Annotated in this window: 48 protein-coding genes and 4 tRNA genes (1 of these 52 running past the window's edge); 11 read left to right on the plus strand and 41 right to left on the minus strand. The window is 33.2% G+C overall.

The annotated features are described in order from the left end of the window. Window positions 1-126: 126 nt before the first annotated feature. Genes B0A75_RS08340 through B0A75_RS08345 form a run of 3 tightly spaced genes read left to right on the plus strand, consistent with a single transcriptional unit; the run spans window position 127 to window position 1936 of the window. Window positions 127-1335, plus strand: a complete 1209-nt coding sequence (locus B0A75_RS08340) for a sensor histidine kinase (RefSeq protein ID WP_244284365.1) — start codon at window positions 127-129, stop codon at window positions 1333-1335. Between the two features lie 6 nt (window positions 1336-1341). Further along, window positions 1342-1551, plus strand: a complete 210-nt coding sequence (locus B0A75_RS20685; protein ID WP_262490101.1) for a sensor histidine kinase — start codon at window positions 1342-1344, stop codon at window positions 1549-1551. Beyond that, window positions 1541-1936 (plus strand): response regulator, encoded by a 396-nt coding sequence (locus B0A75_RS08345; protein WP_089053839.1) that lies wholly within the window; start codon window positions 1541-1543, stop codon window positions 1934-1936. The genes B0A75_RS20685 and B0A75_RS08345 overlap by 11 nt, the downstream gene beginning before the upstream one ends. 6 nt (window positions 1937-1942) lie before the next feature. Here the strand turns inward: B0A75_RS08345 and B0A75_RS08350 are convergent, their stop codons facing one another. Continuing rightward, the gene (locus tag B0A75_RS08350) at window positions 1943-3382 is read right to left on the minus strand and encodes a LysM peptidoglycan-binding domain-containing protein (protein WP_089053840.1); all 1440 of its coding nucleotides are present in this window, start codon (window positions 3380-3382) and stop codon (window positions 1943-1945) included. 247 nt (window positions 3383-3629) lie between these two features. Between B0A75_RS08350 and B0A75_RS08355 the strand changes: the two genes are divergently transcribed. Beyond that, window positions 3630-5021 carry a Kelch repeat-containing protein gene (locus B0A75_RS08355; RefSeq protein ID WP_089053841.1) on the plus strand — a complete coding sequence of 464 codons (1392 nt, stop codon included), beginning with the start codon at window positions 3630-3632 and terminating at the stop codon, window positions 5019-5021. A 97-nt stretch (window positions 5022-5118) separates the two neighbouring features. Here the strand turns inward: B0A75_RS08355 and B0A75_RS08360 are convergent, their stop codons facing one another. Then, complete coding sequence (locus tag B0A75_RS08360) at window positions 5119-5721, minus strand: nitroreductase family protein (protein ID WP_089053842.1); 603 nt, start codon at window positions 5719-5721, stop codon at window positions 5119-5121. Window positions 5722-5816: 95 nt separating this feature from the next. On the opposite strand from B0A75_RS08360, the gene B0A75_RS08365 reads away from it, so the two are divergent. Next, window positions 5817-6149: a winged helix-turn-helix transcriptional regulator gene (locus B0A75_RS08365; RefSeq protein WP_089053843.1), complete on the plus strand. Its 333-nt coding sequence runs from the start codon at window positions 5817-5819 to the stop codon at window positions 6147-6149. An 82-nt stretch (window positions 6150-6231) separates the two neighbouring features. On the opposite strand, the gene B0A75_RS08370 is transcribed toward B0A75_RS08365, so the two are convergent. The 4 genes from B0A75_RS08370 to B0A75_RS08385 form a co-directional block, all read right to left on the minus strand. Next, entirely contained in the window at window positions 6232-8496 is a 2265-nt protein-coding gene (locus tag B0A75_RS08370; RefSeq protein WP_089053844.1) for an aconitate hydratase, read from the minus strand. Between the two features lie 117 nt (window positions 8497-8613). Beyond that, window positions 8614-11385 (minus strand): bifunctional aconitate hydratase 2/2-methylisocitrate dehydratase, encoded by a 2772-nt coding sequence (locus B0A75_RS08375; RefSeq protein ID WP_089053845.1) that lies wholly within the window; start codon window positions 11383-11385, stop codon window positions 8614-8616. 406 nt (window positions 11386-11791) lie between these two features. Then, window positions 11792-12745, minus strand: coding sequence for an AAA family ATPase (locus B0A75_RS08380; protein WP_089053846.1), 954 nt, complete (start codon window positions 12743-12745; stop codon window positions 11792-11794). A 78-nt stretch (window positions 12746-12823) separates the two neighbouring features. Then, entirely contained in the window at window positions 12824-14254 is a 1431-nt protein-coding gene (locus B0A75_RS08385) for a peptidylprolyl isomerase (protein WP_089053847.1), read from the minus strand. 344 nt (window positions 14255-14598) lie between these two features. Here B0A75_RS08385 and B0A75_RS08390 point away from each other — a divergent pair, with 344 nt between their 5' ends. Next, window positions 14599-16191 (plus strand): peptide chain release factor 3, encoded by a 1593-nt coding sequence (locus tag B0A75_RS08390; protein ID WP_071636614.1) that lies wholly within the window; start codon window positions 14599-14601, stop codon window positions 16189-16191. A 78-nt stretch (window positions 16192-16269) separates the two neighbouring features. Here B0A75_RS08390 and B0A75_RS08395 read toward each other — a convergent pair whose 3' ends face one another. The 20 genes from B0A75_RS08395 to B0A75_RS08490 form a co-directional block, all read right to left on the minus strand. Further along, the gene (locus B0A75_RS08395; RefSeq protein WP_089053848.1) at window positions 16270-17004 is read right to left on the minus strand and encodes a hypothetical protein; all 735 of its coding nucleotides are present in this window, start codon (window positions 17002-17004) and stop codon (window positions 16270-16272) included. 346 nt (window positions 17005-17350) lie between these two features. Further along, on the minus strand, window positions 17351-17662 hold the full coding sequence (locus B0A75_RS08400) for a DUF3467 domain-containing protein (RefSeq protein WP_012024017.1): 312 nt from the start codon (window positions 17660-17662) through the stop codon (window positions 17351-17353). Between the two features lie 10 nt (window positions 17663-17672). Beyond that, window positions 17673-21983 (minus strand): DNA-directed RNA polymerase subunit beta', encoded by a 4311-nt coding sequence (rpoC, locus tag B0A75_RS08405; protein ID WP_089053849.1) that lies wholly within the window; start codon window positions 21981-21983, stop codon window positions 17673-17675. A 257-nt stretch (window positions 21984-22240) separates the two neighbouring features. Beyond that, the gene (rpoB, locus tag B0A75_RS08410) at window positions 22241-26053 is read right to left on the minus strand and encodes a DNA-directed RNA polymerase subunit beta (RefSeq protein WP_089053850.1); all 3813 of its coding nucleotides are present in this window, start codon (window positions 26051-26053) and stop codon (window positions 22241-22243) included. A gap of 266 nt (window positions 26054-26319) precedes the next feature. Beyond that, window positions 26320-26691: a 50S ribosomal protein L7/L12 gene (gene rplL, locus B0A75_RS08415; RefSeq protein ID WP_025572412.1), complete on the minus strand. Its 372-nt coding sequence runs from the start codon at window positions 26689-26691 to the stop codon at window positions 26320-26322. 91 nt (window positions 26692-26782) lie between these two features. Further along, window positions 26783-27286 carry a 50S ribosomal protein L10 gene (gene rplJ, locus B0A75_RS08420; RefSeq protein WP_041517376.1) on the minus strand — a complete coding sequence of 168 codons (504 nt, stop codon included), beginning with the start codon at window positions 27284-27286 and terminating at the stop codon, window positions 26783-26785. Window positions 27287-27308: 22 nt separating this feature from the next. After that, window positions 27309-27998: a 50S ribosomal protein L1 gene (gene rplA, locus B0A75_RS08425; RefSeq protein WP_089053851.1), complete on the minus strand. Its 690-nt coding sequence runs from the start codon at window positions 27996-27998 to the stop codon at window positions 27309-27311. A gap of 13 nt (window positions 27999-28011) precedes the next feature. Continuing rightward, window positions 28012-28449, minus strand: coding sequence for a 50S ribosomal protein L11 (rplK, locus tag B0A75_RS08430; protein WP_007807442.1), 438 nt, complete (start codon window positions 28447-28449; stop codon window positions 28012-28014). Between the two features lie 67 nt (window positions 28450-28516). After that, window positions 28517-29068: a transcription termination/antitermination protein NusG gene (nusG, locus tag B0A75_RS08435; RefSeq protein ID WP_089053852.1), complete on the minus strand. Its 552-nt coding sequence runs from the start codon at window positions 29066-29068 to the stop codon at window positions 28517-28519. Between the two features lie 10 nt (window positions 29069-29078). Beyond that, entirely contained in the window at window positions 29079-29276 is a 198-nt protein-coding gene (gene secE / locus B0A75_RS08440) for a preprotein translocase subunit SecE (RefSeq protein WP_008466927.1), read from the minus strand. Window positions 29277-29296: 20 nt separating this feature from the next. Continuing rightward, window positions 29297-29367: transfer RNA gene (locus B0A75_RS08445), tRNA-Trp, on the minus strand. Window positions 29368-29428: 61 nt separating this feature from the next. Further along, on the minus strand, window positions 29429-30616 hold the full coding sequence (tuf, locus tag B0A75_RS08450) for an elongation factor Tu (protein WP_089053853.1): 1188 nt from the start codon (window positions 30614-30616) through the stop codon (window positions 29429-29431). 55 nt (window positions 30617-30671) lie between these two features. Beyond that, a tRNA-Thr gene (locus B0A75_RS08455) sits at window positions 30672-30743 on the minus strand. A gap of 83 nt (window positions 30744-30826) precedes the next feature. Beyond that, window positions 30827-30907 (minus strand) — tRNA-Tyr (locus B0A75_RS08460). 62 nt (window positions 30908-30969) lie between these two features. Continuing rightward, window positions 30970-31043: transfer RNA gene (locus B0A75_RS08465), tRNA-Thr, on the minus strand. Window positions 31044-31134: 91 nt separating this feature from the next. Beyond that, window positions 31135-31437: a ribosome hibernation-promoting factor, HPF/YfiA family gene (gene hpf / locus B0A75_RS08470; RefSeq protein WP_089054001.1), complete on the minus strand. Its 303-nt coding sequence runs from the start codon at window positions 31435-31437 to the stop codon at window positions 31135-31137. Window positions 31438-31471: 34 nt separating this feature from the next. Beyond that, window positions 31472-32365, minus strand: coding sequence for a tyrosine-type recombinase/integrase (locus B0A75_RS08475; RefSeq protein WP_089053854.1), 894 nt, complete (start codon window positions 32363-32365; stop codon window positions 31472-31474). A gap of 130 nt (window positions 32366-32495) precedes the next feature. After that, the gene (gene rpsU / locus B0A75_RS08480) at window positions 32496-32690 is read right to left on the minus strand and encodes a 30S ribosomal protein S21 (RefSeq protein WP_089053855.1); all 195 of its coding nucleotides are present in this window, start codon (window positions 32688-32690) and stop codon (window positions 32496-32498) included. Between the two features lie 148 nt (window positions 32691-32838). Beyond that, on the minus strand, window positions 32839-33981 hold the full coding sequence (locus B0A75_RS08485) for an acyl-CoA dehydrogenase family protein (RefSeq protein ID WP_089053856.1): 1143 nt from the start codon (window positions 33979-33981) through the stop codon (window positions 32839-32841). 14 nt (window positions 33982-33995) lie between these two features. Next, window positions 33996-34883, minus strand: a complete 888-nt coding sequence (locus B0A75_RS08490; protein ID WP_089053857.1) for a ComEA family DNA-binding protein — start codon at window positions 34881-34883, stop codon at window positions 33996-33998. 274 nt (window positions 34884-35157) lie between these two features. Between B0A75_RS08490 and B0A75_RS08495 the strand changes: the two genes are divergently transcribed. Then, window positions 35158-36609: an amino acid permease gene (locus B0A75_RS08495; protein ID WP_089053858.1), complete on the plus strand. Its 1452-nt coding sequence runs from the start codon at window positions 35158-35160 to the stop codon at window positions 36607-36609. Window positions 36610-36684: 75 nt separating this feature from the next. Here the strand turns inward: B0A75_RS08495 and B0A75_RS08500 are convergent, their stop codons facing one another. From B0A75_RS08500 to B0A75_RS08530, 7 genes are all read right to left on the minus strand, one after another. After that, the gene (locus tag B0A75_RS08500) at window positions 36685-36912 is read right to left on the minus strand and encodes a PspC family transcriptional regulator (protein WP_007810860.1); all 228 of its coding nucleotides are present in this window, start codon (window positions 36910-36912) and stop codon (window positions 36685-36687) included. 91 nt (window positions 36913-37003) lie between these two features. After that, window positions 37004-38272, minus strand: coding sequence for a DUF2851 family protein (locus B0A75_RS08505; protein WP_089053859.1), 1269 nt, complete (start codon window positions 38270-38272; stop codon window positions 37004-37006). Window positions 38273-38346: 74 nt separating this feature from the next. Further along, entirely contained in the window at window positions 38347-38829 is a 483-nt protein-coding gene (locus B0A75_RS08510) for a 3'-5' exonuclease (protein ID WP_089054002.1), read from the minus strand. An 82-nt stretch (window positions 38830-38911) separates the two neighbouring features. Beyond that, window positions 38912-40273 (minus strand): pyridoxal-phosphate dependent enzyme, encoded by a 1362-nt coding sequence (locus B0A75_RS08515; RefSeq protein WP_089053860.1) that lies wholly within the window; start codon window positions 40271-40273, stop codon window positions 38912-38914. Window positions 40274-40320: 47 nt separating this feature from the next. Further along, window positions 40321-42288 (minus strand): putative porin, encoded by a 1968-nt coding sequence (locus B0A75_RS08520; protein ID WP_089053861.1) that lies wholly within the window; start codon window positions 42286-42288, stop codon window positions 40321-40323. A gap of 280 nt (window positions 42289-42568) precedes the next feature. Beyond that, window positions 42569-44044, minus strand: a complete 1476-nt coding sequence (locus tag B0A75_RS08525; RefSeq protein ID WP_089053862.1) for a RagB/SusD family nutrient uptake outer membrane protein — start codon at window positions 44042-44044, stop codon at window positions 42569-42571. A gap of 11 nt (window positions 44045-44055) precedes the next feature. Beyond that, window positions 44056-47199 (minus strand): SusC/RagA family TonB-linked outer membrane protein, encoded by a 3144-nt coding sequence (locus tag B0A75_RS08530; RefSeq protein WP_089053863.1) that lies wholly within the window; start codon window positions 47197-47199, stop codon window positions 44056-44058. Between the two features lie 702 nt (window positions 47200-47901). On the opposite strand from B0A75_RS08530, the gene B0A75_RS08535 reads away from it, so the two are divergent. Next, window positions 47902-48561 carry a ribonuclease HII gene (locus tag B0A75_RS08535; RefSeq protein ID WP_089053864.1) on the plus strand — a complete coding sequence of 220 codons (660 nt, stop codon included), beginning with the start codon at window positions 47902-47904 and terminating at the stop codon, window positions 48559-48561. A 46-nt stretch (window positions 48562-48607) separates the two neighbouring features. Here B0A75_RS08535 and B0A75_RS08540 read toward each other — a convergent pair whose 3' ends face one another. The 6 genes from B0A75_RS08540 to B0A75_RS08565 form a co-directional block, all read right to left on the minus strand. Continuing rightward, on the minus strand, window positions 48608-49348 hold the full coding sequence (locus B0A75_RS08540) for an SDR family oxidoreductase (RefSeq protein WP_089053865.1): 741 nt from the start codon (window positions 49346-49348) through the stop codon (window positions 48608-48610). 63 nt (window positions 49349-49411) lie between these two features. After that, a complete protein-coding gene (locus B0A75_RS08545; protein ID WP_244284367.1) occupies window positions 49412-49981 on the minus strand; it encodes a Crp/Fnr family transcriptional regulator in 570 nt (189 codons plus the stop codon). 98 nt (window positions 49982-50079) lie between these two features. Beyond that, complete coding sequence (gene lipB / locus B0A75_RS08550; protein WP_089053866.1) at window positions 50080-50793, minus strand: lipoyl(octanoyl) transferase LipB; 714 nt, start codon at window positions 50791-50793, stop codon at window positions 50080-50082. Between the two features lie 5 nt (window positions 50794-50798). Then, complete coding sequence (locus B0A75_RS08555; RefSeq protein ID WP_089053867.1) at window positions 50799-51548, minus strand: hypothetical protein; 750 nt, start codon at window positions 51546-51548, stop codon at window positions 50799-50801. A gap of 68 nt (window positions 51549-51616) precedes the next feature. After that, window positions 51617-52396: a hypothetical protein gene (locus B0A75_RS08560; protein ID WP_089053868.1), complete on the minus strand. Its 780-nt coding sequence runs from the start codon at window positions 52394-52396 to the stop codon at window positions 51617-51619. A 60-nt stretch (window positions 52397-52456) separates the two neighbouring features. Continuing rightward, window positions 52457-53173, minus strand: coding sequence for a hypothetical protein (locus tag B0A75_RS08565; RefSeq protein WP_089053869.1), 717 nt, complete (start codon window positions 53171-53173; stop codon window positions 52457-52459). 225 nt (window positions 53174-53398) lie between these two features. On the opposite strand from B0A75_RS08565, the gene lysS reads away from it, so the two are divergent. After that, entirely contained in the window at window positions 53399-55099 is a 1701-nt protein-coding gene (lysS, locus tag B0A75_RS08570) for a lysine--tRNA ligase (protein ID WP_089053870.1), read from the plus strand. A gap of 213 nt (window positions 55100-55312) precedes the next feature. Next, window positions 55313-55687, plus strand: a complete 375-nt coding sequence (locus B0A75_RS08575; protein WP_123872344.1) for a hypothetical protein — start codon at window positions 55313-55315, stop codon at window positions 55685-55687. Here the strand turns inward: B0A75_RS08575 and B0A75_RS08580 are convergent. Beyond that, a complete protein-coding gene (locus B0A75_RS08580; protein WP_089053872.1) occupies window positions 55684-56280 on the minus strand; it encodes a hypothetical protein in 597 nt (198 codons plus the stop codon). The genes B0A75_RS08575 and B0A75_RS08580 overlap by 4 nt on opposite strands. 43 nt (window positions 56281-56323) lie before the next feature. Then, window positions 56324-57349 (minus strand): 2-hydroxyacid dehydrogenase, encoded by a 1026-nt coding sequence (locus tag B0A75_RS08585; protein WP_089053873.1) that lies wholly within the window; start codon window positions 57347-57349, stop codon window positions 56324-56326. Window positions 57350-57541: 192 nt separating this feature from the next. Between B0A75_RS08585 and B0A75_RS08590 the strand changes: the two genes are divergently transcribed. After that, window positions 57542-57671, plus strand: the beginning of a protein-coding gene (locus B0A75_RS08590) for a hypothetical protein (protein ID WP_089053874.1). The gene runs 308 nt beyond the window's last position; only the first 130 of its 438 coding nucleotides appear in the window; the start codon lies at window positions 57542-57544; its stop codon lies off the right edge, out of view.

Here is a 57671-nt window from a genome sequence, read left to right on the forward strand (position 1 = left end):
CAATTGTTTATCGTTTTAACCAACTAACAAAAAATCATCTTAAACATATAATTAAGACAAAAAAAACAGCTCAAAAAATACTTTAAAGGCAGAAATTAAAACTATTAACCTACTAATCCAAAAGCTATGTCTAAAGGTCATTTTTTTAAAAAACTCCGTTATCCAAATGTTTTTGTTCTTTTATTAATTGTATTTCTTTCTTGCGCTTTACTAATATTTATTAATTTTTTTACTATCAAAATATTATCTGCAAATAGAGCTTATGTAAATGGCGAATCTCATTATTCAAAAGGCCAAAAAGATGCTTCCAGACATCTTTTAACCTATCTCTACACAAAAGATAAAAACCAATGGAATTTATACTTAGAGGAATTAAAAGTTCCGCAAGGCGATGGGATTGCCAGGGTAACACTTTTAAAAGTTGGCGACAATGAGACAGCTCGAAAAGGTCTTCTTACGGGCCGAAATAACGAAGCTGACCTAGATGATCTTGTTTGGCTGTTTGTTCATTTTAAAGAGATTCCATTTTTGGCAAAAGCAATTCACGAATGGGAACAAGGTGACAAATTAATCTATCAATTATTCATTATTGGACAACAAATAGATTCAAAAATAAAATGCGACCAACTAACTGATGCCGATCAACAAAAATTTCTTCAACAAATCAGCAGCATCAGCGACAAACTAACTATCAATGAACGGAACTTCTCTAACACACTAGGAGAAGGAACTCGTACAATAAAAGACCTTCTTATCATTATCAATATTGTTTTCATATTAATAATTATTTGCAGTGTTTCTCTTTATTATTCTATCATGGTTAAACGATTAATTGTTTCCAAAAAGGAAATTGAAGTCAAAAATGAAAATCTAATATTAGTCAACCATGAACTCGATCGCTTTGTTTACAGCGCATCACATGACTTAAGATCCCCAATAACCTCTCTAAAAGGGCTTATCCAAATTACACAGCTTGAAGATGATATAGACCAAATCAAAGATTATTTAAATTTAATGCATCAGAGTCTTTGCAAACAAGATCAATTTATCAGTGATATTATAGATTATTCCAAAAACAAAAGGATACAAACAATCATAGAACCCGTTAATCTAAAAGAATTATTTGACGAAGCAATTGCGCAATTAATGCATATCGAAAATGCTAACAAGATAACTTTTACCAAAGAATTATTACTTGATCAAATTCAAAGTGATCGTTTACGCTTAAGAATTATCATAAGTAATTTACTCTCAAATGCAATAAAATATGCTGACAACAGCAAACAAGAAATGCTTATTTCTATAAAAACTTATTTTGACGGCTGTTTTCATTAAATAGAAATATCGGATAATGGAATTGGCATTAAAGAGGAATTCAGGGATCATATTTTTGAAATGTACTTTGGGACTAACAAAAATAAAGGATCAGGACTAGGGCTATATATAGTAAAAGAGGCCGTCGAAAATATTAAAGGAAACATATCTGTATCCTCAAAAACTAATATAGGAAGCAAATTTATTGTAACAATTCCAAATACATATGATGCCTAAACCAGAATTCTTATTAATTGAAGACAATTTGATAGACCAGCTTGTTATTAAACAACTATTAAAAAAAGTGTTTAATATAACCGAGCTAAGTATCACTAATGATGGTAATGAGGGAATTTTATGGCTTAACAATAACAAAAAAAAGAATCAATCCTTAGTCATCTTATTAGACATTCAAATGCCTATAATGAATGGTTTTGATTTTTTAAATGAGTTTCACAAGCTAAGCGAAGATTTTAAAAGAGGAATTCAAATTTATGTACTTTCATCAACATTAGACACTAATGAAATTCAAGAAATCAAGAATAGTAAATATATAACTGATTTTTTAAGCAAACCTCTTTCAATTGAAGAATTTAAAACAAAAATTTACTTAACTATTTAAATAATTTTATTCTAAAACACGATTTACCTGCGAAAATGCTCTTGTATAATAAGCTTCTTTTGTCGAAGAAATCATAACACCGCCGTGAGTAGAAGAGTGTACGAATTTAATCTCGCCATCGACATTTTCAACGACCATACCAACATGATTTATATGACGCCTCCCATTGGTTTTAAAGAAAATTAAATCTCCTTTTTGAGCTTCTTCTGAAGCTACTTTTGTTCCTATTCGAGATTGTTCTATTGAACTTCTTGGCAGTTTGATATCGAAGTTCCCAAAAGTACAAAACATTAATCCTGAACAATCAAAACCTGCTTTTGTAGTTCCACCAGAACGGTAACGTGTTCCAATATTTTCAGTCGCATTACTAATCAGCTGATTAATTAAATCGGAATGATTACTTATTCTAACAACTCCCGAATCTTTGACTGCATTTGAGTTATCTGCGACTACTATTGAAGGCTGTGCACTATCGATTACTTGAGATGAATTTACATTTAAAACATCTGCCTTTTCTTTAGTGGTTTTAATCTTTAAAACAGATCCTACCGGAAGTTTCCCTTTTATAAATGGATTTTGTCGTTCTAGCTCAGCTACTGTAATTCCGTATCTTTTTGCAATAGCATACTTTGTTTCTTTTGGCTGCACCTCAACGACAACTTCTGCATTTTCTGAAGTAATAATTTCAGGTTTTGTTATATCAGTATTAATTCCAGTTGCGGCAGTTGCGATCGCATTTGAAGAAGTATTACCTTCCTTCTCAGCATTTAAATCGGTTGTTTCTAATAACTGATTGGCTTTTTCTGCTGTGGTACTAATCTTTAAAGATTGCCCTACCCGGAGTTTCTTTTTGATTGAAGGATTCTGACGTTCTAATTCTGCTACTGTTATTCCGTACTTCTTAGCAATTGAGTATTTTGTCTCTTTAACTTGTACTTTAACGTTAAGCTCTGTATTTGCAATAGGAACAATTTCTGGTTTTGCTCCATTTGTATTAACTGCATTTTCTGAACTTACTACAGCATTAGAAGGAATATTTAGATGCTGTCCTATTTTTAAACCGTCTGTTTCTAATGTTGGATTTGCTTTTTTCAATTCATCAACAGAAACATTGTATTTTTTAGCGATTCCCCAAAGTGTTTCTTTTTGCGAAACTTCATGTGAACCTGGAGTATCATAAGCTATATTTTTCGTTTTACTTGCTTCAGTTTGAGAAGATTTTTGCGCAGTACGAACATTTTTATTAGGGATTAGCAAAACCGAATTTAGTTTTAAAACTTTAGGTGCATTAGGATTTGCATCTTGGATATCCTTTACTTTTACACCATATTTTTTAGCAATTACAGTAATGTTTTCTCCTTTTGAGATTTTATGTTTGGTAAATTTTTCTTGAGAAAAAGCACCAACACTAAAAAAAAACAATACTATAATTAATCTAAAAACCATACTCACCTATTAAAGTTTATCTATCTTTTTTAAGTTTAGATAATAATTTAAACTCAAAAAGAGTAACTATATTACCTAAAAAGCGAATTTAACTTTTTAAAGTAAAAAACACACTATTTTTAACAACTAATTCACTTCATTTTAACAAGTACGGCATCAAAATTGTGTCAACTTTTTGAATTGCAGTTTTTTAAACAAAAATAATGTTCCAAAAGAGATTTATCCTTAACTTAACTAATAAAAACTTGTGAAAAAATTACTCTTCATCTTTCTTTTATCTTCGTTTTTATCAAATGCACAAAATACTGAAGGAACTGTAGTTTCTACAAGCAATCAACCTATTTCAGATGTAAATATCGTTTGTTCTTCAAAAAACTTTAAAACATTGAGTGATAGAAAAGGGAAGTTTATAATCCGAAAAGAATCAAGCTTTAATGAAACTGACACTTTGCAATTCTCTCATATTGGATACCAAATTTCTAGAATTTCCTTTAAAGAGCTTAGAAAGCTTAATTTTAAAATTTATCTGAAAGAGGAAACAGAAAATTTATCTGAAATAGCTGTTTCTGCCAATGGCAAATTAAAACTAAAATCGAAAATTGCTTTTACGAAATTGGCTCCTTTAAAAAATGCTATTTATTCTTTTGGGTCTCTGGTAAAAGATGGTAAAATTTATATTGTTGGAGGCGACGCTTCTTATGAATCTGATGCTTTTCAAAAGGCAAAGGATAAAACAGTAAATACAGATACTGAAATTTTCATGAAAACTTTTTATGATGAACTTCGTCGTCAAGAAGGCTCTCATTCGTATAGAGGTGATTTTTTAATTTATGACATCAATGCTGACAACTGGCAGACTTCTGAAATAAAATTTAAAAAAAGAGCTTATAATAAACTCCATTATTACGATAACAAGATTTATGTTTTGGGAGGAAAGCGAATATCTGGAAATGCTAAATTTGAATATTTAGAAAATGAAATTGAAGTTTTTGATTTAAGCAAAAATACAATTACAATTGATAAAACTAATCCGCATCAGGCGGTCAATTTTTCGTCGTTTACTTACAAAGACAATATTATTGTTATGGGTGGCTCAATAAAAACGACTCTGAAAGGCAAAAAAACTTTCACTAACAAAGTTCGTTTTTACAATATTCCTTCTGGTTTGTGGTATGAACTTTCGGATATGCTGACTGCTAAAGAAGCAAATGGTGTTTTAATAGGTGATAAAATTTATTTAATTGGCGGAAATAATGGACAACCTTTATCTGAAATAGTAAGTTTAAATTTGCTTGATGAAAAATGGCAAACTGAGGGAGATCTTTTTTCTCCTTTAGAAAATCCTGCAGTTACTTCTCAAAATAACACAATTTACTTTTTTAATGATCGAAGATTGTATGTGTACGACATAAAATCAAATCAGCTAAAAGAGTACTTAATTGATCTTGAATTAAAATCTTCAACAATGCATTTTTATGGAGACAAATTATACATAATTGGCGGTTACACTTACAATGAATACAGCACGAATCCTTCTGCTGCCACTTATAGTATTTCTGTTGATGAATTCGAAAACACGAAGCCAATCCGTATTAAAACGTTAAACTCAAAAACTCCTTTAGTTAAAGAAAATCAATAGTTTTTTAATAGTCTTTTTTAAAAACTACAGCCCTAACCTAGATGGAAACGGCCTAAAAATAAAAACAGGCACCATAAAAATGATACCTGTTTTTACTTTAAATAGAATGTACAACCTCTTCTAGTTCAAAACGAGATTTTGGCAAAACTGTCGGATGTGCCCAATCACTTAAATCAGCATATCCAACTGTAACAGAAAATAGCGGTGCATATCCGTCTTGCGGCAATATTTGCTTATAGCCTTCAATGTTTATACCTTCCATTGGCGTAGCATCAAGTCCCATACTTATACAAGCACTTAAAAAATAACCTAACGAAAGATATACTTGATGTTCCATCCAAGATTTCGTTGCGACATCTCCATTCGATTTTATCATTGGTTCGTAAAAAAGAGTTCTCCACGCTTCTGGCAGAATAGAGATATTTCGTTTTTCAAAATGTTCAATATCTTCCATTACACTAAACACCACTAAAAGACCTACATCGTTGATAGATTGTTCGTTCATATAAGATTGAGCTGCTAGTTCTCTTTTTACTGTTTCATTGGTAACAAAAGTAAACTTCCAAGGCTGACTGTTTATAGAAGAAGGACTTAATCGAATAATCTGTTTCAATTCTTCAATTTGTTCTGCTGTAATCTTTTTGGCCGCATCATACTTTTTTGTTGCGTACCTACTCTTTGCAAGGTCTAAAAAATTCATATTTTTAATTTTTTATTTATACTATACTTTTTATTGTTACAAAACTAAGTATAGTAAACTATCTTTGCAATAACGGATAAAATTGATAGTAACAGATGTATAGTATAGACAACAAACAATATCCTTGCAGCACAAGCCTAACAATGAAATATATAGGCGGCAAGTGGAAAGCAGTAATTCTTATTCATTTAATCGAAAAAAAGCGATATAGCGAATTAAGAAAAGAATGTAAAGTTATCACTGAACGAACATTAAGCCTTCAACTGAAAGAACTTGAAGAAGATGGACTTATTACACGAACTGTACACACAAATAAACCTCCTTTGAGAGTAGATTACGAATTAACTTCTTTTGGCAGAACACTTATTCCGTTGCTTCAAGCCATTGCTCAATGGGGAAGTGAAACTGCTACAACCTTAAAGCTATAATAAATTAATTTCTAATTATAAAAAATAAAAAAAACGTTCTGCTTTCACAGAACGTTTCTAGTATAATTGAATACAAAAAATATTAAGCTTTTCCGGCCGCAATTAAGTTTAATGCAGAACCTGCAACGAACCAGCCAATTTGACCTGCATTGTAGGTATGATTTGCTAAGATAATATCTTTAGAACCGTTTGCGTGAACAAATTCTAATGTCAATGGTTTTCCTGGCGCAAATTCAGTTAAGTCTAAGAAGTTAATTGTATCATCTTCTTGAATCTTATCATAATCCGCTTCGTTTGCAAATGTCAATCCTAAAAGACCTTGTTTTTTAAGGTTTGTTTCATGGATACGCGCGAAAGATTTTACTAATACTGCTTTTACACCTAAGAAACGAGGCTCCATAGCTGCATGCTCACGAGAAGAACCTTCGCCATAATTATGATCTCCCACAACGATAGACGGAACTCCAGCTGCTTTGTATGCGCGAGCAACAGCAGGAACAGCATCATATTGCCCAGTTAATTGGTTTTTAACTGAGTTTGTTTTTTGGTTGTAAGCATTTACAGCTCCAATCAACATATTATTTGAAATATTATCTAAATGCCCGCGGAAACGCAACCATGGACCAGCCATAGAGATATGGTCTGTTGTACATTTTCCGAATGCTTTGATTAATAATTTAGCACCTGTAATGTTTTTACCATCCCAAGCATCGAACGGAGCCAATAATTGTAATCGTTCTGATGCAGGATTTACTACAACCTGAACTCCTGAGCCATCAGCTGCTGGAGCTTGAAATCCCGGATCCTCAGCATAGAAACCTTTAGCAGGAAGTTCATCTCCTGTTGGAGCATCCAGCATTACTTCTTCTCCATCTTCATTGATTAGTTTATCTGTTAATGGATTAAAGCTTAAATCACCAGCGATTGCCATTGCAGTTACTAGTTCTGGAGAACCAACAAAAGCTAATGTATTAGGATTACCATCAGCACGTTTTGAAAAGTTACGATTGAAAGAGTGAACAATTGTATTTCTTTCTTCTTTTTCCGCTCCTTCTCTATCCCACATTCCAATACATGGTCCGCAGGCATTAGCAAAAACAGTTGCTCCAATTTTGTGGAATGTATCAATAAATCCGTCTCTTTCGATCGTTGAACGAACTACTTCAGAACCCGGAGTAATGGTAAACTCTGCTTTTGTTTTTAAATTTTTATCTGCTACTTGTCTTGCTAAAGAAGCTGCACGAGAAATATCTTCATATGACGAGTTGGTACATGATCCTATTAAACCAACCTGAATTTGTAATGGCCAATTATTTTTGATTGCTTCTTCTTTCATTTTAGAAATTGGAGTAGCTAAATCTGGCGTAAAAGGACCATTTAAGTGCGGTTCTAATTCAGATAAATTGATTTCGATAACTTGATCAAAATATTGCTCTGGATTTGCATAAACTTCCGGATCTCCTGTTAAATAAGAAGCAATTTTATCGGCAGCATCAGCAACATCAGCTCTGTTTGTAGAACGTAAATAACGCCCCATTGAAGCATCATAACCAAAAGTTGAAGTTGTTGCACCAATTTCAGCCCCCATATTACAAATGGTTCCTTTACCAGTACACGACATAGATGTCGCTCCTTCTCCAAAATATTCAACGATAGCGCCTGTACCACCTTTTACAGTCAGGATACCAGCAACTTTAAGAATAACATCTTTTGGAGCTGTCCATCCTGATAATTTACCAGTTAGTTTTACTCCGATTAATTTAGGAAATTTAAGTTCCCATGCCATTCCGGACATTACATCTACGGCATCGGCTCCACCAACACCAATGGCAACCATTCCTAATCCTCCAGCATTTACAGTATGAGAATCGGTACCAATCATCATTCCACCAGGGAAAGCGTAGTTCTCAAGTACTACTTGATGAATAATTCCTGCTCCTGGTTTCCAAAAACCAATTCCGTACTTATTTGAAACTGATGATAGGAAGTCAAAAACTTCATTACTTTGTGTTTTTGCTCTAGCCAAATCAGTCGCAGCATCAACTTTTGCCTGAATCAAGTGATCGCAGTGTACTGTTGTAGGAACTGCTACTTTAGATTTACCCGCATGCATAAACTGCAACAATGCCATTTGTGCTGTCGCATCTTGACACGCTACACGGTCTGGTGCAAAATCAACATAATCAATACCTCTTCCAAACGCCTGAGTTGGATTTCCATCCCAAAGGTGATTGTATAAAATTTTCTCTGTTAATGTAAGTGGACGACCAACAATTTCGCGTGCTTTATCAACACGACCCGGCATGTTCTCATACACTTTTTTAATCATTTCAATATCAAAAGCCATAAGTAATTGTTTTTTGTTTTATTTTTTGAACATGACAAGTTACAAAAAATAGAAGAGCAATAAAAGAAAAAGCCCGAGTTTATCACTCGGGCTTTTTATATATTAATAATCGTAAGATTACATTACTAACGATTTGTTAGAAGGCGCAAACTTAGTCAAGTTGATACCTTCAACCGCAGTTGTATATTCATTTAATGTTGGAGTTCTACCTAAAATTGTAGATAAAACTACAACTGGTGTAGAAGAAAGTAATGATTCTCCTTTTTTACCTTCAGTATCTTCTACAACTCTTCCTTGGAAAAGACGTGTTGAAGTTGCCATAACAGTATCTCCTTTTGCCGCTTTTTCCTGGTTACCCATACAAAGGTTACATCCTGGGCGCTCTAAGTATAACATATTTTCGTATTCTGTACGTGCAGCACCTTTTGGAGCATTATCATCGAATTCGAAACCAGAGTATTTCTGTAAAACTTCCCAGTCACCTTCAGCTTTCAACTCATCAACAATATTATAAGTTGGAGGAGCAACAACAAGAGGAGCATTAAACTCAACTTTTCCTGTTTGCGCTTCTACGTTTTTCAACATTTGAGCAAGGATTTTCATATCGCCTTTATGAACCATACAAGATCCAATAAATCCAAGATCTACTTTTTTCACTCCGCCATAGAAAGACAAAGGTCTAATGGTATCGTGAGTATATCTTTTTGAAACATCAGCATTATTTACGTCTGGATCAGCAATCATAGGCTCAGAAATCAGATCAAGATCTACTACAACTTCAGCATAATATTTAGCATTAGCATCTGGAGTTAAAGCTGGTTTCTCTGCCGATTTAATTTCTGCAATTCTCTTATCCGCTTTATTGATCAATCCTTGAAGAACGCGTTTTTCGTTATCCATGCCTTTATCGATCATGATTTGGATTCTACCTTTTGCAATTTCCAATGATTCGATTAAAGTATCATCTTCTGAAATACAGATAGATGCTTTTGCTTTCATTTCTGCAGTCCAGTCTGTAAATGTAAATGCTTGGTCAGCAGTAAGTGTTCCAATATGAACCTCAATGATTCTTCCTTGGAATACATTTTCTCCTCCAAATTGGTGAAGCATCTGAGCTTGAGTAGCATGAACCACATCACGGAAATCCATGTATCCTTTCATATCTCCTTTGAAAGTTACTTTTACAGATTCTGGAATTGGCATTGAAGCTTCTCCAGTAGCAAGTGCAAGAGCAACAGTTCCTGAGTCAGCACCAAAAGCAACACCTTTTGACATTCTTGTATGAGAGTCACCACCAATAATGATAGCCCACTCATCGATAGTAATATCGTTAAGAACTTTATGAATAACGTCGGTCATTGCATGATAAACACCTTTCGGGTCACGAGCTGTGATTAATCCGAAATCGTTCATAAATTTCATCAATTTTGGAATGTTTGCCTGTGCTTTTTTATCCCAAACTGAAGCAGTGTGACAACCTGATTGGTATGCACCATCAACGATTGGCGAAATCACTGTTGCAGCCATAGACTCTAATTCTTGAGCAGTCATTAAACCTGTAGTATCTTGTGAACCTACTATATTAACTTCTACACGAACATCAGAACCAGCGTGTAATACTTTACCTGGCGCAATACCAACAGCATTTTTGTTGAAGATTTTTTCTACCGCTGTAAGACCTTGACCTTCAATAGAAATTTCTTTTGATGGAGCAAATACAAGAGGCGCTTCAACATCTAAAACTTTTGCTGCTAATGTTTGTAGTTTTTTACCAAATACAATAGCGTATGAACCACCTGCTTTAATGAATTCCATTTTCTGAGGAGTAAAAGCCTTAGAAATATCGATTAATTCTTGATCGCCGTTATATAATTTTTTCTCTTTAATATTGATCGTAAGCACTGTTCCTGTAGCAACAGAATATGTTTGCTCTAAAACTGGCTCGTCATTTTCATTACGAACAACATTACCTTCTGCATCAACCTTTTTCACCCAGTTTTTAAGATCTAAACCTATTCCACCTGTAACATCGACAGTTGTTAAGAAAATTGGAGAGATTCCGTTTGTTCCACCAACAATTGGAGCGATATTTACGAATGGAATATATGGGCTTGCTTGTTTCCCTGTCCAAAGAGCCACGTTATTTACACCTGACATTCTTGAAGAACCAACTCCCATTGTTCCTTTCTCTGCAATTAACATTACGCTTTTATCAGGATGTTGTGCTTGCAGCTCTCTAATTTCTTTCTGTGCTTGCGGAGTAATCATACATTGCCCATGAAGTTCACGATCTGAACGTGAGTGAGCTTGATTACCCGGAGAAAGTAAATCTGTTGAGATATCCCCTTCACCAGCAATAAAAGTTACAACTTTAACTTCATCTGCCACTTCTGGCAGTTTTGTAAAGAATTCTGCTTTTGCATAGCTTTCAAGGATTTCTTTTGCTATTGCATTATTATTTTTGAATGCTTCTATTAAACGATCCGTATCTGCTTCATAAAGGAAAACTTGCGTTTTCAGCACTTTTGCTGCCGCTTCTGCAATTGCAGCATCATTACCTAAAGCTAGATCTAACAACACCTCAATAGAAGGCCCGCCTTTCATGTGTGATAATAATTCAAAAGCAAAAGTTGGAGTGATTTCTTTTACTACTGACTCTCCTAATATAATTTCTTTTAAAAACTTAGCTTTTTCACCAGCAGCACTTGTAGTACCCGGCAAAGTATTATAGATAAAAAACTTAAGAGAATCTTCTCTGTATTCGTTATCTAAATCTTTAATCTGCGAAATAATTTCGCTTACTAATTCTGCACCATCAATTGGCTTTGGATGAAGTCCTTGGCTTTTTCTTTCTTCGATTTCTTTAATGTAATCTTTGTAAGTATTCATAATATGTTAGAAGTATTTTTGTTTTTTTGTACGCAAATTTAAATATTAAAGCCGAGAATTAAAAATAATATAACAGAAGTCGCGTTTTCAAAAATTATTATTATTAAAAAACGATTTTCGCTACTTGTTTTTGCTAAAATATCAGTTTTACATTAAAAAAATGAATTATTGATATTTTAAAAACCTTTCTTTAGCAAAGTCGAAATTAGACGTAATAAAGTAAGTGAGATTTTACTTCTATTTTAGAAAAGAACAGTTCTAAATAAGCAATTATAACGTTATAGTTATCCCTTTTAGAGTCAATTTTGTCTTTCATTCGCAATCAAAAATTCAATACTTTTTCCAAATTAAAACAAAAAAGCCTGATAGTATTTATCAGGCTTTTTTACAATCTAAATCGTATAATTTACATCAGCTTTTTAATAATAACTTCTTCAGTTATCCCTTCAGCATCGGCTTTATAATTTTTAATAATTCTATGTCTCAAAATTCCAGTTGCTACCGCTTTTACATCTTCAATATCCGGCGAAAATTTACCATTGAAAGCTGCGTGAGCTTTTGCCGCTAAAATCAAATTCTGAGATGCTCTTGGTCCTGCTCCCCAATCTAAATAATTCTTTACAAAATCATTAGACAATGAATTATCAGGACGTGTTTTACTAACCAAAGTAACTGCATATTCAACAACATTATCTGCAACAGGAATTCTACGAATCAAATGCTGGAAATCGATAATTTCCTCTGCCGTAAACAAAGGCTTAACTTCAACTTTATTATCAGATGTTGTTTGCTTTACCACCTTTACTTCTTCTTCAAAAGTTGGATACTCTAATTTAATAGCAAACATAAAACGGTCTAACTGCGCTTCAGGTAACGGATAAGTTCCCTCCTGCTCGATTGGATTTTGCGTTGCTAGCACAAAATAAGGCAAATCTAATTTATAATTATGTCCCGCAATTGTAACTGAACGTTCCTGCATTGCTTCAAGCAATGCAGCTTGTGTTTTTGGAGGCGTTCTATTAATCTCATCTGCCAAAATAATATTAGAAAATATTGGCCCTTTAATAAATTTAAAATGCCTGTTTTCATCTAAAATTTCACTTCCTAAAATATCTGAAGGCATTAGATCTGGTGTAAACTGAATTCTTTTAAAATCTAAACCTAAAGCTTGCGCCAAAGTATTTATCATTAATGTTTTTGCCAGTCCTGGAACACCAATTAAAAGTGCATGTCCGCCAGAAAATATACAAAGTAAAATTTCGTCAATTACGGCATCCTGCCCTACAATTACCTTTGCTATTTCGCTTTTTAGCTCATTGCGTTTCTGAACTAAATTATGAATTGCTGTTACATCAGACATTTATAAGTGTATTTAAAATTAAAAAGAGTCAGCTTTATGAATTCATAAAACTAACTCTTTTTCTTTATTTAATAAAAATTATTTTTTCAACCAATTGTTAGCAAAAGTACAATCTCTGTATTCTCCAATAATTTTGATATAAGTATCTTTAATTTTAGCATCAAACCATTTTGCGATTGCATTGATTTGTTTTTCTTTTAATGCTAATTCTTTAATTTTAGTATAATCTTTACCATAATCTGCTGTATGCTCATCAATTCTATTAGTAACCGTAATTAATTTATACGTTTTTTTTCCTTTATCATCCGTATTTAAAATTGGCTGAGAAACTTCATCATCTTTTAAGTTTGAAACCTGACTGTATAAAGTTGGATCCATTTTAGTTAATTCAAAACGAGTGTCCTGCGTATTCGGATTTACCAAAGTTCCTCCATTTGCTTTTGTTTCTTTTTCATCAGATTCAGTTCTTGCTGCATCTGCAAAAGTGATTGTTTTACTTACAATTTTAGCCCTAATGTTTGCCGCTCTTTCTTTTGCTTCTTTTAAAGCATTTTCAGAAACTGTAGGAGCAATTAATATGTGACGCAATTCAACTTCTTGTCCTTTAATTTTATCAACCATAATGATATGGAATCCAAAAGTGGTTTCGAATGGAGCTGAAATTTCACCTTCTTGTAAACTAAATGCAACGTCTTTAAATTCTTTTACAAAAGGTGTTTTACGTGTCATTTTGTAATAACCACCATTAGGTGAAGATCCTGGATCCTGCGAGTACAAAACAGCCTTTGTTGCAAAACTAGATCCTTCTAAAACGTCTTTTCGAATATCGTTTAATCGATCTATTACTTTTTGTTTATCTTCTTTTGAAACTGCTGGATCAACAACAATCTGTGCTACTTCCATCTCTGCTCCAAAAGTCGGCAATTCATCTTTTGGTATTTTTTTAAAGAAATTACGAACTTCTTCAGGTGTTATTTGAACATCTTTAACAATTTTATCTCTCATTTCTGAGGCTAGTTTTTGTTCTTTTAAGATGTCGGCAAAATACGTTTTAAACTCTTCAACTGAACTCTTTTTATAGTATTCTACAACTTTATTGATATCTCCAACTTGTTGTACCATATAATTCAATCGCTCATCCATCATTCCTCTAACCTCTGCGTCGCTTACAACGATACTATCCTGAATTGCTTGATGTGCATATAATTTGTCTTCTAATAATTTTCCAAGCATTTGGCATCTTGTAATATCTTTTACATTACCTCCTTGACTTGCAATTTCTAAGTAGCCTTTATCAATATCAGAATCTAAAACAATATAATCTCCAACAGTTGCAATAATACCATCAATTTTTTGTTTTTGCCCCGTATGAAGTTCTGCAGGTTTCTCGGCTACAGGATCCTTAATAATTTCCTGAGCTGAAATCACGGAGTTGAAAAAAAGTAAAAAACACATTGTTAAGACTAGTCTATAACCAATTGTTTTTAGCTGTAATTTTTTTAATAACATTATTTTAAATTTAATTTGAATGTAAAGATCTGTATTGTCTGTAATCTAGCCAACTATTCTAGTTTCTGCAAAAAGCAGTTTCTAAAAATCCAAAATAGTTAATTTCTATTTCTTTTACTTAAAACGAACAAAAATAACAATTCAATTACATAATACAACTATCAGCCATACTATTAACAAAAAATTATATGCATTATAGAAACTAATATACTAAAAAGAATTAGTTGAAGGATTTTTGATGCGATATCTGCCTAAAATCCAAAACATCAACTCCAAAAACAGAGTCTTATTTATTTTTAAATCGGCGTAATTAATAGTACTTTTGCAACCTATTTATATAAAATATGAGTTTTTTAAAAGAAATACAACGCAGAAGAACATTTGGAATTATCTCGCATCCCGATGCTGGTAAAACAACTTTAACAGAAAAATTATTGTTGTTTGGAGGCGCTATTCAGGAAGCTGGAGCCGTAAAAAACAATAAAATAAAAAAAGGAGCAACTAGTGATTTCATGGAAATCGAACGCCAAAGAGGTATTTCGGTTTCGACTTCTGTACTTGCTTTTAATTATAAAGACAAAAAAATCAATATTCTTGATACTCCGGGACACAAGGATTTTGCTGAAGACACTTTTAGAACTTTAACCGCAGTTGACAGTGTAATTGTTGTAATTGACGTTGCAAAAGGGGTTGAGGAACAAACTGAAAAATTAGTTTCGGTTTGTAGAATGCGTAACATTCCTATGATTGTTTTCATCAACAAATTAGATCGTGAAGGTAAAGACGCTTTTGATTTGATGGATGAAGTAGAGCAAAAATTAGGATTAAAAGTTACTCCTTTAAGCTTCCCAATCGGAATGGGTTACGATTTCCAAGGAATTTATAATTTATGGGAAGAAAACATCAATCTTTTTAGCGGAGACAGTCGTAAAAATATCGAAGAAACTATCGCTTTCTCTGACGTTCAAAACAATCCAGAGTTAGATAAAATCGTTGGTCAGAAGGCTGCTGAAAAGCTTCGTGAAGAATTAGAATTAATTGATGAAGTTTATCCAAAATTTGAGCGTCAGGATTATTTAGATGGAAAAATCCAGCCGGTATTCTTTGGTTCTGCTTTAAATAATTTTGGTGTTCGCGAATTGTTAGATTGTTTCGTTACAATTGCTCCATCTCCTAGACCAAAAGATTCTGAAACTCGTTTGGTTGATCCTGCAGAAGAAAAAATGACTGGTTTTGTTTTTAAAATCCATGCTAATATGGACCCAAAACATCGTGACCGTTTAGCGTTTATTAAAATTGTTTCGGGAACTTTTGAAAGAAATAAGCCTTATTACCACGTTCGTCAGAAGAAAAATTTAAAATTCTCAAGTCCAAATGCCTTTTTCGCTGAGAAAAAAGAAATCGTTGATATTTCTTATCCAGGAGATATTGTTGGTTTGCACGATACAGGAAACTTTAAAATTGGAGATACTTTAACCGAAGGTGAAGTAATGAGCTTTAAAGGCATCCCTAGTTTCTCTCCGGAGCACTTTAGATACATTAATAATGCTGATCCTATGAAAGCTAAGCAATTAGAAAAAGGGGTTGATCAATTAATGGATGAAGGTGTGGCGCAGTTATTTACTTTGGAGATGAACAATCGTAAAGTTATCGGAACGGTTGGAGCACTTCAATATGAGGTTATTCAATACCGTTTAGAGCATGAATATGGCGCAAAATGTACTTACGAAAACTTCCCTGTGCATAAAGCATGTTGGGTAAAACCTGATGATGCGAAGAACGAAGAATTTAAAGAGTTTAAACGTATCAAGCAAAAATTCCTAGCTCACGATAAATATGGTCAATTGGTATTCTTAGCTGATTCTGATTTTACAATTCAAATGACACAAAGTAAATATCCAAGTGTAAAACTATATTTTACATCTGAATTTGATTAATTTTTTTTAAAATAAAATATAAAAACGGGCTGCCTAACTAATACTAGACAGCCCGTTTTTTTATTTATAAATAGATCATTATCTAGTATAATTAATTCCCAATCCACCAGCAATATAAATTTTCGTAAGCTCTTCCGAATTGATACTGATATTTTGTATCAATACATTATTCTTAACTGATTTTATAGAAAATGATATTTCTTTTGAAAAATAATAATCATTACTCGTAATCGTAACCATCAAGCTTTTACTGCTTTTCAAAACCTTTGCAGCTACAGAAAACTCACCTGTTCTCGCATTTATTTTCACAGCATTTTCTGAACCATTAACAGAAAGCATCAAATTTGGATATACTTCTCTATCAAAAGGTCTATCTGTTTTACTTTCTAACAATTTACCTTTTATTAAAAACGAAATTTCGTCGCTTTTAACATGATTATAAGCAATTTTACCCAACTTATAAACACTTGGCTCTGGACAATTTACTTCAGTTTTAACCGGCTCCTTTTCTTGTGCAGTTAAATTTGAAGCAATCATAAGAGATGCCTCGACTGCAGCATATTTAAAATTATTAATCTTTGATGTTTCGCTATACTCGAACTGCTCATTAAGCTGTGCTGTTTTTAGTCGGGCACAAATGCTTTGGTCTTTATTCTCTGCGATGAATTTAGCGACTTCAGAATTCGTTTTTTTACTCAAATCGATTACGTTTTTCATACAAGAATCACAAAATGAACCGTTTGCATTAGGAATCATTTTATCAAAATTTTCTGAACATGGACTTGCTATTTCTAAGGTGAATTTCTTTTTCATACTATACTCTATTTACGTTAAAATCCTTTAAATCGGCTCTTACTTATTATAGAGTACATATTTTACACAAAGGTTGGGAAGAAATAAAAAAAAAACATTAATCATCTAATAATTAAGCATAAAAAAAAGCACTAATTAAAATTAGCGCTTTTTTTAACTTTGAATTAAATCAACCTTACTAAGTCTTATATTTCAAAAATTAATCTTTCATAGGAGAGGTTAATTTAGAATAATTTAAAAACAAAAAGGAATTTAGTCGACGAAAGTAAATTAAATCAGATAAACCGCAACCTATTCAAAACTAAACATCAAAAAAAAAGCCCCATAAATATGGGGCTTCTTAAATTTATGCTTGTCCCGCAGGACCAAAATTAAGCGGAATTGGCGCTTGTTCTGTCTCTTTGATTTCGCCATGGGCAGCTTCAAATCGATGAATATTTTCACCTATTGCTCGCAATAATCTTTTAGCATGTTGCGGTGTCAAAACAATTCTTGACTTTACCTTGGCTTTAGGAATACCGGGCATAATGCTCACAAAATCTAAAACAAACTCTGATGATGAGTGATTTATAATCGCAAGATTAGAATAAATTCCCTCTGCAATAGTTTCATCTAACTCAATATTAATTTGCTCTTGTTGTTGTTTCGGATTACTCATAGTTTCCTAATTAATAAATATATTCTTCTTTATTAGCCATCATTTCGTTGTAATCGTCTTTAGATCCTACAATAGTGTTATCGTATTCTCTCATACCAGTTCCCGCAGGAATTCTGTGTCCAACAATTACATTTTCTTTTAATCCTTCTAAGTCATCTACTTTACCAGCTACTGCAGCTTCGTTAAGTACTTTCGTTGTCTCCTGGAATGAAGCCGCAGAAATGAATGATTTAGTTTGTAGCGAAGCTCTTGTAATACCTTGTAAAACTGGCGTTGCAGTTGCAGTAATTACGTCTCTTGCTACAACAAGATTTTTATCATTTCGTTTCAATAATGAATTTTCATCACGTAATTCACGAGGAGAAATAATTTGACCTGGTTTCAATACGCTAGAATCTCCAGCATCTTCAACTACTTTCATACCGTACAATTTATCGTTTTGAACGATGAAATCTTTAGTGTGAATTAATTGATCTTCTAAGAATAAAGTATCACCTGGATCCTGAACTCTTACTTTACGCATCATTTGACGAATTACAACCTCAAAGTGCTTGTCATTAATTTTTACCCCTTGTAAACGGTAAACCTCTTGAATTTCATTTACCAAGTACTGTTGAACAGCAGCCGGCCCTTGAATTCTTAAGATATCATCTGGCGTAATTGCACCATCAGACAATGGAACTCCCGCTCTTACGAAGTCATTTTCTTGTACTAAGATTTGACTAGAAAGTTTAACTAAATACTTTTTAATCTCACCAAATTTAGACTCGATAACGATCTCACGGTTACCTCTTTTGATTTTTCCGAAAGAAACAACACCGTCAATTTCAGATACAACCGCTGGGTTTGAAGGGTTACGAGCTTCTAAAAGCTCAGTAATTCTTGGTAAACCTCCCGTGATATCGCCTGCTTTAGAAGAACGACGTGGGATTTTTACTAATACTTTACCTGCTTTAATCTTCTCACCATTTTCAACCATTAAGTGCGCACCTACTGGTAAGTTGTAAGAACGAATCAATTCACCTTCTTTACCGTAAACCAATAAAGTTGGGATTAATTTTTTGTTTCTAGCTTCAGAAATTACTTTTTCTTGGAAACCAGTCTGCTCATCGATCTCAACCATGAACGATTGTCCTTGCTCTAAATCTTCGTAAGCAATCTTACCAGTAAACTCAGAAACAATTACACCGTTATATGGATCCCATTTACAGATTACAGCTCCTTTACCAACACTTTCTCCGTCTTTTACAAAAATACTAGAACCGTAAGGAATATTATGTGTGTTTAAAACGATTCCAGTTTTCTCATCAACTAATTTTAATTCAGTTGAACGTGATACTACGATATCTACCGCATTACCTTCGCTGTCTTCACCTTTAACAGTTTTTAAATCTTCGATCTCAAGTCTACCAGCGAATCTTGTAACAATACTAGACTCTTCAGAGATACCTCCAGCAACCCCTCCAACGTGGAACGTACGAAGTGTCAACTGTGTACCTGGTTCTCCAATAGACTGAGCAGCAATAACTCCTACAGCTTCACCTCTTTGTGTCATTTTTCCAGTAGCTAAGTTTCTACCGTAACATTTAGCACAAATACCTTTTAAAGCCTCACAAGTTAATGGAGATCTAACTTCTACTTTTTCAATTGGAGAAGCTTCGATAGTTCTCATAATTGCTTCAGTAATTTGTTGACCAGATTGAACCATTACCTCATTAGTAAGTGGATTTATAACATCTTGCAATGCAACACGTCCTAAAATTCTCTCTCCTAATGATTCAACGATTTCCTCATTTTTCTTCAATGCAGCAACTTCAACACCTCTTAAAGTTCCACAATCTTCGATGTTAACAATAACATCTTGAGAAACGTCATGAAGTCTTCTTGTCAAGTAACCAGCATCGGCCGTTTTAAGAGCCGTATCCGCAAGACCTTTACGAGCACCGTGAGTAGAAATGAAGTACTCAAGGATCGAAAGACCTTCCTTAAAGTTAGAAAGAATCGGGTTTTCAATAATCTCACCACCACCAGCAGTAGATTTTTTAGGCTTAGCCATCAAACCACGCATACCAGTTAACTGACGAATCTGCTCCTTAGAACCCCTCGCCCCAGAGTCAAGCATCATATATACAGAGTTGAATCCTTGTTGGTCTTCTCTAATATTTTTCATTGCTAACTCTGTTAACTGAGCATTTGCTGAAGTCCATACGTCAATAACTTGGTTGTAACGCTCGTTATTTGTAATAAGACCCATGTTATAGTTAGTTGAGATACCTTCAACTTGCTCTCTAGCATCTGCAATTAACTTCGTTTTTTGTTCTGGGATTCTAATATCACCTAAAGAGAATGATAAACCTCCTCTAAATGCGAATTTATAACCCATATCTTTCATATTATCCAAGAAAGCTGCCGTTGTAGGTACATCAGTCACACTTAAAATGTGTCCGATAATATCTCTAAGGTTTTTCTTAGTCAATACATCATTGATATATCCAGCTGCTTCAGGTACTACTTCGTTAAATAATACACGTCCTGCAGTCGTTTGAATAATTTTGTACACTAATTCTCCAGCATCATTAAAATCTTTTGCTCTAATTTTTACACGAGCATTCAATTCTAATCTTCCTTCGTTTAATGCAATGTTTACTTCTTCAGCAGAATAGAAAGTTAAGTCTTGACCTAAAATTATGTGTTCTGGAGTCGAGATACGTTCTTTGGTCATATAATATAGACCCAAGACCATATCCTGAGAAGGTACAGTAATTGGAGCACCATTTGCAGGGTTCAAGATATTGTGAGAAGCCAACATTAATAATTGTGCCTCTAAAATAGCCTCTGGTCCTAATGGTAAGTGAACTGCCATCTGGTCACCATCAAAATCGGCATTGAAAGCCGTACACACTAATGGGTGTAACTGGATTGCTTTTCCTTCAATTAATTTTGGCTGGAAAGCCTGAATACCAAGTCTGTGCAAAGTAGGAGCACGGTTCAGTAATACTGGGTGTCCTTTAATTACGTTTTCTAAAATATCCCAAACTACCGGCTCTTTTTTGTCAATAATTTTCTTAGCAGATTTTACTGTTTTTACAATACCTCTTTCAATCAATTTACGGATAACGAAAGGTTTGTATAATTCAGAAGCCATATCTTTTGGCAATCCGCACTCGTATAATTTCAACTCTGGACCAACAACAATTACCGAACGAGCAGAATAATCCACACGTTTACCAAGTAAGTTTTGACGGAAACGTCCTTGCTTACCTTTTAATGAGTCAGATAATGATTTTAATGGTCTGTTAGATTCTGTTTTAACAGCAGAAGCTTTACGAGTGTTATCGAACAATGAATCTACAGATTCTTGTAACATACGTTTCTCGTTTCTTAAGATAACTTCTGGAGCTTTAATCTCCATTAATCTTTTCAAACGGTTGTTACGGATGATTACACGACGATATAAATCGTTCAAATCTGAAGTTGCAAAACGACCTCCATCAAGTGGCACAAGCGGACGTAATTCTGGTGGGATAACTGGAACCACTTTCATGATCATCCACTCAGGACGATTTTCGCGGTTTAAGTTAGACTCACGGAAAGACTCAACAACTTGTAATCTTTTTAAAGCTTCAGTTTTACGTTGTTTAGATGTTTCGTTATTAGCGCTGTGTCTTAATTCATAAGATAAAGCATCTAAGTCAATACGAGCTAATAAATCCATAATACATTCTGCTCCCATTTTGGCAACAAATTTATTTGGATCTAAATCATCTAAATATTGATTTTCTTGTGGAAGGGTATCTAAAATATTTAGGTATTCTTCTTCAGTTAAGAAATCTAGTCTTTGTAAAGATTCTCCATCTGCATTTTTAGCAATACCAGCTTGAATTACTACGTATCTTTCGTAGTAAATGATCATATCTAATTTCTTAGATGGAAGACCAAGGATATAACCAATTTTGTTTGGAAGAGAACGGAAGTACCAGATGTGAGCAATTGGCACAACAAGGTTGATGTGTCCTACTCTATCACGACGTACTTTTTTCTCAGTAACTTCAACACCACAACGGTCACAGATAATACCTTTGTAACGAATTCTTTTATATTTTCCACAAGCACACTCAAAATCCTTAACAGGTCCGAAGATTCTTTCGCAGAAAAGTCCGTCACGCTCTGGTTTGTGAGTTCTGTAGTTAATTGTTTCTGGTTTCAACACCTCTCCTCTTGATTCTTTCAAGATAGATTCTGGTGAAGCTAATCCAATTGAGATTTTATTAAATCTTTTAACTGGATTTTTATCCTTATTATTGTTTCTATTATTCATCATAGTTTTTACTATTGATTTATTTTGCAATTAAAAAATTGAATTTAGATTTATAATCTACTCTTAAAAAAACAAGAGTTAATCATTCAGCTACTACCTCGGGTTACTTCTCTAAACTTCAAAATTAATTTGAAGCGCTAGTTATAAAATGCCTTGCATGTTATAAAAAATCGGAACGGGTTACGGGTATAAATCTTTAAAAACTTTTATAAATGAGTAATCAGTCCCATTAAAAAATGAGACTGATTACAAAACTTTTATTATTCTTCTAAACGAATGTCTAGTCCAAGACCTTTTAATTCGTGCATCAATACATTGAATGATTCTGGCAAACCTGGTTCTGGCATAGACTCTCCCTTAACGATAGCTTCGTAAGTTTTAGCTCTACCAATAACGTCATCAGACTTAACAGTTAAGATTTCACGTAAAGTACTAGAAGCTCCATAAGCCTCAAGTGCCCAAACCTCCATCTCTCCAAAACGCTGACCTCCAAATTGAGCCTTACCTCCAAGTGGTTGCTGCGTAATTAATGAGTATGGTCCGATAGAACGTGCGTGCATCTTATCATCAACCATGTGTCCTAATTTAAGCATGTAAATTACACCCACAGTTGCTTTTTGTGCAAAACGTTCTCCAGTTCCACCATCATAAAGATATGTATGTCCGAAACGTGGTACATTAGCTTCATCAGTCAAAGCATTGATTTCGTCTAGAGAAGCACCGTCGAAAATTGGAGTAGCAAATTTTCTACCCAAGTTCATACCAGCCCATCCAAGAACAGTCTCATAAATCTGACCAATGTTCATACGTGAAGGTACCCCAAGTGGATTCAATACGATATCTACTGGTGTTCCATCTTCTAAGAAAGGCATATCTTCGTGACGAACGATTCTTGCAACAATACCTTTGTTACCGTGACGTCCTGCCATTTTATCACCCACTTTTAACTTACGTTTTTTAGCGATATAGATTTTAGCCAATTTCAAGATTCCAGATGGTAATTCATCTCCAACTGTAATAGTGAATTTTTCTCTTCTTAAAGATCCTTGTAAGTCGTTCAGCTTAATTTTATAGTTATGAATTAAATCATTAACCATTTTATTTGTAGCGTCATCAGCAACCCATTGACCTTTGCTTAAGTGAGCAAAATCTTCTACTGCGTAAAGCATTTTTTGAGTATATTTTTTACCTTTTGGTAAAACTTCTTCACCCAAATCATTCATTACACCTTGAGATGTTTTTCCGTTAACGATCAGGAATAATTTCTCAACTAATCTGTCTTTTAATTCAACAAATTTAGTTTCGAATTCCATTTCTAAAGCGCCTAAAGCATCTTTATCCTGAGTACGTTTACGTTTATCTTTTACGGCTCTTGCAAATAATTTTTTGTCAAGAACTACACCATGTAAAGATGGAGAAGCTTTTAATGAAGCATCTTTTACATCACCTGCTTTATCTCCGAAGATTGCACGAAGCAATTTTTCCTCTGGAGTAGGATCTGATTCTCCTTTTGGTGTAATTTTTCCGATCAAAATGTCGCCAGGCTTAACCTCTGCTCCAATTCTAATCATACCGTTTTCATCTAAATCTTTAGTAGCTTCTTCAGAAACGTTAGGAATATCGTTTGTTAACTCTTCATTTCCTAACTTAGTATCTCTAACCTCTAATGAATAATCATCAACGTGGATAGAAGTAAAAATATCATCACGAACTACTTTCTCAGAAATTACAATCGCATCCTCGAAGTTGTACCCTTTCCATGGCATGAACGCAACTTTTAAGTTTCTACCTAAAGCTAATTCTCCATTTTGAGTAGCATATCCTTCAGACAATACTTGTCCAGGAATAACTCTGTCACCTTTTCTTACGATTGGCTTCAAGTTAATACTTGTACCTTGATTGGTTTTTCTAAATTTAATAAGGTTGTACGTTTTCTCATCAGCATCAAAACTAACCATTCTCTCGTCTTCTGTACGATCGTATTTAATAGTAATGATGTTAGCATCAACATACTCAACAGTACCATGCCCTTCAGCATTGATTAATACTCTTGAATCTGAAGCTACCTGACGCTCTAAACCTGTACCAACGATTGGTGCTTCAGGACGGATCAAAGGAACTGCCTGACGCATCATGTTTGATCCCATCAACGCACGGTTCGCATCATCATGCTCCAAGAAAGGAATCAAAGATGCAGAAATCGATGCAATCTGGTTAGGAGCAACGTCTGTATAATGAACTACTGATGGCTCAACAACCGGGAAGTCACCTTCCTCACGAGCAATAACATTGCTAGCTGTAATTTTACCAGAAGCATCCATTTCAATGTTTGCCTGAGCAATCATTTTACCTTCTTCTTCTTCAGCACTTAAGTAAATTGGAGTACTTTCTAAATCAACTACACCATTAGTTACTTTACGGTATGGAGTTTCAATGAATCCCATTCCGTTTACTTTTGCATAAACACCTAGAGATGAAATCAAACCAATGTTTGGTCCCTCAGGAGTTTCAATCGGACATAAACGACCATAATGCGTATAGTGAACGTCACGAACCTCGAAACCAGCTCTCTCTCTCGAAAGTCCACCTGGTCCAAGTGCAGAAAGTCTTCTTTTGTGTGTAATCTCAGCTAATGGATTCGTTTGATCCATAAATTGAGATAACTGGTTAGTACCAAAGAAAGAGTTGATAACTGATGATAATGTTTTAGCATTAATCAAATCAATTGGTGTAAACACCTCGTTATCTCTAACGTTCATTCTCTCACGAATAGTTCTAGCCATACGTGCTAAACCAACACCGAATTGTTGAGACAATTGTTCTCCAACTGTTCTAACACGACGGTTTGATAAGTGATCAATATCATCAATCTCTGCTTTAGAGTTGATCAACTCGATCAAATATTTTACGATTGTAATGATATCCTCTTTAGTAAGCACTTGCTTATCCATAGGGATATCTAAATCTAATTTTTTGTTCATTCTGTAACGACCAACTTCACCTAAGTTATAACGTTGATCAGAGAAGAACAATTTATCTATGATACCACGAGCAGTTTCCTCATCAGGCGGTTCAGCGTTACGCAACTGACGGTAAATGTGCTCTACAGCTTCTTTTTCAGAGTTTGTTGGATCTTTTTGTAACGTGTTGTGGATAATAGCATAATCTGCTTGGTTGTTATCCTCTTTGTGTAACAAAATAGATTTTACGTTAGAATCGATGATCTCTTCAACATTATCTTTGTCGATAATTGTATCACGATCAAGGATGATTTCGTTACGCTCGATAGAAACCACCTCTCCAGTATCTTCATCCACGAAATCCTCGTGCCATGTGTTCAATACACGAGCAGCAAGTCTTCTTCCAATATATTTCTTAATACCAGTTTTAGAAACTTTAATTTCTTCAGCTAAGTCGAAAATTTCAAGGATATCCTTATCTCTTTCGAAACCGATAGCACGGAATAAAGTTGTTACAGGTAATTTTTTCTTTCTATCGATATAAGCATACATTACGCTGTTGATATCTGTAGAAAATTCTATCCAAGATCCTTTAAAAGGAATTACTCTCGCAGAATAAAGTTTAGTTCCATTTGCGTGGAATGACTGTCCAAAGAAAACCCCAGGAGAACGGTGTAATTGTGATACTACAACACGCTCGGCACCATTAATTACAAAAGTACCACTTGGAGTCATGTAAGGTATTGTTCCAAGATAAACATCTTGTACAATTGTTTCAAAATCTTCGTGTTCTGGATCTGTACAGTATAGTTTTAACCTTGCTTTTAAAGGCACACTATAAGTAAGACCTCTCTCTATACATTCTTGAATTGTATAACGTGGTGGGTCAACAAAATAATCCAGGAATTCCAATACAAAGTTGTTTCTTGTATCTGTAATTGGGAAGTTTTCCATGAAGGTGTTGTATAACCCTTCGTTGCCTCTTTCGTCAGATTTCGTTTCTAATTGAAAGAAATCTTTAAAAGATTTAACCTGAACATCCAAGAAATCCGGATAGTCAGGGATATTTTTTGTAGAGGCAAAATTCAATCTTTCAGTCTGATTTGTTATCATCAATGGACAAAATTTTGATTAAAAAAAAGTAATTTTTTTGTGTAAAAACACACTGCGTAGTTTATACTTTCTTTTTAAAACCAATACATCTTTAAAAATAAACAGATAAAATCAGTTCAATTTTTTTTCTTCGTATTGATCAAAAACTTTTTCGTATTTTAAACTAATTTGATAATAAAATTTAATGTATTTTATTATACGAAAAATGGTTTAGGCCTTTGAGTGTTAACTCAGGACCTAAACCTAGTTCTTAAAACCGTGTTGAATTATTTAAGCTCAACTACAGCTCCAGCTTCTTCTAATGATTTTTTAAGACCTTCAGCCTCTTCTTTAGAAACACCTTCTTTAACAGTACTTGGAGCACCATCAACTACATCTTTAGCTTCTTTAAGACCTAAACCAGTTAATTCTTTAACTAATTTTACAACTGCTAATTTAGAAGCACCAGCTTCTTTTAATACAACTGTAAATTCAGTTTGAGCTTCTTCAGCAGCACCTTCTCCACCACCAGCAGCAACTACTACAGCTGCAGCAGCAGGCTCGATACCATACTCGTCTTTTAATATTGTTGCTAATTCGTTAACTTCTTTAACTGTTAAGTTAACTAATTGTTCTGCGAATTGTTTCAAATCTGCCATTTTTTCTATCGTTTAAAATGATTTGTAAAATATAATTTATTTATTGTGCGCTAATTAAGCAACAAGGAATTTGATCTCCTTGTATCGATTATTATGCCTCTGCTTCTTCTTCGCTTCCTGCGAATTTGTTTTGTAAAGCAGAAATAATTCTTTGTGCTGGTGACTGCAATAATCCAATAAGTTCTCCAAGAAGTTCTTCTTTAGATTTAATAGTTGCTAATGCATCTAATTGATCATCTCCAATATAAACCTCAGAATTAATATAAGCTCCTTTTAATACAGGTTTAGCTGATTTTTTTCTGAAATCTTTAATTATTTTTCCAGGTGCATTTGCAACATCTGAAATAAATATAGCACTATTACCAGTCAATACTGAAGGTAAATCTCCATAGTCATTAGCAGAAGCTTCCATTGCTTTTGCAAGCAAAGTGTTTTTTACAACTTCTAATTTAATACCTGCTTTAAAACAAGCTCTTCTCAAGTTTGAAGTAGTTTCTGCGTTTAACCCAGAAATATCAGATACATAAATAATATTTGTACCAGCTAACTGTGCAGTTAAATCTTCAATCGCGATTGATTTTTCTTCTCTAGTCATACTAAAAATTATTAACTACCAATTATACTGCTTTAGGGTCCAATGCAATTGCAGGACTCATAGTGCTTGTAAGGTGAATACCTTTAATGTAGGTACCTTTAGCAGCAGTTGGCTTAAGTTTGATTAATGTTTGAATAATTTCGTGTGCATTGTCATAAATTTGCTCAGCTCCAAAAGAAACTTTACCAATTCCTGCATGTACGATACCAGTTTTATCAACTTTAAAGTCAATTTTACCAGCTTTAACCTCTTGAACAGCTTTTGCAACATCCATAGTTACAGTACCTGTTTTAGGGTTTGGCATTAAACCTCTAGGTCCTAAAATACGACCTAATGGACCTAATTTACCCATAACAGCTGGCATAGTGATGATTACATCAACATCTGTCCAACCATCTTTAATTTTTTGTAAGTAATCATCAAGACCTACATAATCAGCTCCAGCTTCTTTAGCCTCAGCTTCTTTATCTGGAGTAACTAATGCTAATACTTTAACATCTTTACCTGTTCCATGAGGTAATGTAACTACACCTCTAACCATTTGATTCGCTTTTCTTGGATCTACACCCAAACGAACTGCGATATCAACAGACTCATCAAATTTTGCAGAAGCAATAACTTTAATTAATGCAGCTGCATCTTTTAAAGTATATAGCTTGTTCTTTTCAATTTTTGAAGCAGCCTCTTTTTGCTTTTTTGTTAATTTTGCCATTTCTTTCTCTTAATTAAAAAGGAGCATCTCCTGATACAGTTATACCCATAGATCTAGCAGTTCCAGCGATCATGCTCATTGCAGATTCGATTGTGAATGCATTTAAATCTACCATTTTATCTTCAGCGATTGCTTTGATAACATCCCAAGTAACACTTGCTACTTTTTTACGATTTGGTTCACCTGATCCAGACTTTAGCTTTGCAGCTTCCAATAATTGGACAGCAGCTGGAGGAGTTTTTACAACAAAATCAAATGATTTGTCTTTATACACAGTAATTTGTACTGGGCATATTTTGCCAGGTTTATCTTGTGTTCTAGCATTGAACTGCTTACAGAACTCCATGATATTAACCCCAGCAGCTCCTAAAGCAGGTCCAACCGGTGGCGACGGATTCGCAGCACCTCCCTTAACTTGTAGTTTAACTACCTTACTAATTTCTTTAGCCATTTTTTAAAAAATTTAACACTATAATCATTGGAAGCGATTATAGTGGTTATTATAGATGTAACAAAAATTATACTTTTTCAACTTGCATAAAACTTAACTCTAATGGTGTTTTTCTTCCGAAAATCTTAACCATAACCTCAAGTTTACGCTTCTCTTCATTAATTTTTTCAACCGTTCCGTTGAATCCGTTAAATGGACCATCAATCACCTTAACAGTTTCTCCTAAGTTGAAAGGAATAGCACGAGTATCTGTATTAACAGCCAGCTCATCAACTTTACCTAACATTCTATTTACTTCAGAAAGTCTTAAAGGAACAGGTTCCCCGCCTTTAATCTCACCTAAAAATCCAATAACACTAGTAATTGACTTAATAATATGAGGGATTTCACCAACTAAATTAGCTTCAATCATAACATATCCAGGAAAGTAAACTTTATCCTTAGATGATTTTTTCCCATCTTTTACAGTAACTACTTTTTCAGTAGGAACTAAAACCTGAGAAACATAATCCTCCATACCTAATCTCGCAATCTCAGTCTCGATGTAAGCTTTCACTTTATTCTCTTGACCACTAACCGCTCTAACTACGTACCATTTTTTCACATTATTATCTGCCATCACAAAAAAATTATCCTTTTAACCAGTTAAAAAATCCAGCCAAAGCTTTTGCAAAAAATTCGTCTACTCCCCATGTTGCCAAAGCAAATAGAATCGAAAATACAGCCACGACAATTGTCAATTTTTGAACCTCAGCCCAAGCAGGCCAAGTAACATTTGACTTTAACTCTTCGAAAGCCTCTGATAAATAATTAGTAACTTTTGTCATTTGATATGTTTTTTTTATTGCACGGGCGGAGGGATTCGAACCCCCATCAACGGTTTTGGAGACCGCTATTCTACCCTTGAACTACGCCCGTAATTAAAGCCAGTGACTTCAGTTAAGAAAATCAACTGGCTTTTTTATAATTTTTATAGAAATTACTCTACAATTTCAGTAACCTGTCCAGCACCAACTGTTCTACCACCTTCACGGATAGCAAAACGTAAACCTACGTTCATTGCGATTGGGCTTAATAAAGCAACATTAATAGTTAAGTTATCTCCTGGCATTACCATCTCTACTCCTTCTGGTAAAGTAATAACTCCTGTTACGTCAGTTGTACGTACGTAGAACTGTGGACGGTAGTTATTATGGAATGGAGTATGACGTCCACCTTCTTCTTTTTTCAAGATATAAACCTCAGCTTTGAAAGTAGAGTGTGGTTTTACTGATCCTGGCTTAATGATAACCATTCCTCTTTTGATAGATTCTTTATCAATACCTCTTAATAATAAACCTACGTTATCTCCAGCTTCACCTCTATCAAGGATTTTACGGAACATCTCAACTCCTGTAATAGTAGAAGTTAATTTATCAGCTCCCATACCAATGATTTCAACAGCATCACCTGTATTAGCAATACCAGTTTCGATACGACCTGTAGCAACAGTTCCACGACCTGTAATTGTAAATACGTCTTCAACCGGCATCAAGAATGGTTTTGCTACGTCACGCACTGGCTCTTCGATCCAAGCGTCAACAGCATCCATTAATTCAATGATTTTTGGTACCCAAGCAGGATCATTATTCAATCCTCCTAAAGCAGAACCTTGAACTACAGGACCATTATCTCCATCATATTCGTAGAAAGATAATAAATCTCTAATTTCCATTTCAACAAGCTCTAACAACTCAGCATCATCAACCATATCCACTTTGTTCATGAAAACAACGATTCTTGGAATACCAACCTGACGTCCTAAAAGGATGTGCTCACGAGTTTGTGGCATTGGACCATCTGTAGCAGCAACTACTAAGATAGCACCGTCCATTTGAGCAGCACCAGTAACCATGTTCTTTACGTAATCCGCGTGACCAGGACAGTCAACGTGAGCGTAGTGACGGTTAGCAGTTTCATACTCTACGTGTGATGTATTAATAGTAATACCTCTTTCTTTCTCCTCTGGAGCGTTATCGATTTGATCAAACGATTTTGCTTGACAGTAACCAGCATCTGACAATACTTTTGTAATTGCAGCAGTTAATGTAGTTTTTCCGTGATCTACGTGTCCAATTGTACCTATGTTTAAGTGCGGTTTGGAACGATTAAAATTCTCCTTTGCCATTTTACTTAATTTTTAATCTTAGTTATATATTAATTTTCAATTTCCTACTTACTTGAGCCAATGTCGGGATTTGAACCCGAGACCTCTTCCTTACCAAGGAAGCACTCTACCCCTGAGCTACACCGGCAGAGAGTTCCGATTTTAGATTCTTGAATTTAGATTTCAGACTTTTAAAAATCTAAAACCCAAAATCTCACCTTCTTTTTTTTGTGGGGAGAGCAGGATTCGAACCTGCGAAGTTCACACAGCAGATTTACAGTCTGCCCTCGTTGGCCGCTTGAGTATCTCCCCTAATTTTAAAATTTCAATCTTTTAAAAGAACTTGTTTCAAATCGCATTTGAAACTTTTTTTGAGCCGATAGAGGGACTCGAACCCACGACCTGCTGATTACAAATCAGCTGCTCTAGCCAGCTGAGCTACATCGGCGAATACATTAAAAAAGTCCGCTATTTCTAACGGACTGCAAATGTAGCTATTTTATCTTTTAATCAAAACATTTTTTTAAAAAAAATTTCAATTATATATGTGCTCTTATTTTTTCTTTCCTTTTCACAAGCAATCGCTCTAACGATTCTGCTGAATTTTCAACAGCCTCCTCAAAGGACTTACATTGCTTTTTTACCAAAAAATCATCTCCCGGAACATTAATCTTAATCTCTACTGCCTTATTCTCTTTATCACTCGTTCTTTCAACCTTTAAAAAAACATCCGCCGAAACAACTCGATCATAATACTTCTCCAGCTTATCCATTCTTTCTTGAATAAAATCAACTAATTTTCTGTCAACAGTAAAGTTAACTGCATGAACATCTACCTTCATAATACTAATTTTAGGGTTAAACATTTCAGAATCATTATTTATTTCTAGGATGCGCATCACCATACACTTTTTTAAGCTCCGCTAAACTATTATGAGTATAAACCTGAGTCGATGCCAAGCTCGAATGCCCTAACAATTCCTTAACTGAATTTAAATCCGCTCCGTTATTTAATAAGTGAGTCGCAAAAGTATGCCGAAGCACATGCGGACTCTTTTTTACTTTTTCAGAGACCCTACTAAAGTAAGAATTTATTAATCGATACACAAAAGATTCACTCAATTTTAACCCTTTTTTCGAAATAAAAAAATATTCTGAATCCTGAATTTCCTCAAGTAGAATTCTTTCTTTTAAATACAAACTAACCTGACTCGCAACAACAGGCAGAAGCGGAATAACCCGCTCTTTATTTCTTTTCCCTAGAACCTTAATAACATTGGAGGATAAATCAACATTTCTCAACATCAACCCAATCAACTCTGCACGTCGAATACCCGTTGTATAAAAAAGCTCCACAACAAGCCTATCCCTCACTCCTTCAAACTCCTTTACAAAATCACCTTCACACACCAAATCCCCCATCTCTTTTTCAGAAAACGGAATTTGCACAACTTTTGGCGTTTTTAGCGCCTTATGCTTCAACATCGGACTAACCTCTATTTGCTTTATTTTTAAAAGAAATTTATAAAACGCTTTCAGAGAAGCCATTTTGCGATTTACAGACACATTTGAAATTCCCTGATCTACCAAAGAAACAATCCAACTTCTAATTTGACTATAATTAACACCATCCACCCCCTCTTGCCCAAACCGCACTTTATTAAATTCTTCAAAACAAACCAAATCATCTAAATAAGCACTGACAGTATGTGGGGAATATTTTTTCTCCAACTGCAAATAATCACAAAAAGCTTCTTTATTAGACTGCATAAGATTTTTTTTCGACTTACCCAGTTACAGACAAATCATTTAGAAAAGATTACAAAAACAAAAAAAACCGTTAGGATCAAAGTTAAAACTTTTTGATCACTAACGGTAATTATTTTAAAAAAGCAGTATACTAACTCTCTAAACCATCTTTCAATGTTTGGATGTAAGCAGCTTTTTGAATTTGAGCTCTTTTGATTACAGAAGGCTTAATAAAAGCAGTACGTGCTCTTAATTGACGAACAGTTCCTGTTTTATCAAATTTTCTTTTATAGCGCTTTAATGCTCTATCGATATTTTCTCCGTCTTTAATTGGTATAATTAACATAATATTGACACCTCCTCTCGTTAAGGCTGCAAATGTAAAAATTAATTATTAATTATAGAGCATAATTTTTAAATTATTTTTCTAGAAAAATACAACTGGTTTAATATCTAAAACTATTTTGCATTTTACTTTTTACAATTCACAAAACCTATTCTTTCAACAAATTTCTTGAAATCACCAGTTTTTGAATCTCAGTAGTTCCTTCTCCTATAGTACATAATTTAGAATCTCTGTAAAATTTCTCTACCGGAAAATCTTTGGTATACCCATAACCGCCATGAATTTGAACTGCATCATTTGCAATTTTTACACAGGCTTCTGAAGCATACATTTTTGCCATTGCTCCTAATGTGGTTACTGGTTTATGTTTTTGCTTTAAGAAAGCAGCTTTGTGCAATAGCAATTCTGACGCTTCAATTTCAGTTGCCATATCTGCCAATTTGAATGAAATTCCTTGAAAACTGCTAATTGGCTGTCCAAACTGATATCTTTCTTTTGAATACTTTAAAGCCGCCTCATACGCTCCTTTTGCAATACCTAAAGACAAAGCCCCTATTGAAATTCTTCCTCCGTCTAAAATCTTCATTGCCTGAACAAATCCTTCCCCAACTTCTCCTAATCTATTTGCATCTGGCACACGACAATTATCAAAAACCAATTCAGCAGTTTCACTTGCACGCATTCCTAATTTATTTTCTTTTTTACCTGAAGAAAAACCAGACATTCCTTTTTCGAACACGAAAGCAGTCATTCCTTTAGAATCACCTTTTTCTCCTGTTCGAACAATAACAACTGCTACATCTCCAGATATACCATGAGTGATAAAATTTTTTGCACCATTTACAATCCAAGAATCTCCATCTCTAACCGCTGTTGTATTCATACCTCCGGCATCAGAACCAGTATTATGCTCTGTTAATCCCCATGCGCCAATAAATTCAGCTGTTGCCAACTTTGGTAAAAACTTTTTCTTTTGCTCTTCGTTTCCAAAAGTTAAAATATGATTTGTACATAACGAATTATGAGCCGCAACCGACAAACCTATCGAAGGATCGACTTTTGATATTTCTTCTACTACTGTAATATATTCATGATAACCTAATCCTGATCCTCCATATTCTTCAGGCACTAAAACCCCCATGAACCCCATTTCTCCAAGTTTCTTAAACAAATCAATTGGAAAAATCTGAGCTTCATCCCACTCCATTATAAATGGCTTTATATTCTTTTCGGCAAAATCTTTTATAGATTGTGCAATCATTGACTGCGTCTCGTTATAATCAAAATTCATTGTGTGCTATCTTTTTAGAACTCCAAATATAAACTAATTATTTTTGCTTTTTCAACAGGAAAACCTTTAATTTTTGATAATTCCTCAATATTATTAAAATTTCCATTCATGCTTCTATAAGTTACAATTTGTTTTGCAAGAGAATATTTAAAATATGGAAACTGTGATAATTCTTTTAAAGAAGCATCATTTATTGCTATCTTTTTAAATCCTGAAGGAGTAACAGCTTTAAATCGTCGGTTTAATTCAACTATCACCTCAGGCGAAAGCCCCCAAACATCCTCCATCTGTTCCATAGAAACAAAACCTCCTAGAATCTCTTTTTGTTTTAATATCCTCAAAGATAATGCTTCACCAATCCCATATACTTTTATCAAATCTTCCTGACTGGCGGTATTAATATCTGAAAGTACTATGGTCACTTTATTAAAAGGTATTTTCGCAGGATATTCTTTTTTCTCTACTTTAAACTCACTCTTTTTCTGTGTCCAATCAGGAAATTTAAACAATGGGGAAATCACTTTTAAAAGTGAATCGGAAATATGTGTCACTTCCTGAAACTCTTTTGCAGAGTTTACATACTTATTCTCTTTTCGAAAAGCCAATAATCTATCGATTTCTTGAACTGACATCCCAAGCTTATAACCTTTATAATCTGAAATAAAATTTGGATTAAAAGTATACACCTTTCCTTTTTCAGTTAATTTTTCTATTCTAGCCGCATCTATATCTTTTTGCAAAGACATCCATTGTTTTTCTACACCAAAAGAAACCTCTGGTTTATTAAAATCAAAAAAGAAATAAAAAAGCTGTAAAACAATTATAGCAACGAATAATGAAAAAATACCAGTTCGCTGTTGACTAGTAAACTTAAAATGCATCATAATCTTCTTAAAACTCATTGCTATTATAAATTAAACTATTTGTAAGGGATCTAAAATACAAGAAAATCACTAAACTTAACAAGAAAATACATTAAAATTTAACTTTTGTCAGAATTATACATTCCGCAAATTTCTATCAATTAATTTAATGATTGTCAGCTTGTCATAAGGCTTTACCGAGTGTTTCTTTAAAATTTTAAATATTTTATAACTTAAAACATGATAATTGTTTTTATTTTTTACAAAAAACGATACATTTGGAGCTTAATAACAAATAAACCAATATTATAGTATGTCAATTTGGAAAACTAAACCTCTTTCGGTATTGCTCGGTGAAGCATCCGAATCTGAAAAAGGACTAAAAAGAACCTTATCTTCACGTTCGCTTGTTGCACTTGGAGTTGGCGCCATCATTGGAGCCGGGCTATTCTCCTTAACTGGAATTGCCGCCGCAGAACATGCCGGACCTGCAGTAACTATCTCATTTATATTAGCCGCTATAGGTTGTGGTTTCGCAGGACTTTGCTATGCCGAATTTGCTTCTATGATACCTGTTGCAGGTAGTGCCTATACTTATTCGTACGCTACAATGGGAGAATTCATGGCTTGGATTATTGGTTGGGATTTAGTTTTAGAGTATGCTTTAGGAGCCGCTACAGTAGGTGTAAGCTGGTCTAGATACCTATTAGAGTTATTAGCAAAATTTAACATTCATCTTCCTCCGAGCTTAATTTGTTCTCCATGGGAAACTTTAACACTTAGTAATGGTACCGTAATTGAAGGCGGAATTGTAAACTTACCCGCTATATTCATTGTTTCACTGCTTTCATTATTATTAATTAAAGGAACAAAAGAGTCTGCAACTATCAACAATGTATTAGTTGTAGTAAAAGTAGCTGTAGTTATCGTTTTTATTGTTTTAGGATGGAAATTTATTGATACTAGCAACTATACTCCATATATTCCTAAAAACACTGGAGTTTTCGGAGAGTTTGGATGGTCAGGAATCGCAACTGGTGCAGCAACTGTATTTTTTGCTTTTATTGGTTTTGATGCTGTATCGACTGCTGCTCAAGAAGCTAAAAATCCTCAAAAAGGAATGCCGATTGGTATCTTAGGATCTTTAGTAATCTGTACAATATTATATGTATTATTTGCTCACGTAATGACAGGACTTGTACCTTACTACAAATTTGCTGGAGATGCAAAACCTGCTGCTACCGCATTTGCAGTTACAGGTTATGATTTTTTACAAACAGGTTTAATCATTGCAATTTTAGCAGGATATACTTCAGTTATCTTGGTAATGCTTATGGGACAAAGCCGTGTGTTTTACACTATGAGTAAAGACGGTTTATTACCTCCATTCTTTAGTGAAATACATTCAAAATTCCGCACACCTTGGAAAACCAATGTTTTCTTTTTAATATTCGTAAGTTTATTTGCTGGACTAGTTCCTGTAAGTGACTTAGGACATATGGTAAGCATTGGAACTCTATTAGCGTTTGTTCTTGTATGTATTGGAGTTATGGTAATGCGTTATAAAATGCCTGATGCACCTAGATCATTTAGAACTCCTTTAGTTCCTTTTGTACCTATTGCAGGAATCCTGATTTGTTTAGCTTTGATGTATTCTTTACCAAACGAAAGCTGGGCACGACTAGTTATTTGGATGGCTTTAGGTGTCTTAATTTATTTTGTATATGGTAAGAAAAACAGTAAATTAAATAATCCAGAAAAATAATTTTTAGCATATAAATAAAAAAGGATCTTAGAGTTTTACCACTTTAAGATCCTTTTTTTTATGCTTATTTATAAATTACAAATCAAAAACTGAAGTTCTTTTCGCACGTATTAAATCCTTTAATCGAATCCAAAAAGCTAAGGTTAAATAAACCCCAAAACCCAAACCAGCCGTTACAAAAGAGATGTAAATAAAAAACAACCTCACGCTTGTTACACGCATACCTAGTTTGTCTGCTAATCTTGACGATACATGAAAGCCATATTTTTCGAAAAAGAATTTTAATTTTAAAATAGCCGACATTTTTAGTTTTTTTTTAATCCTAATTATATCAGGACGGTTTCTGATTACAAAAGTACAAATTATCTCATTATCACATTTTCTAATTATCTAATTATTTTTTCAAAAGCTCCATTCCAACAGCACATTTCAAGCAAGCTTTTTTATTACAATACTCATTCTTAAGCTCCAATAAAGTCTGAGTTTCGAACGCATTTATTGATTTGACACCAAAAGAAGTAAACTTTTCTATTATTGAGTTCTTTTCTGGAGCGACTTCATTCATAAAATTAATTAAGTCTTCGGAAATAGATTCTCCAATAGTTGTTGAATATGCGAACTGAATTGGAATAATAGTATTAATGATTACTAAATCAAGGAATGACTTTGATAGTGTTTTTTCTTTCTTTGGACTTTCTTTATCGAACTGAAAATGTCCTTTCCAGTAAAAACTAGTAGAAACGCTCAGGGTATCGTAAACACTTTTAACTGATTTCAATCTAATGATCTTTGAAAATAAGTTCTGCTGTTTATGGTATAGCATAGCCAACTGCGAAAGTCTAATTGTTGGGAAATTGTCTGGTCTATGCTTAAAAAATTGAAGAGGATCGATGTAAGATCTTTCTAATTGGTATTTATGTAAGAGATAAAAATATCTAAATTTTAAATCTTTAAAATACTCATCTTCTTTTTCATCATTTAATAAATTGGCTGTTCCAAAAAATAGTGATTCTAAATTTTCTACATCGAAACTTTCTTTTCTAATAATTGAAAAAGGAATTGATTTAGCTATTTGTAAGAAAGAAGAACCATTTGTATTTAAGCCAAAATTCTTAGCTAATAGACAGAACAAAACAGCTTCCCAATCTTGATTGAATTCTTCCAACAACTTATAAACAAGCTCTGATTTGCGTTCTAATCGCTCAAAAAACAGTCTTTCCTGCCAATTTTTAAAAACAAACTCATCAATTTCAATTATTTGATTTTCGCAAGAAATCCAAGTTTTAGTAGAAAGCAAGTTTTGATAATTTACAAGTACTTCTGCTTTCACATAATCTTTAAGGACTAAAACTGGTATTTCAATATTGTTTTTTCTAAAAATCGCACTATCATTCTCCCAAACTACGTGCAGAATAACATTTTCATAAGCTGAATCATTCTCATGATTATGTAAATACCAGTCTGATGATTTTAGATGAATTTCAACGTTTCCTGCCCATTTTTGATCTCCAATTTTAATATGAGCATTAAAAAAATCAGGCCCAGAACGTTTCAAATAGTCGCCAGTTTTAATAATCGTAACTAACTCACCTTGAACTGTTTTTAAATTCAAAGTATCAAACTTCTTGAATTTCCAGAGATAATGAAGAAAGTCTTCTTTCATTTTTAGGTTTTTAATTGAAATAAAAACTAAAAATAAACATTTTTACTATTATTCTTACAAATTTAAAAAGTATTTTATCGAAGCATATACAGTTTTGCACAAGCACGCGCATCTGACAGTGCCTCATGATGATTAAGTTGTATTTTCATTTCTCTGCAGCAATCGCTCAGTTTTGTAGGCTTTAAACCTTTTGCTTTATAAATCTTAACAGTACATTCCCACTTAGAAGCGATATTTAAATCTTCATAATTTAACCCACAAAGTAACATTGACTTCACCAAAACATTGCGATCAAAACTTTCGTTGTGAGCCACAACTACTCTATTTTTTAATCTTTTTTCGATCTCTGGATAAACCTGTAAAAATGATTTTGAATTAACCGTATCTTTTGGATAAATACCGTGTACTCGAATCGTAAATGGATTATACTCATTATTTGGCGGTTTTATTAAAGTAACAAATTCATCTACAATAATTCCATTTTCGACAGTAACAATTCCCACAGAACATGGATGATAACCCGTTGCTGTTTCAAAATCAATTGCAGTAAAGTTCATTTTAAAAATTTTATAGGATAAAAAAACCATAAATCTATCGTTAATAAATAGATTTATGGTTTTATAAAAGTATTAATTTGTTCTATTTAATAGATCCAATAATATCATATTTAGTGATGATGTGATGATTTCCATTTCCTAAATCAATCAAAACAGCATCATTTTCTTTTGTAAAAAGTTTAGAAACTTCTTCGATTGGAGTTCCTAATTTTACAATTGGAAATGGTTTTCCCATTACATCTTTAATTGGTTTCTCAGCAACATTTTTATCTGCAACATAACTTCTAAATAAATCAGTTTCGTCAACAGAACCTACAAAACCATTTATATCAACTACTGGAATCTGTGAAATTTTATACTTACGCATACGCTCAATAGCATGAGAAACTAATTCTTCTGTACGAACAACGATCAATTCTTTATCGATATGATCTTTAATAACATCCTCAGCTTTGGTAACATTTTCTTCTAAGAATCCGCGCTCACGCATCCAGTCATCATTAAACATTTTACCTACATAACGGCTTCCTGAATCATGAAACAGGACAACTACGACATCATCTGGTTTAAAATGTTCTTTTAACTGCAGCAAGCCTTTTATGCAGGCTCCAGCTGAATTTCCAACAAAAATCGCTTCTTCTAATGCAATTTTTCTGGTATAAACTGCTGCATCTTTATCGGTCACTTTTGTAAATCCATCTATCAATGAAAAATCAACATTTTTAGGTAAAATATCTTCTCCAATTCCTTCTGTTATATAAGAGTAAATTTCGTTCTCATCAAAAATTCCAGTTTCGTGGTATTTTTTAAAAACAGAACCATAAGTATCAATTCCCCAAATTTTAATATTTGGATTTTGCTCTTTTAAATATTTTCCTACTCCAGAAATTGTTCCGCCTGTTCCAACTCCCACAACAAAATGAGTAATTTTACCTTCGGTTTGCTTCCAAATTTCAGGCCCGGTCTGCTCATAATGTGCTAATGAATTTGATAAATTATCGTATTGATTTACATACCAAGAATTTGGTGTTTCTTCGGCTAAACGTTTTGAAACTGAATAGTAGGAACGAGGATCTGTAGGCTCAACGTCTGTAGGACAAACTACAACTTTTGCACCAACAGCACGAAGAATATCCATTTTTTCTTTAGACTGTTTGTCTGATATTACACAGATTAATTTATATCCTTTAATGATTGCAACAAGTGCTAATCCCATTCCTGTATTACCAGAAGTACCTTCAATAATAGTTCCGCCTGGTTTTAATCGTCCATCTGCCTCTGCATCTTCAATCATTTTTACAGCCATTCTGTCTTTTACAGAATTTCCTGGATTAAAGGTCTCGACTTTTGCCAATACTAATGCATCAATTTCAGCAACAATCTTGTTGAGTTTTACTAATGGTGTATTACCAATTGTTTCTAAAATATTTTTTGAAAAGTCCATTTTGTTTAAGTTTTAATATGTGGTATTTTAAAATAAATTTTATTGTTTTATTGGAAGAAATTCCAAACTAAGCCAAATCGCAGTACAAAATCACGATAAGGATTGTTAGGTGCCGAATAATAATCGCTTTTTGCAAAAAGAGCATTTATATGTTCTGCTTTTAGATAAAAACGTGTCTGACGAATTCTTGCATTTATAAAAAGATCAAAAAGTGGATAATTTCCAATCTCTTTATTATTTTGAACAAAAAACTCTCCAACAACCGGATTATATCCATTACCATAATATTTTGTAAAATAATTAAAGACAACACCTGCTTGTGCAAATAATGCTTTCTTAAAAAAGTGATTTGAATAATAGAATGTGTTTCTTGTTACAAAATCTGGTACATTTAAAATTAAATCAGATTGATCTACTTTCTGATACAGAAGAGTATTATCTAATGCAAATTTCCCAAATTTAAATTCTTTGCTTGCTTTTATTTCTAAATAATTAATAGCATTTCCGTACTGCTCCGGTCTTACAATTTGTGTTTGTGCTAATACTTGAGCCGGAGTTGAAACATCTTTAAAATACAAATGATCGTTTAAAACTGTATACTGAACTTCGGCATTTAGCCAAGGTGTATACACGCTGGCTCCAAGCGTATTAATTTTTTCGTTTTTAAAATCATTCGACCAGTTGTATTGTACATAACTGCTTTGATATAAATTGTAATTATTGTTTGGCAGTTTATTTACGTTTCTATACTTAAAATCGAACTGGATTTTCTCATTTAAGTTATATCGTAATTTTGCATCAAGATCAGAAAGTGACTGGTTAGTGATGGATCTTGTATATAAAAAACGACCATTCCATTTATTCTTTTGATATTCATATTGTCCACCTACATTATTGATCTGTAGAAACAAATTATCTGGAACCACTCCTCCTGATTTATCAACTAAAATTCGATCGTATTTGTAATTTGATCTGTAATCATCTACAAAAAAATTAAACTTCCCTAATAGAGAATTTTCATAAGCCAATCCAACTTTATTGTACAATCTTTCAAAATGAGTTTGATCATTTATGCCACTTGTGGTATATGAAGCACCAAAACGCTGCACTTGCTGTCCGTCAACAGTCGAAAGAACTGTAGGCTGATTGTATTCGAAAAATTTATTTTCGAAGTTAAACTGATGATTTATATACAAATTATTATTTCCGTTTTTTGGATTCACTCTGAAAGCGTGGTCAAAAAATAATCTTTTTCCTTTCAAAAAAGATTTTGCATCTGTCAAGTAAACTTGTAATCGCTGACGGTTTTTAAAATCTGGATTGTCACTTTCAAAATCCTCTGGTGTGGTAATACCTCCATTTTCTTCGTTTGAATTATCTTGAAAAGTAAAGTGTGCATTTAAAGCATATCTTCTATCTGTTGTTGCATAACTTGTAGTAAATCTAAAATTTCCTGAACTTACCAACTGATTTATATAATCTCCCTCTGAACGTAATCCTCTATAAGCAATAGAAAAATTAAGGTTTTTTGAAGTATTTAAAGTAATAAACGAGTCTACATTTTGTCCTTTATTAATTGTGGTATTAAAAAACAACTCTGTTAAAGGCGTCGCTGCAGAATAATATCTAATATCATCTGCTTGCAAATAATTATAGTGCATTGCCGAAAAGCCAATCTCTGGGTAAGGAGAAAAACTCGTTAAACTGTATTGTAAAACATTTAAAGGCTGCCCAATATTTGAGAACTCCAACAGTCCAAAAAGATCTTTTCGCAAATGGTTTTGTTTGTATGCACTTTTTATTGTCAATGATGTATCTACATAAGTAGTATCATGCTCTAGGGTAATAATCTGATATTGATCTATTTTAGCAATTTTCGCCTTCTTCTTTTTAACTGTGTCTGTTATACTTGAATATTTTGAATTCATATCTAAACTACTTTTTGAAGTAGTCTTTTCTTGAGAAAACAATAAGGTTGGTATAATTAATAGATATAGAAAAATGAATATTCTCATTTGATAATGTTATATAAAATTATTTCGGCAAAATTTGTCGAGCAAAGGTAAAAGATAAAAACGTATAAACGAAAAAAAACAAAATGTTAGTATACCCGCATTTTTATAACCGTTTCTAAAATGAAAACCCCGTTTACAAACGTAAACGGGGTTTTCAAGAAAATCAAAATATTTATTGTTTCTGTAAAATAAGCTTAATGTGGACGATTACTTTAATTCTCTACTAGTTTTTAAATCTTTCAAAAATTAAAAATCCTCATTAAAATAAAATTACATTTTTTTATAATTCATTTTGTTTAAGTAATGGATTAGCATTGATCTCTGCTCTAGGGATCAACCATTGCCATCTTTTGTCTGTTGCAGGAACGTTGATTACGTTGTTTGTGATCGTTGAATTATGATTAGCACCTGATCTATCAAGAGGAGAATTTGTTCTCTTTAAGTCATAAAATCTAAAACCTTCACCCCATAATTCAATTCTTCTTTGAAACCAAATTTCATCTACTAAAGCTTGTCCTGTTTTTGTAGACAAAGTATATCCAGTATCTCTAGTTTTTACTAAATTAAATAATACAGTAGCTGCATCAGCTTGTCCTAATCTTGCTTTTGCTTCTGCTTCGATAAGATACATTTCGGCAACACGCATATAAGGAATATCACATCTAGCGTCACCAGTACTTACCGCTAAGAATTTTTGACTTGTATAAGGAAATTTATTAAAAGCTGATGAAAGATTTAATGAAGCATGTGCCCCTGTTTTGTCAAACAACTTTGAACGTACGTCAGTTGTTGGGATTAAGTTGTAAAGCTTACTGTTAATAGCCTTAGGACAAACACGGATAACTGTTGAATTAAAATTTCTAGACATGTAAGCCCCAAAATTACCAAAATAATCTGTTTGAACTTCGTTAACATGACTTCCCCACATCCATTCTTTAGCGTTAAAGTCATTAAATCCTTTTACATATTCCTCAGCATTCATTAATGCTACACCCGTTTTAGCTTTAGCGGCATAATCTGCAGCAATAGCCCAATTTCCTTGAGTTAATGCTACCCTAGCTTTCAAACCTTGTGCTACACTTAAACCTAAATGAGAGTTATTTGGTTTTGTATAACCTACTAATAACGTATTTGCTTCATCTAAATCCTTATTGATTTGTGCGTAAACTTGTTCAACAGTTGCACGAGCCATAGGTTGATCACTAACAGTTAAAGCAAGAGGAACACCCATTTGTGAATTATCAACTCCGTTAACATATCTTTTACCAAATATCTGAACCAATTGATAATGAGAAAATGCTCTATAAAGCAAAGCTTGACCTTTTAGCACTTTTTTATCTGAGTCTGGACCTGTTGACGCATCAACTGCACCTAAAATAGTGTTAGCATTTCTAATTATTCTATAATAAGTACGGTATGGAAATCTAACATCTTGGGCATTTTCATTTGCTACACCATTCCAGTTGTAAACTTGTAAAAACCAAGTGTTATTAGAAGTATAAACTAAATCATCTCCAACGATATCCATCTGTTGCATCATTCCCCCTAGTCCATTCTCATTCTGATTACTTTCATATCTAATATACAATGATCTGTGTATACCATTTAAAAGCGTCATTAAATTTTCAGTGGTTTTAGTCGCCCCGTCGTAATCAACAAATTCTGTAGGCTTTTTATCTAAAAAATCTTCTGAACACGACGTCAGTGCTAATAACGATATTGCAATAAATATCTGTTTTATATAATTTGATTTCATAATATTATTTTTTAAAAGTTTAAGTTTAACCCTAATGTAATAGCTCTAGATGGCATGTATCTATTTTGAGTTGTTCCATTAAAAGTTTGACTTGGATCCATTCCTTGACGTTTAGTGAATAATAGTAAATTTTCACCATTTACATACAAGGTAGCATTGTCTACTCCTAATTTAGAGATTAATTCTGATGGCATTTTATAAGATAAGTTAACTTGTCTTAAAGATAAATAATCTGAACCTATCAACCATCTGTCAGAAGCAGCGCTTGACTGTGTATTTCTACTAACATCCATTCTTGGAACATCAGTGATATCACCCGGTTTTTGCCATCTGTTAAGAGCATCTACACTTAAAGCTGATCCATAGCTGCTTCCAGTATGCATAAGCGACGCATAATTAGTATCATACATCATTCCACCAATTTGATAAGCAAATAAAACTTCTAATCTTAAACCTTTATATTCAAAGTTAGTACCAAAACTTCCAAACAAATCAGGAATTGCTGAATCAGCATAATGATATAATGCTTTATTTGGATCTGTTGTTACATTTACTCCATTCACCACTCTTTGAGTAATATCCCCAGCTACAATTAAAGTTGGATCTGATACATACAGAGCATATCCATCTGTTGAATCTACACCATACCATTCTCTCAACCAGTAGTCATACATAGACTGTCCAACCATTAATTTCTTAGTTCCATTAATAATCTCCTTTTGTGGAAGCTTAGTAATTTCGTTATGGATTGTTGATGCATTTACATTCAATCCCCAAGAAAAATCAGCTGTTTTTACAACAATCCCGTCTAAAGAAACTTCGAAACCTCTATTAAACATAGAGCCAATATTTTCGATTCTGTTATCAAGTCCTGAAGATAAAGGATTTGGTACAGAAAAGATCAAATCATCTGTGCTTCTGTTATAATACTCAACACTACCTCTAAGTCTGTTTTTAAACAATCCAAATTCAACAGCAATATCTTTCTGAGTATTTTTTTCCCATTTTAAATTTACAGCTCCACTAGCGTTTGTAACAACTCCACCTTCACTTCCATTATCATATCCTAAACTAAAAGTTGATTGACCTGCATAAAAACTTAAATCGTCATGGTTGATATGAGAATCGTTACCAACTTCTCCAAAAGAAGCTCTTAATTTCAATTCATTAATCCAACTGCTATTTTCTAAGAAGCTTTCTTTTGTAAGTACCCAAGCACCACCAACTGACCAGAAATTACCCCAACGGTTATCTTTTGTAAATTTTGAAGAACCATCTCTTCTAAAAGACCCCGAAAGGATGTATTTATCTTTATAGTCATATCCAACTCTTGAAAGATAAGATTCTGTTCCGTAATTTCTTGTATAAGAATTTAAGTCTGTTACCGTAGCATAATTAATAAACTCTACGTTATCTGGCGAAACCTGACCTGTTTTAGTCCCATTTAACCATTCTCTTTCGTAATCAAAACTTTCATGTCCTACTAAAACTGATATCGTGTGATCTCCAATTTTTTTATCATAGTTTAATAACTGATTGTAAGTAACACCAGTTAGAACTCTATTCTCTTTAGCCATTAACCCTGTTGGAGCACCATCACCAATTTCTGGATTATAAGAATACGTTCTGTTAAAATATGTTTTATCCAGCGCTGCATTTGCAGTAAATTTAAAATCTTTCAAAAATTTGAACTCAACATATGTTCTTGCTGATAAAGCCGTCCCTTTTTGATTATCTGTATTGTTTAATGTTTCATAAACAATATTTCTACCTGGTGCAGCACTAGCACCTCTACTAATTGAATAAATTTTATCCCCAGTAATTGGATCTAATAAAAAATCTCCATTTGGTTTATGATCATAAACAGGGTAAATAGGCCCCATAAATCTAGTTGCTCTAAATGGATTATTAACAGAAGTTGAATTATCAACTCCGTTTACCGCCAAATTAGAATCTGTTGTAGTTCCTGATAAATTAATCCCAGTCTTTAACCAATCATTAAAAGTAGTATTAATATTTAAACGAGCAGAAATTCTCTCATAATCAGAATTTTGAAGATATCCTTCTTCATTAAGATATCCCAAAGAAGCAAAATAATTTGATTTATCAGATTTACCTTGATAAGAAAAATCAGCATTTTGTCTTGTTCCAGCTCTTTCTAATTCTCTAGTCCAATCTAAATCATTTGGATACAAAAGTTGAGCATTTGGATTTAATTTACCATCTGTTCCAACAACTTGTGCGTTTGGAACATTAAATGGGTTTGTAACCAACAGAGGTTGAACATTGGCAGATGCATATGTATTAGCAGCAGCTATTTGAGCTGGTGTTCCCATTGCACGGCTATTTCTAATAGCTTCCCACTCCAAAGGATAGTAATCAAAAGCACTAACTCTATCGTATTCTTTAATCAATCTTGAAGTCAATCCTTGACTTACATTTAGTGAAAACTTATCTTTTGAGGATTTACCAGTTTTTGTTGTAATAATAATTACACCATTAGCTGCTTTTGATCCATAAAGAGAAGTTGAAGATGCATCTTTTAAAACTGTTAAGCTTTCAATATCAGCAGAATTCAAAGTACTAATATCACCTGCAAACGGCACTCCGTCTACAACGTACAACGGTGTATTTGATCCGTTGATAGAACTAAAACCACGTATTCTAATTGCTGGAGCAGCACCTGGTTGTCCAGACGCACTTTGAATTTGAACACCTGAAGTAGCTCCTTCAATTGTAGACAAAACGTTTGTTACTGCTCTATTAGCAAAATCTTCTGCTTTGATCGAAGCAGCAGAACCTGTATAAGAACTTTTCTTTGCTTTTCCATAGGCAACAACAACAACCTCATCTAAAGCTTTCCCTGAATCTTTCATTTTAACATTTACTGTTGAAGAAGGACCTACAACAGCTGTAACCTGATCCATCCCAACATAAGAAAAAAGAAGTACATCACCAGTTTTAGCTTTAATAGAGAAACCTCCATCAAAATCTGTTTGCGTACTAACTTTTGTTCCTTTAACAATAACATTAACCCCTGGAATAACTCCTGTATCACCCGAAACGATACCTGTAACAGTCCTCTCTTGAGCATAAGAAAACTGAATAGAAAGCGCTATCAATAGCGAATAGATCCATTGTAATTTTAATTTCATTTTGGTATATATTTGAATTAGTATGCGACAAACATCTTAATTATTTCTTAAAATAACAAGAGCCTTTTTAACAGAACACCAACATTACTTTAATAGCGCATTAACAGTAAAACGCAGTAAATCAACATTTTTTAGCTAAAACCCTATTATATATAACAATACAGCTTTATCTACAATATATTCAATCTTGCAATTTTAACATAATATTAACATTCCAAACTGTAACAAAACCCTTAAAACGGAGTGCATTTTGTTTAAAATGTAACAATTATCCTAACAAAAAAAATAGCAAAAAGGCACATTTCCACACTTAACTAGTTATTTAAGTTCATTATTTACAATTGATAGCCCAAAAATCGCCCCACTTTCGATTCAAAAATTTTTAATTTTTTTTTAACATAAATAGATGTAACTGAGAAAAAAATACAATTTTAGATGATCCGTTTACGACTTAGAAGACATCTTAACTAAAATAAAAGCAATCTTCAATTTTAACAGTATTAAAAAACACACATCAAAGGCAAATTAACATCTTGGTACGAAATACAATTTGTGTTTTGAATTATTCTATCGAACTACACCTTATCCATTTAAATAAAATTCAAAAACAAACAAACATACGTTTTACCAATATTGATCAATTTGCCTTTTTAATAAATTTTGAAAAAAAAATACAATATTTGCACTTCAAAAAAGAACCAGATGCTGCAGCTTAATTATTCAGGATTTACATTAGAGACAGGAACAGATGAAGCAGGACGTGGTTGTCTAGCAGGACCTGTTACGGCGGCGGCTATAATTCTTCCAAAAGATTTTGAGAATACAATTCTAAATGACAGTAAACAATTGTCTGAAAAAACGCGTGCACTATTAAAACCAATTATCGAAGATCAATCGCTTTGTTTTTCAGTAACACATTTATTTCCTGATGAGATTGATGAAATAAATATCTTAAATGCATCAATGAAGGGAATGCAGGAATGCATCTTAAAATTAAGTCAAGTTCCTGAATATATTATTGTAGACGGAAACCGTGCCTTGAATGCAAAACTAGGGCTAAAAAATACGGTTGGAAAACAGTTCTCTCCTGCTGAAATAGAATTGTTAAAATCTATTCCAAACAAAAGTATTGTGAAAGGTGATGCCAAATTTCTAAGTATTGCAGCGGCATCAGTATTAGCAAAAACTTATCGAGATGAATATATGGATCAAATTCACGAAGAATTTCCAATGTATAACTGGAAAAAAAACAAAGGATACCCAACCAAAGAGCATCGAGAAGCAATTAAAAAATACGGAACAACAAAATATCACCGAATGAGTTTCAGACTTTTACCTGATCAGTTAACACTAGAGTTTTAAATCATAAAGCAAAAATTGGCGTCATTTGATTTTACAATAAAAACTATCAATTCAAACTATTTATTTTTTTGAATGCAAAATGCGGAGCAACTCTAAAAAGCAGGTATAATAATTTTACCTTCGAAATTCTTATTTCTAATTTGTTTTTAGCAAGTCCTTTAAGCATTTCTGCAACAGCCTTTTCTGAGGATATAGCAATTTTAGGAGGATTGCCATTGTGCCACGGTGTATTTACTACTGGAAATAACACCTCAACAATCTGTATTGATTCATTTTTAAGCTGGTACCTCAAGACTTGGGTAAAGGAGTGTAAGGCTGATTTTACAGCATTATAAAAAGTATAAGCACCTCTTGGCACATATACCAAACCAGTTGTAATATTTATAACTTTCGAATTTTTATTCTTGATTAAAACAGGATACAACAATTTTATTAAACGAACTGGAGCTTCGAAATTGGTTGAAACTTCATCATCCATTTTTTGCAAAATCAAATCATCTTCTATAAAAGCTGTTCTATGAACAATCGCAGCATTATTGATCAAAATGTTCATTTGAGGGTAAGAAATCTCAACCCATTTTGCAAATACTTCACATTCATGCTCATTTGTAATATTACAAGGATAAATAATTAAATCCGGCAGTATTTTTTGTGCTTCTTTAAGTTTCTCAACAGAACGTGAACAAGTAATTACTGTATTACCTTGTTTTAAAAACTGCTTACACATTTCAAATCCTATACCTGAACTTCCTCCAGTAATAACGATAGTACTATTCGTGATTTTCATAACTCAATCTTTAAATTAAGCATTAAAAATACCCATCGTCACAAAACTATGCATTGATCTATGTTAAGTCTTAAATTTTCTTCTAATTCTACTAAGTGATTCGGGTTGAATACCTAAATATGAAGCTATAATTTGCTGCGAAACTCTATTTTCTAAATTTGGAAATTCTGCAACAAAAATTTCATATCGTTTTTCTGCATCTAAAAGCAGTAATTCCCGCTCTCGTTTCTCTTTAACACAAAAAGCTTTTTCTAATATTTGAAGCAAAAAAACACTCCAAAAAGAGTTTTTCTCCTTCATTTCCAGCCATCTCAAATAATCAATTTCCAAAATTTCTGCTTCTTCCAAAACTTCAACAGAAAAATAAGAAGTACTATTATGAATCATTGCTGAATAGGAACTTATAAAATTGTTTTCGGTAATGATGCTTTTTGTAAACTCGTTACCATTTTCGTTACTATAAACGTATCGAAACAATCCTTTAAAAACAAAAGCCATCTTACGAGGAATTTGACCTGCCGCAATAAAATAATCTCCCTTGTCCATTATTTTATGCTCACATATATTCGATAATTCTTCCAACTCTTTTTCAGGAAGTCTTAAACTATTTAAAATTGTTTTTTTATCGATCATATCCATATCTAAAACAGAAAAACCCGTTGAATATAATTTGCATAAAAGCAATTATATTCAATAGGTATAAACTAAATATTCAAAAACTAAAACTAGTTTTAGCTCGATTTTCCTGTAATAAATTCAGCTTCAAATAAATGAGCTAAATGTTTATTTATTTTAGACTTCACTTCTTCCTCATCAACTCGTTCAACACCAAGTTCAACGTTTAAAGAGGTAACGCCTTTACCACGAATACCGCATGGAATTATATTATCAAAATACCCTAAATCTACATTTACATTTAGTGCAAATCCGTGCATGGTAACCCAGCGAGAAGCACGAACGCCCATCGCACATATTTTACGTGCAAATGGTGTACCAACACCAAGCCAAACTCCAGTTTCGCCTTCACTCCTGCCCGACTCTAATTCGTATTCTGCCAAAGTCATAATAATTGCTTCTTCTAAGAAACGCAAATATTTATGAATATCTGTAAAGAAGTTTTCTAAATCTAGAATTGGATAACCCACAACTTGTCCCGGTCCGTGGTAAGTAATATCTCCTCCACGGTTAATTTTGTAAAATGTTGCTCCTTTGGCTTCAAGCTGTTTTTCGTTTAATAACAAGTTTTCTAAATCACCACTTTTGCCTAGAGTATAAACATGCGGATGCTCAACAAACAATAAATAATTGGGAGTTGGTAAATCGAGTTCTTCCCTTCTATTTTTGATTTTTAAATCAACTATAGCTTTAAAAAGCTCTTCCTGATATTCCCACGTCGATTTATAATCTCTGTTTCCTAGATCTTGAAGTTGAATTTTTTTATTCATTTTATTTATTTTTCAAACTCTACTTCAAAGTTGAGTTTGTCAGGATTCTCCATATAATCCGTAAAAGGGTATTGAATTGTAATTGATTTTCGATCGTCACTGAATAACGCATTCGGATTTGATACTTTTTTGATTTTTTTCGGGAAATGATAACTCACAACGTAAGTTGAAGATGCAAACATCATTTTTGACATTCCAGCAGAATCTTTAACCATTTCGGCAATTTTTTTCGGGTCAATTATTGCCTTTCTAGTAAACTTTTTAGCATCATATGTATAAGTCAATACACTATTATTGTTCCCAATACCATTCCCTAACGGACTTGCTCCTGCTCCTCCTTCAAGTTTTTGAAGCACATTGGCAGTTTGCAAAATATCATGCAGTTCATTTACATTTTTAAAATCAGTCGATAAAGTCATTAAAAATTGCTTTTTCTCACTACTCATTTTGGTATGAACAGCAAAACTTTCCAGTTTCTTCAACTCTTTCTGAACCTCTGGAGACAACTTAGCAATACTGTCTTTTTTCTCTTCAAACAATTGCTTGAAAGTAAAACTAGAATCAATATCTTTTTTGGCATCAGCTCCCATTTGATTTCCAATTTGATCGCCTGCCATTTCCATCAAAGCAGAACCATCCATATCTACAGAAAATTTTCCAGTTCCGTTATCATTGATGTAAATACTTTCAGTAAAAGTACAACTTGTTAAAAAGGCTAATAAAAAAGAAAAACTTAATAATTTTAATAATTTCATCGTTGTGTAATTTTTTTATCAAATATACGAACTCTATTCAAAAGAATATTACTTTGTAAACCTGCTTTCTAATCTTCGAATATTACCTTAAACCCAATATTCATATTGCTGTTATCCTGCATATTCTCTAAAGGAACATCATAAGCAAAGCTCTTTCTATCAGCAGCAATCAAAGCATTTTTTAAAGAAACCGTTTTTATCTTTTTAGGAAAATGATATTCCATAGAATATTTACATTCCTTCATCATATCATTCATTTTCTTAGAAAAAGGATCATCCTCTTCTTTTCCTTTTTTCTTTTTAGGCTTCGAAACTGCTTTTTTATTATCCTCAGTACTCGAAATCACTTTTGTAAAACTCTTTCCATCATAAAGGAACGAAGTAGAGTTATTATCCTCCGATTTTGGTGCTGCACTTAAAGCTCCAAGTCGCTTTTTATCCGAAAGAGCTAATTTTTCCATAGCCTGAGTTGGAGATGCCATTTTTTGAATACTATTTAAATTAGGAAAATCAAATATCATATTATACTCCATTTGCTTTTGCTCTTCGTTCACCTTTAAACTTATTTTAAAATTCTCCAGTACCTTAAGCATTTCTTTCTCTGCTGCCGGCAGTTTTGCTATACTATCTTTAGCTTTATCAAATAATTCTTTAAAATTAAACGTAGTATCAATAACCTTTTTATCCTTTAAAGAATCTGAACTTTTCATTCCCATTTTATACATTCCCGCCATGTCAAATCCATACGAAAAAGACCCTGAGCCATCCTCATTTATAACCACTTTTTCTTTAATGGTGCAACTTGACATACATAATACTGCAAGGATATAAAACAGTCCTTTTTTCATGATTTTAATTTTTTGGTTAGTAAGCCGCGAAGATACCTTCTTTTGATAATAATTTAAGTTTTATTCTAAAATCACTTCCAAATTTGTCAATTCAGAATTTTTCAGGCAGTCTGAAAGCTGAAATTCTAAACTTAACGATTTTCTATCGGCACTAAGAACCGCTTTTTCGTTTGAAATCGATTTTATCTTTCTTGGAAAATAGTAATTTAAGACATACGATTGTTTCAATTTATAGTTAGAAAATACATTTTTTTTGTCCTCTACTTCTTTCATTCTCTCATCGAATTTTTCTTGATCAGTGATTACCAAATTTCTTCTAAATATAACACCATCAAAGCTATATTTTATTTTATAAAACGGCTTAACTATCGTATAATTTTCTTTTAAACAACTTGCTAAACTAAGGCTTTCATAAACATTAGGAACTTCTTCTATCTTTTTAAAATCGCATGAAACAATATTAAAATTCTCCATCTGAATTGGATCCATTTTCACATGCATTTTCACATTAGAATGTTCCTGAAATAATGCTTGATCTGATTTACTAAATCGAACAAAAGTTTCTTGATATTTAGTGATATAATCTTGAAAAACAAATATCGTATCAATAAATTTCTCTGAAGAAGGACTATTTTTTCGTAACTGCATAACACTATTTTCATCCCGAAGACTGTAAACTTCAATATTTCCAGTTCCGTCTGGGTTTATTATTATCGTTTCAGTTATAGTGCAGCTTGTAAGCAGAATTAGTAATAAAAAGGCTGATATAAATTTCATTTTTTAGGAGATTCTGAGTTTTTATGAGTCGCTAAGATAACTAGATTCTGACTCAATTTCTTACAAAAGTATTTTATTTTAAAACAATATATAGTCCCCACACCAATCTATACGGGGCAAAAGGGGATTGAAATACAATAAATTGCTGCTGCAAAAATTCTAAAATACGCATTCTAAAATCTACATTCTTTTCTTTATCTTTGCACTCTTAAAAAAAGCACAAAAATGGCATTATCAGAACAAGAAATCATCAGAAGAGAAAAACTTCAAAACTTACGCAGCTTAGGAATCAATCCTTATCCAGCTAATCTTTTTCCTGTAAATCATACTTCGAAGCAAATAAAGGAGTCGTTTGAAGAAGGCAAGAAGGTTATCGTTGCGGGTCGTTTGATGAGTGTTCGTGATCAAGGTAAAGCTTGTTTTGCTGAATTACAGGATAGCGAAGGACGTATTCAATTATACGTGAATCGTGATGTTTTGTGTGAAGGCGACGATAAAACTTTATACAACCAAGTATTTAAAAAATTAACTGATTTAGGTGACTTTATTGGTATCGAAGGTGAATTGTTTACTACACAAGTTGGTGCAAAATGTATTCGTGTAAGCGGTTTTACTTTCTTGAGTAAAACATTACGTCCGCTTCCGTTACCAAAAGTTGACGAAGAAGGAAACGTTCACGATGCATTTAATGATGCTGAATTACGTTATAGAATGCGTTATGTGGATTTAACTGTAAATCCACAAGTAAAAGAAACTTTCATCAAACGTACAAAGTTATTTACAGCAATGCGTGGTTATTTTAACGATGCAGGATATCTTGAAGTTGATACCCCAGTTTTACAGTCAATTCCAGGTGGTGCTTCCGCGAGACCTTTTATCACACACCATAATTCGCTTGATATTCCGCTTTATATGCGTATTGCGAATGAATTATACTTAAAAAGATTAATTGTTGGTGGATTCGAAGGTGTTTATGAGTTTTCTAGAAACTTCCGTAACGAAGGTATGGACAGAACGCATAATCCTGAATTTACCGCAATGGAAATATATGTAGCTTACAAAGACTACAACTGGATGATGGAATTTGCTGAAGGCTTATTAGAGCATTGTGCAATTGCTGTAAACGGAACTAGCGAAGTTACTTTTGGTGAACACCAAATTAACTTTAAAGCGCCTTACGCTCGGGTAACAATGACGGATTCTATCAAACATTTTACTGGTTTTGACATTTCCGGTAAATCAGAAGAAGAATTGTTTGAAGCTGCAAGAGGAATGGGAATCGAAGTGGACAAAACAATGGGTAAAGGAAAATTGATTGATGAGATTTTTGGAGCGAAATGCGAAGGAAACTATATTCAGCCAACTTTCATTACTGATTATCCAAAAGAAATGTCTCCGCTTTGTAAAGAGCATAGAGATAATCCGGACTTGACGGAACGTTTTGAATTAATGGTTTGTGGTAAAGAAATTGCAAATGCATATTCTGAATTAAATGACCCAATTGATCAAAGAGAACGTTTTGAAGATCAAATGCGTTTGGCTGCAAAAGGTGATGATGAAGCTAACGGAATTATCGACGAAGATTTCTTAAGAGCACTAGAATACGGAATGCCTCCAACTTCTGGAATGGGAATTGGAATGGATCGTTTGATTATGTATTTAACAAACAATGCTTCTATTCAAGAAGTTTTATTGTTCCCGCAAATGCGTCCGGAGAAAAAACAATTAATTGAATTAACTGATGAAGAGAAAGCAATTATTCACTTCCTTAAAGAGAACGAAAACAAAATGGATCTTGCACAGCTAAAAGTTACAGCTAATTTAAGCGGTAAAAAATGGGATGCAGCTATGAAAAATTTATCAAAACATGGTTTGACTAAAGTTGCCGTTGAAGGTGAATTTAAATTTGTGGAACTAGTTGGATAAATTCCAAGTTGGATTTTATAATATTCAAACCCGACAGGTTTTAAAAACCTGTCGGGTTTATTTTTTTAATTTGTCTAATTAATACATCCACTTATATAAAACTTCAAAATGCTAAATTGTATTATCTTCCTCCTATTTTTAGTACTTATTTATTTTGTTTATTCCTTCGAAAAAGATTCTCGAAAAAGGATGCCTTTGGAGAGAAGGCAAAAAATGTTTGAATTACTAAAAAATAAGTATAGCGGGCTAAAAGAAAATGATCTTAATTTCTTTGAATATAAAACAACCAATCATAATATATTATTTGAATATAAACTTATTACATCAAGAAGAGTTTCAAACAGCTTGAAAGTGTATTTAGATATTTCTGCAATTGAAGAAGACATTAAACAATTATGTAGAATTCATTTTTATTGTACCAAAATAAACAATCGAGATTACGTTGAAATGCCCGTCGAAGCATACTTTGATTCATTATACAATTTATCAGAGACTTCACCTAAAATTGTTAATAGAATAATTTCAGAAACAGAAAGCTACATTTCTGAAAAAAGAAAAAAAAGAGATGAAAAAGCTACTAAATTTTAAAACGAATACTTCTCCATTTTTTTTCCTTGAACATCCAAAACCTTTGTACTTTCTTTAGGAACATTACCTTTCATAACTTCCTGAACAGATGGATTTGAAGGATATTTTCCGCCTTTCATTTTTAAAAGATGAAATTTTCCTCCGCTTTCAAATATAAGATCATAAAATTTTTCCGTTGATGAAGAGGTTACGTAAATTGGATAATCGGTTACAGTAAAACGATTGATTACACTTCCATCATTGTTTAAAATGTATCCTGAACAGCCTCCGCTTCCGCAGAAATAAGAGTTTGAGAAACCTACAAAATATTCGTTTTTCTTATCATTATTCAAATCAAATTCTTGATAATAAAAATAACGATCGTCTTTTGTCATAGCTGGAATATCTTTCTTCAACAAAACACCTAATTGTTTCCTAATCAATTCGACTGCTTTATCATCTCTTGGAGGCGCTTCGTTGAGATTTGCTGTTCCTCCCAATGTTTTAGACAAAGTGTCCTGCACAATAGTTTTTACTATATTTTTTGATTCTGTTTTATTTTGACATGAATACAATGCCAAAATTGCAATTGCAATTACGATTTTACTTTTCATAATTTGTTGTTTTTAATTTTATACTTACCCTTTATAATCAATTCTAGACAAGCAAAGCTCCTTTATTTTCAATATCATTTTCGCTCAGCAATGCTTTAATATTATTAAAAGTAACCAACGCAATCTGAGTTAAAGCTTCATTGGTAAAAAATGCCTGATGTGCTGTTACTAAAACATTAGGAAAACTCATTAACCTTTGAATAGCATCATCCTGAATAATATCTGCAGATAAATCTCTGAAAAATAATTTTTCTTCCTGTTCGTAAACATCAATTCCTAAATAACCTATTTTACCTTCTTTCAAGCCCTCAATAACCGAAGCCGTTTCAATCAATCCACCTCGGCTTGTATTAATAATCATCACATTATCTTTCATAGACGCAATTGAATCTTTATTGACAACGTGCTTTGTTTGAGCATTTAACGGACAGTGGAGCGAGATAATATCACTCGATTTAAAAATCGTTTCCAGCGATACAAATTCTACTCCGTCCCTTATCATTTCATCATTCGTAATAATATCATAAGCCAGTACTTTACAACCAAAACCTAAAGCAATTTTAGAAAATGCTTTTCCTATATTTCCAGTTCCAATAATTCCAACCGTTTTTCCAAACAAATCAAAACCTAACAATCCGTTTAGAGAAAAATTTTGTTCGCGAACACGATTGTACGCTTTATGCGTTTTTCTGTTCAATGTTAAAATCATTGCCATTGCATGTTCTGCAACAGCTTGCGGAGAATAAGCAGGAACGCGGCAAACTTTTAAATTATATTTCTTAGCTGCTTCTAAATCGACATTGTTAAAACCTGCACAACGTAATGCAATAATTTTCACTCCTTTTTCTGCCAGCTGCTTAATTACGGCTTCGTTTACTATATCATTTACAAAAACACAAACAACAGCGGCATTTTCAATTAAAATAACAGTCTGAGGATTAAGCTGGGTTTCAAAAAAATCCAATTCAAAACCAAAATCGGCATTGTATTTATTAAAAAAAGATTTATCGTAAGGCTGTGTTGAAAAAAAGGCGATTTTACTTCCGCTGATTGTAGTAACTAAACTCATAATGAATTGTTCTTGGATTTTAATTTGTTTATACCTTAAAAATACAAAAATAATTCTAGATGCTTCTTTTAAAATAAAGCTTTAAAGTTTTACGTTTCAATTTGTTAAATAAAGCACAATTCTAACTTAGTTAATTAAACCTATTGATTTTAACATTGTCTAATCGATATAAACAATTAAAAAACTTACATCATGAAAAAATTATTTATCGCTGCTTTACTATTTGTTGGAATAGCAAGTTTTGCACAAGAAGCCGACCAAAAACCTATGCGTGAGCATAAAGAAAGATTAACTCCAGAACAGCGCAGTGAAAAGCAGTTAA

Source organism: Flavobacterium oncorhynchi (assembly GCF_002217355.1).
Classification (GTDB): domain Bacteria; phylum Bacteroidota; class Bacteroidia; order Flavobacteriales; family Flavobacteriaceae; genus Flavobacterium; species Flavobacterium oncorhynchi.

Excerpts from the sequence above, each read along its gene's own strand:
- B0A75_RS08340 (WP_244284365.1), top strand. The coding sequence starts at position 127 with ATGTCTAAAGGTCATTTTTTTAAAAAACTCCGTTATCCAAATGTTTTT.
- B0A75_RS08345 (WP_089053839.1), top strand. The coding sequence starts at position 1,541 with ATGATGCCTAAACCAGAATTCTTATTAATTGAAGACAATTTGATAGAC.
- B0A75_RS08350 (WP_089053840.1), bottom strand. The coding sequence starts at position 3,382 with ATGGTTTTTAGATTAATTATAGTATTGTTTTTTTTTAGTGTTGGTGCT.
- B0A75_RS08360 (WP_089053842.1), bottom strand. The coding sequence starts at position 5,721 with ATGAATTTTTTAGACCTTGCAAAGAGTAGGTACGCAACAAAAAAGTAT.
- B0A75_RS08365 (WP_089053843.1), top strand. The coding sequence starts at position 5,817 with ATGTATAGTATAGACAACAAACAATATCCTTGCAGCACAAGCCTAACA.
- B0A75_RS08370 (WP_089053844.1), bottom strand. The coding sequence starts at position 8,496 with ATGGCTTTTGATATTGAAATGATTAAAAAAGTGTATGAGAACATGCCG.
- B0A75_RS08375 (WP_089053845.1), bottom strand. The coding sequence starts at position 11,385 with ATGAATACTTACAAAGATTACATTAAAGAAATCGAAGAAAGAAAAAGC.
- B0A75_RS08380 (WP_089053846.1), bottom strand. The coding sequence starts at position 12,745 with ATGTCTGATGTAACAGCAATTCATAATTTAGTTCAGAAACGCAATGAG.
- B0A75_RS08385 (WP_089053847.1), bottom strand. The coding sequence starts at position 14,254 with ATGTTATTAAAAAAATTACAGCTAAAAACAATTGGTTATAGACTAGTC.
- B0A75_RS08390 (WP_071636614.1), top strand. The coding sequence starts at position 14,599 with ATGAGTTTTTTAAAAGAAATACAACGCAGAAGAACATTTGGAATTATC.
- B0A75_RS08395 (WP_089053848.1), bottom strand. The coding sequence starts at position 17,004 with ATGAAAAAGAAATTCACCTTAGAAATAGCAAGTCCATGTTCAGAAAAT.
- B0A75_RS08400 (WP_012024017.1), bottom strand. The coding sequence starts at position 17,662 with ATGAGTAATCCGAAACAACAACAAGAGCAAATTAATATTGAGTTAGAT.
- rpoC (WP_089053849.1), bottom strand. The coding sequence starts at position 21,983 with ATGATGAATAATAGAAACAATAATAAGGATAAAAATCCAGTTAAAAGA.
- rpoB (WP_089053850.1), bottom strand. The coding sequence starts at position 26,053 with ATGATAACAAATCAGACTGAAAGATTGAATTTTGCCTCTACAAAAAAT.
- rplL (WP_025572412.1), bottom strand. The coding sequence starts at position 26,691 with ATGGCAGATTTGAAACAATTCGCAGAACAATTAGTTAACTTAACAGTT.
- rplJ (WP_041517376.1), bottom strand. The coding sequence starts at position 27,286 with ATGACTAGAGAAGAAAAATCAATCGCGATTGAAGATTTAACTGCACAG.
- rplA (WP_089053851.1), bottom strand. The coding sequence starts at position 27,998 with ATGGCAAAATTAACAAAAAAGCAAAAAGAGGCTGCTTCAAAAATTGAA.
- rplK (WP_007807442.1), bottom strand. The coding sequence starts at position 28,449 with ATGGCTAAAGAAATTAGTAAGGTAGTTAAACTACAAGTTAAGGGAGGT.
- nusG (WP_089053852.1), bottom strand. The coding sequence starts at position 29,068 with ATGGCAGATAATAATGTGAAAAAATGGTACGTAGTTAGAGCGGTTAGT.
- secE (WP_008466927.1), bottom strand. The coding sequence starts at position 29,276 with ATGACAAAAGTTACTAATTATTTATCAGAGGCTTTCGAAGAGTTAAAG.
- tuf (WP_089053853.1), bottom strand. The coding sequence starts at position 30,616 with ATGGCAAAGGAGAATTTTAATCGTTCCAAACCGCACTTAAACATAGGT.
- hpf (WP_089054001.1), bottom strand. The coding sequence starts at position 31,437 with ATGAAGGTAGATGTTCATGCAGTTAACTTTACTGTTGACAGAAAATTA.
- B0A75_RS08475 (WP_089053854.1), bottom strand. The coding sequence starts at position 32,365 with ATGCAGTCTAATAAAGAAGCTTTTTGTGATTATTTGCAGTTGGAGAAA.
- rpsU (WP_089053855.1), bottom strand. The coding sequence starts at position 32,690 with ATGTTAATTATACCAATTAAAGACGGAGAAAATATCGATAGAGCATTA.
- B0A75_RS08485 (WP_089053856.1), bottom strand. The coding sequence starts at position 33,981 with ATGAATTTTGATTATAACGAGACGCAGTCAATGATTGCACAATCTATA.
- B0A75_RS08490 (WP_089053857.1), bottom strand. The coding sequence starts at position 34,883 with ATGAGTTTTAAGAAGATTATGATGCATTTTAAGTTTACTAGTCAACAG.
- B0A75_RS08495 (WP_089053858.1), top strand. The coding sequence starts at position 35,158 with ATGTCAATTTGGAAAACTAAACCTCTTTCGGTATTGCTCGGTGAAGCA.
- B0A75_RS08500 (WP_007810860.1), bottom strand. The coding sequence starts at position 36,912 with ATGTCGGCTATTTTAAAATTAAAATTCTTTTTCGAAAAATATGGCTTT.
- B0A75_RS08505 (WP_089053859.1), bottom strand. The coding sequence starts at position 38,272 with ATGAAAGAAGACTTTCTTCATTATCTCTGGAAATTCAAGAAGTTTGAT.
- B0A75_RS08510 (WP_089054002.1), bottom strand. The coding sequence starts at position 38,829 with ATGAACTTTACTGCAATTGATTTTGAAACAGCAACGGGTTATCATCCA.
- B0A75_RS08515 (WP_089053860.1), bottom strand. The coding sequence starts at position 40,273 with ATGGACTTTTCAAAAAATATTTTAGAAACAATTGGTAATACACCATTA.
- B0A75_RS08520 (WP_089053861.1), bottom strand. The coding sequence starts at position 42,288 with ATGAGAATATTCATTTTTCTATATCTATTAATTATACCAACCTTATTG.
- B0A75_RS08525 (WP_089053862.1), bottom strand. The coding sequence starts at position 44,044 with ATGAAATCAAATTATATAAAACAGATATTTATTGCAATATCGTTATTA.
- B0A75_RS08530 (WP_089053863.1), bottom strand. The coding sequence starts at position 47,199 with ATGAAATTAAAATTACAATGGATCTATTCGCTATTGATAGCGCTTTCT.
- B0A75_RS08535 (WP_089053864.1), top strand. The coding sequence starts at position 47,902 with ATGCTGCAGCTTAATTATTCAGGATTTACATTAGAGACAGGAACAGAT.
- B0A75_RS08540 (WP_089053865.1), bottom strand. The coding sequence starts at position 49,348 with ATGAAAATCACGAATAGTACTATCGTTATTACTGGAGGAAGTTCAGGT.
- B0A75_RS08545 (WP_244284367.1), bottom strand. The coding sequence starts at position 49,981 with ATGATCGATAAAAAAACAATTTTAAATAGTTTAAGACTTCCTGAAAAA.
- lipB (WP_089053866.1), bottom strand. The coding sequence starts at position 50,793 with ATGAATAAAAAAATTCAACTTCAAGATCTAGGAAACAGAGATTATAAA.
- B0A75_RS08555 (WP_089053867.1), bottom strand. The coding sequence starts at position 51,548 with ATGAAATTATTAAAATTATTAAGTTTTTCTTTTTTATTAGCCTTTTTA.
- B0A75_RS08560 (WP_089053868.1), bottom strand. The coding sequence starts at position 52,396 with ATGAAAAAAGGACTGTTTTATATCCTTGCAGTATTATGTATGTCAAGT.
- B0A75_RS08565 (WP_089053869.1), bottom strand. The coding sequence starts at position 53,173 with ATGAAATTTATATCAGCCTTTTTATTACTAATTCTGCTTACAAGCTGC.
- lysS (WP_089053870.1), top strand. The coding sequence starts at position 53,399 with ATGGCATTATCAGAACAAGAAATCATCAGAAGAGAAAAACTTCAAAAC.
- B0A75_RS08575 (WP_123872344.1), top strand. The coding sequence starts at position 55,313 with ATGTTTGAATTACTAAAAAATAAGTATAGCGGGCTAAAAGAAAATGAT.
- B0A75_RS08580 (WP_089053872.1), bottom strand. The coding sequence starts at position 56,280 with ATGAAAAGTAAAATCGTAATTGCAATTGCAATTTTGGCATTGTATTCA.
- B0A75_RS08585 (WP_089053873.1), bottom strand. The coding sequence starts at position 57,349 with ATGAGTTTAGTTACTACAATCAGCGGAAGTAAAATCGCCTTTTTTTCA.